This is a genomic window from uncultured Metabacillus sp., from assembly GCF_947503125.1.
Lineage (GTDB): Bacteria > Bacillota > Bacilli > Bacillales > Bacillaceae > Metabacillus.
Genome location: NZ_CANNCR010000024.1, coordinates 1 through 57,671, shown reverse-complemented (window position 1 = coordinate 57,671; position 57,671 = coordinate 1). Strand labels below are relative to the sequence as shown.

At 39.1% G+C, this 57,671-nt stretch carries 49 protein-coding genes and 2 pseudogenes (1 of these 51 running past the window's edge); 14 read left to right on the top strand and 37 right to left on the bottom strand.

Features of this window, described 5'->3' with window-relative positions; genetic code table 11:
* Positions 1-782: the 5' portion of a pyruvate, water dikinase regulatory protein gene (locus Q1B07_RS15805; protein WP_299091804.1), read on the bottom strand. The gene continues 43 nt to the left of window position 1, outside the view; only the first 782 of its 825 coding nucleotides appear in the window; it begins with the start codon at positions 780-782; the stop codon falls past the left edge of the window.
* A gap of 334 nt (positions 783-1,116) precedes the next feature.
* Positions 1,117-1,209 (bottom strand): annotated as a pseudogene (locus tag Q1B07_RS15800) (hypothetical protein); the annotation flags it as partial.
* A 215-nt stretch (positions 1,210-1,424) separates the two neighbouring features.
* Between Q1B07_RS15800 and Q1B07_RS27050 the strand changes: the two are divergent.
* The 3 genes from Q1B07_RS27050 (at position 1,425) to Q1B07_RS15790 (ending at position 2,502) form a co-directional block, all read left to right on the top strand.
* Positions 1,425-1,565, top strand: a complete 141-nt coding sequence (locus Q1B07_RS27050) for a sigma factor (protein WP_366945210.1) — start codon at positions 1,425-1,427, stop codon at positions 1,563-1,565.
* On the top strand, positions 1,504-1,932 hold the full coding sequence (locus tag Q1B07_RS15795; RefSeq protein ID WP_299091903.1) for a hypothetical protein: 429 nt from the start codon (positions 1,504-1,506) through the stop codon (positions 1,930-1,932). Before Q1B07_RS27050 ends, Q1B07_RS15795 begins: the two co-directional genes overlap by 62 nt.
* 108 nt (positions 1,933-2,040) lie before the next feature.
* Entirely contained in the window at positions 2,041-2,502 is a 462-nt protein-coding gene (locus tag Q1B07_RS15790; protein WP_299091806.1) for a carboxymuconolactone decarboxylase family protein, read from the top strand.
* Positions 2,503-2,572: 70 nt separating this feature from the next.
* Here the strand turns inward: Q1B07_RS15790 and Q1B07_RS15785 are convergent, their stop codons facing one another.
* From Q1B07_RS15785 to Q1B07_RS15755, 7 genes are all read right to left on the bottom strand, one after another.
* Positions 2,573-4,228, bottom strand: a complete 1,656-nt coding sequence (locus Q1B07_RS15785; RefSeq protein WP_299091807.1) for a glycerol-3-phosphate dehydrogenase/oxidase — start codon at positions 4,226-4,228, stop codon at positions 2,573-2,575.
* Between the two features lie 414 nt (positions 4,229-4,642).
* On the bottom strand, positions 4,643-4,993 hold the full coding sequence (locus Q1B07_RS15780; RefSeq protein ID WP_299091809.1) for a YisL family protein: 351 nt from the start codon (positions 4,991-4,993) through the stop codon (positions 4,643-4,645).
* 121 nt (positions 4,994-5,114) lie between these two features.
* Positions 5,115-6,020 carry a fumarylacetoacetate hydrolase family protein gene (locus tag Q1B07_RS15775; RefSeq protein WP_299091811.1) on the bottom strand — a complete coding sequence of 302 codons (906 nt, stop codon included), beginning with the start codon at positions 6,018-6,020 and terminating at the stop codon, positions 5,115-5,117.
* Positions 5,992-6,792, bottom strand: a complete 801-nt coding sequence (locus Q1B07_RS15770) for a TatD family hydrolase (protein WP_299091813.1) — start codon at positions 6,790-6,792, stop codon at positions 5,992-5,994. Before Q1B07_RS15770 ends, Q1B07_RS15775 begins: the two co-directional genes overlap by 29 nt.
* Positions 6,793-7,157: 365 nt before the next feature.
* Positions 7,158-7,949, bottom strand: a complete 792-nt coding sequence (locus Q1B07_RS15765; protein WP_299091899.1) for a DUF817 domain-containing protein — start codon at positions 7,947-7,949, stop codon at positions 7,158-7,160.
* A gap of 119 nt (positions 7,950-8,068) precedes the next feature.
* The gene (locus tag Q1B07_RS15760; RefSeq protein WP_299091814.1) at positions 8,069-8,293 is read right to left on the bottom strand and encodes a helix-turn-helix transcriptional regulator; all 225 of its coding nucleotides are present in this window, start codon (positions 8,291-8,293) and stop codon (positions 8,069-8,071) included.
* Positions 8,294-8,303: 10 nt separating this feature from the next.
* Positions 8,304-8,786, bottom strand: coding sequence for a DUF2975 domain-containing protein (locus tag Q1B07_RS15755; RefSeq protein WP_299091816.1), 483 nt, complete (start codon positions 8,784-8,786; stop codon positions 8,304-8,306).
* A gap of 397 nt (positions 8,787-9,183) precedes the next feature.
* Between Q1B07_RS15755 and Q1B07_RS15750 the strand changes: the two genes are divergently transcribed.
* The 6 genes from Q1B07_RS15750 to Q1B07_RS15725 all read left to right on the top strand — a co-directional run bounded on the left by Q1B07_RS15750 (position 9,184) and on the right by Q1B07_RS15725 (position 11,333).
* Complete coding sequence (locus tag Q1B07_RS15750) at positions 9,184-9,405, top strand: spore germination protein (protein WP_299091818.1); 222 nt, start codon at positions 9,184-9,186, stop codon at positions 9,403-9,405.
* Between the two features lie 12 nt (positions 9,406-9,417).
* Positions 9,418-9,654: a spore germination protein GerPB gene (locus Q1B07_RS15745; RefSeq protein WP_299091820.1), complete on the top strand. Its 237-nt coding sequence runs from the start codon at positions 9,418-9,420 to the stop codon at positions 9,652-9,654.
* A gap of 99 nt (positions 9,655-9,753) precedes the next feature.
* Positions 9,754-10,353: a spore germination protein GerPC gene (gerPC, locus tag Q1B07_RS15740; protein ID WP_299091821.1), complete on the top strand. Its 600-nt coding sequence runs from the start codon at positions 9,754-9,756 to the stop codon at positions 10,351-10,353.
* Between the two features lie 20 nt (positions 10,354-10,373).
* Positions 10,374-10,550, top strand: a complete 177-nt coding sequence (locus Q1B07_RS15735; RefSeq protein WP_299091824.1) for a spore gernimation protein GerPD — start codon at positions 10,374-10,376, stop codon at positions 10,548-10,550.
* On the top strand, positions 10,547-10,912 hold the full coding sequence (locus Q1B07_RS15730) for a spore germination protein GerPE (protein ID WP_299091827.1): 366 nt from the start codon (positions 10,547-10,549) through the stop codon (positions 10,910-10,912). The genes Q1B07_RS15735 and Q1B07_RS15730 overlap by 4 nt, the downstream gene beginning before the upstream one ends.
* 202 nt (positions 10,913-11,114) lie before the next feature.
* The gene (locus Q1B07_RS15725; RefSeq protein ID WP_299091829.1) at positions 11,115-11,333 is read left to right on the top strand and encodes a spore germination protein; all 219 of its coding nucleotides are present in this window, start codon (positions 11,115-11,117) and stop codon (positions 11,331-11,333) included.
* A 261-nt stretch (positions 11,334-11,594) separates the two neighbouring features.
* Here the strand turns inward: Q1B07_RS15725 and Q1B07_RS15720 are convergent, their stop codons facing one another.
* The 24 genes from Q1B07_RS15720 to Q1B07_RS15605 all read right to left on the bottom strand — a co-directional run bounded on the left by Q1B07_RS15720 (position 11,595) and on the right by Q1B07_RS15605 (position 48,452).
* Positions 11,595-11,882 (bottom strand): hypothetical protein, encoded by a 288-nt coding sequence (locus Q1B07_RS15720; protein ID WP_299091830.1) that lies wholly within the window; start codon positions 11,880-11,882, stop codon positions 11,595-11,597.
* Between the two features lie 252 nt (positions 11,883-12,134).
* Positions 12,135-15,536 carry an AAA family ATPase gene (locus Q1B07_RS15715; protein ID WP_299091832.1) on the bottom strand — a complete coding sequence of 1,134 codons (3,402 nt, stop codon included), beginning with the start codon at positions 15,534-15,536 and terminating at the stop codon, positions 12,135-12,137.
* The gene (locus tag Q1B07_RS15710) at positions 15,533-16,714 is read right to left on the bottom strand and encodes an exonuclease SbcCD subunit D (protein ID WP_299091835.1); all 1,182 of its coding nucleotides are present in this window, start codon (positions 16,712-16,714) and stop codon (positions 15,533-15,535) included. The genes Q1B07_RS15715 and Q1B07_RS15710 overlap by 4 nt, the downstream gene beginning before the upstream one ends.
* A 97-nt stretch (positions 16,715-16,811) precedes the next feature.
* On the bottom strand, positions 16,812-20,531 hold the full coding sequence (addA, locus tag Q1B07_RS15705) for a helicase-exonuclease AddAB subunit AddA (protein ID WP_299091838.1): 3,720 nt from the start codon (positions 20,529-20,531) through the stop codon (positions 16,812-16,814).
* On the bottom strand, positions 20,524-24,012 hold the full coding sequence (addB, locus tag Q1B07_RS15700; protein ID WP_299091840.1) for a helicase-exonuclease AddAB subunit AddB: 3,489 nt from the start codon (positions 24,010-24,012) through the stop codon (positions 20,524-20,526). The genes addA and addB overlap by 8 nt, the downstream gene beginning before the upstream one ends.
* Before the next feature lie 243 nt (positions 24,013-24,255).
* Positions 24,256-25,410 (bottom strand): Gfo/Idh/MocA family oxidoreductase, encoded by a 1,155-nt coding sequence (locus Q1B07_RS15695; protein ID WP_299091841.1) that lies wholly within the window; start codon positions 25,408-25,410, stop codon positions 24,256-24,258.
* A gap of 54 nt (positions 25,411-25,464) precedes the next feature.
* Positions 25,465-26,310 carry an SDR family oxidoreductase gene (locus tag Q1B07_RS15690; protein ID WP_299091842.1) on the bottom strand — a complete coding sequence of 282 codons (846 nt, stop codon included), beginning with the start codon at positions 26,308-26,310 and terminating at the stop codon, positions 25,465-25,467.
* A 391-nt stretch (positions 26,311-26,701) separates the two neighbouring features.
* Positions 26,702-27,367 (bottom strand): GntR family transcriptional regulator, encoded by a 666-nt coding sequence (locus tag Q1B07_RS15685; protein ID WP_299091843.1) that lies wholly within the window; start codon positions 27,365-27,367, stop codon positions 26,702-26,704.
* Positions 27,368-27,609: 242 nt separating this feature from the next.
* Complete coding sequence (locus tag Q1B07_RS15680) at positions 27,610-28,791, bottom strand: acetyl-CoA C-acetyltransferase (RefSeq protein WP_299091844.1); 1,182 nt, start codon at positions 28,789-28,791, stop codon at positions 27,610-27,612.
* 226 nt (positions 28,792-29,017) lie between these two features.
* On the bottom strand, positions 29,018-30,460 hold the full coding sequence (gene panF / locus Q1B07_RS15675) for a sodium/pantothenate symporter (protein WP_299091846.1): 1,443 nt from the start codon (positions 30,458-30,460) through the stop codon (positions 29,018-29,020).
* Entirely contained in the window at positions 30,457-30,717 is a 261-nt protein-coding gene (locus tag Q1B07_RS15670; RefSeq protein WP_299091849.1) for a YhdT family protein, read from the bottom strand. Before Q1B07_RS15670 ends, panF begins: the two co-directional genes overlap by 4 nt.
* Before the next feature lie 176 nt (positions 30,718-30,893).
* On the bottom strand, positions 30,894-33,293 hold the full coding sequence (locus Q1B07_RS15665; protein ID WP_299091852.1) for a glycoside hydrolase N-terminal domain-containing protein: 2,400 nt from the start codon (positions 33,291-33,293) through the stop codon (positions 30,894-30,896).
* A gap of 104 nt (positions 33,294-33,397) precedes the next feature.
* Positions 33,398-34,540 carry a glycoside hydrolase family 88 protein gene (locus Q1B07_RS15660; RefSeq protein WP_299091854.1) on the bottom strand — a complete coding sequence of 381 codons (1,143 nt, stop codon included), beginning with the start codon at positions 34,538-34,540 and terminating at the stop codon, positions 33,398-33,400.
* A 56-nt stretch (positions 34,541-34,596) separates the two neighbouring features.
* Positions 34,597-36,651: a glycoside hydrolase family 65 gene (locus Q1B07_RS15655; RefSeq protein ID WP_299091857.1), complete on the bottom strand. Its 2,055-nt coding sequence runs from the start codon at positions 36,649-36,651 to the stop codon at positions 34,597-34,599.
* Positions 36,652-36,700: 49 nt separating this feature from the next.
* Entirely contained in the window at positions 36,701-37,123 is a 423-nt protein-coding gene (locus Q1B07_RS15650) for an AraC family transcriptional regulator (protein ID WP_299091860.1), read from the bottom strand.
* A gap of 27 nt (positions 37,124-37,150) precedes the next feature.
* Positions 37,151-38,047 (bottom strand): hypothetical protein, encoded by an 897-nt coding sequence (locus Q1B07_RS15645; protein ID WP_299091863.1) that lies wholly within the window; start codon positions 38,045-38,047, stop codon positions 37,151-37,153.
* Positions 38,013-38,993 carry a cache domain-containing protein gene (locus Q1B07_RS15640; protein ID WP_299091864.1) on the bottom strand — a complete coding sequence of 327 codons (981 nt, stop codon included), beginning with the start codon at positions 38,991-38,993 and terminating at the stop codon, positions 38,013-38,015. Before Q1B07_RS15640 ends, Q1B07_RS15645 begins: the two co-directional genes overlap by 35 nt.
* A 220-nt stretch (positions 38,994-39,213) precedes the next feature.
* The gene (locus Q1B07_RS15635) at positions 39,214-40,761 is read right to left on the bottom strand and encodes an extracellular solute-binding protein (RefSeq protein ID WP_299091867.1); all 1,548 of its coding nucleotides are present in this window, start codon (positions 40,759-40,761) and stop codon (positions 39,214-39,216) included.
* A gap of 64 nt (positions 40,762-40,825) precedes the next feature.
* Positions 40,826-41,695: a carbohydrate ABC transporter permease gene (locus tag Q1B07_RS15630; RefSeq protein WP_299091870.1), complete on the bottom strand. Its 870-nt coding sequence runs from the start codon at positions 41,693-41,695 to the stop codon at positions 40,826-40,828.
* Positions 41,695-42,558, bottom strand: a complete 864-nt coding sequence (locus Q1B07_RS15625; protein ID WP_299091901.1) for a sugar ABC transporter permease — start codon at positions 42,556-42,558, stop codon at positions 41,695-41,697. The genes Q1B07_RS15630 and Q1B07_RS15625 overlap by 1 nt, the downstream gene beginning before the upstream one ends.
* 791 nt (positions 42,559-43,349) lie before the next feature.
* A complete protein-coding gene (locus Q1B07_RS15620; RefSeq protein WP_299091873.1) occupies positions 43,350-45,638 on the bottom strand; it encodes a pectinesterase in 2,289 nt (762 codons plus the stop codon).
* Complete coding sequence (locus Q1B07_RS15615) at positions 45,545-46,600, bottom strand: hypothetical protein (protein ID WP_299091876.1); 1,056 nt, start codon at positions 46,598-46,600, stop codon at positions 45,545-45,547. Before Q1B07_RS15615 ends, Q1B07_RS15620 begins: the two co-directional genes overlap by 94 nt.
* A gap of 709 nt (positions 46,601-47,309) precedes the next feature.
* Positions 47,310-47,816: a signal peptidase I gene (lepB, locus tag Q1B07_RS15610; protein WP_299091878.1), complete on the bottom strand. Its 507-nt coding sequence runs from the start codon at positions 47,814-47,816 to the stop codon at positions 47,310-47,312.
* Positions 47,817-47,825: 9 nt separating this feature from the next.
* The gene (locus Q1B07_RS15605; protein ID WP_299091881.1) at positions 47,826-48,452 is read right to left on the bottom strand and encodes a TVP38/TMEM64 family protein; all 627 of its coding nucleotides are present in this window, start codon (positions 48,450-48,452) and stop codon (positions 47,826-47,828) included.
* Positions 48,453-48,592: 140 nt separating this feature from the next.
* Here Q1B07_RS15605 and Q1B07_RS15600 point away from each other — a divergent pair, with 140 nt between their 5' ends.
* Positions 48,593-48,952, top strand: a complete 360-nt coding sequence (locus Q1B07_RS15600) for a hypothetical protein (protein WP_299091882.1) — start codon at positions 48,593-48,595, stop codon at positions 48,950-48,952.
* 371 nt (positions 48,953-49,323) lie between these two features.
* Here Q1B07_RS15600 and Q1B07_RS15595 read toward each other — a convergent pair whose 3' ends face one another.
* Complete coding sequence (locus tag Q1B07_RS15595; RefSeq protein ID WP_299091884.1) at positions 49,324-49,893, bottom strand: competence protein ComK; 570 nt, start codon at positions 49,891-49,893, stop codon at positions 49,324-49,326.
* Positions 49,894-50,298: 405 nt separating this feature from the next.
* Here Q1B07_RS15595 and Q1B07_RS15590 point away from each other — a divergent pair, with 405 nt between their 5' ends.
* A complete protein-coding gene (locus Q1B07_RS15590; RefSeq protein WP_299091885.1) occupies positions 50,299-50,535 on the top strand; it encodes an IDEAL domain-containing protein in 237 nt (78 codons plus the stop codon).
* 315 nt (positions 50,536-50,850) lie between these two features.
* A complete protein-coding gene (locus tag Q1B07_RS15585; RefSeq protein ID WP_299091887.1) occupies positions 50,851-51,462 on the top strand; it encodes a general stress protein in 612 nt (203 codons plus the stop codon).
* 226 nt (positions 51,463-51,688) lie between these two features.
* Here Q1B07_RS15585 and aceA read toward each other — a convergent pair whose 3' ends face one another.
* From aceA to Q1B07_RS15570, 3 genes are all read right to left on the bottom strand, one after another.
* A complete protein-coding gene (gene aceA / locus Q1B07_RS15580) occupies positions 51,689-52,969 on the bottom strand; it encodes an isocitrate lyase (protein ID WP_299091889.1) in 1,281 nt (426 codons plus the stop codon).
* An 82-nt stretch (positions 52,970-53,051) separates the two neighbouring features.
* Complete coding sequence (gene aceB, locus Q1B07_RS15575; RefSeq protein WP_299091891.1) at positions 53,052-54,641, bottom strand: malate synthase A; 1,590 nt, start codon at positions 54,639-54,641, stop codon at positions 53,052-53,054.
* Positions 54,642-54,851: 210 nt separating this feature from the next.
* Positions 54,852-56,120: a M48 family metallopeptidase gene (locus Q1B07_RS15570; protein WP_299091894.1), complete on the bottom strand. Its 1,269-nt coding sequence runs from the start codon at positions 56,118-56,120 to the stop codon at positions 54,852-54,854.
* Between the two features lie 168 nt (positions 56,121-56,288).
* Between Q1B07_RS15570 and Q1B07_RS15565 the strand changes: the two genes are divergently transcribed.
* A complete protein-coding gene (locus Q1B07_RS15565; protein WP_299091897.1) occupies positions 56,289-57,038 on the top strand; it encodes an SIS domain-containing protein in 750 nt (249 codons plus the stop codon).
* A pseudogene (locus Q1B07_RS15560) lies at positions 57,032-57,139 on the top strand (IS6 family transposase); the annotation flags it as partial. The gene Q1B07_RS15565 and the pseudogene Q1B07_RS15560, both read left to right, overlap by 7 nt.
* Positions 57,140-57,671: the final 532 nt, after the last annotated feature.

Below are 57,671 nucleotides of genomic sequence, written 5' to 3'. Positions count from 1 at the left end.
ATTAAATCAGCCGTCTCTTCTATTGCTTTATTTGAGACATTAATGACCGGACAACCTATACGTTTCATTATTTTTTCAGCATATTCTAATTCTTTAAGGATCCGATCAAAATTCGCATAATTCGCTTGAGTTGTTAACCCTAAATTTTTTAATCGCTCTATGCGAATCTCATTTAATTTATCTGGTGATATGATTAATCCAACACATTTCGTTTTAGGAATAGTAAAAAGTTCATCAGGAGGTGCAATTTCTGGTATTAAAGGTACATTTGCCACCTTAAATCGTTTATGGGCCAAATACATGGAAAGCGGTGTCTTAGATGTTCTAGAAACTCCAATTAATACAATATCTGCATGCTTAATCCCTCTTACATCTTGTCCATCATCATATTTTACTGCGAACTCAACCGCTTCAACTCTGCGGAAATAGTTATCATCTAATTTCCTCATTAGTCTTGGCTGCCGAATCGGTTCTTTATTAAATGTTTGAATAAATGCTTCCATAAGCGGGTTCATTAGGTCAATCGCCATAATTCCTGCCTCTTTTGCCTGCTGGTCAAGAAATTGCTTTAAAGACGGTATGACGATCGTATAGGCAATGATGGAATGATGATATTTCGCGGCCGTAATGACATTACTAATATCGTTTATATCCTCTACATAGGAAATATACTTAATTTCAACATCTTCCCTATTAAATTGTGATGCAACTGCTTTTACCATCAGCTCAGCTGTTTCGCCAACCGAATCAGATACGACATAAACAATTTCCTTCTTACTCACTTCTGACCTCCTATTCCTTTGCCTCTTTTTATTGTTTCAAAGAGTTATTATGTTATACTAATTACTCGAAATACGAAATAATGTGTCATACTATTTAATTAAATAGTATATTACCACTTATTATACTTCAATTCAATCCCTTTCTTTGAATCTAGTTCAAAAAGTTCAACATTATCTTGCGGGTATATCGATCTTTCAATATAGGTGAGATTTCCCCCGGATTAAGGCGTTTGCTTATTGACTATACATAATAGTTTCCCTCTATAAATCTTTTGTCTATCAACTATCCCTTGCCTTTATTGCCTATGTGATAATGAGAATCTTAACAACTATTTGGGTTGTCATGTGTTGTAATATGATCAACCGTATCTACAATACCTCCTTGGTCAATAGCCACATCTACGACTACAGAACCACGTCTTCTCTTATAATTTTATTTTTGGAATTTACTAGTCTTCTTATTCACAAACAGCTTCTTTTACTCCCATTTATAAGTTTTCATAATAGCTCTGCAACTCTTCTAGTCTCAGTTCTAATTATTTACTAGGTAACTTTTTTTGGCCAGATATTCTCTCCTTTTATATACTTAATTTAAGAATCATATAAGTTAAAAAATAATCATAGAAAATAGGTGAAGCAAAGATGGAGTTGGCTACATTATATAAGACATATCGACCATACCTCTTTTCCATTGCATACCGGATGCTTGGATCCATTACCGATGCAGAAGATATGGTTCATGACTTATTCCTTCAAATTAACCTTGATACCAACCAAATTTAGGCAGGTTGACCTTATAGCAGAGTCATTTATAAAAGCATCGGTTACCGGTAACTTTGAGGAATTTATTGATCTTCTGACAGAAGATGTTGTACTTATATCCGATGGTGGCGGAAAAGTGCCTGCTGCATTAAATCCAATTGTAAACAAACAGCGTGTATCTGCTTTTCTTAAAGGAATTACAGCTAAAGGAAGTTTCATAGGAGAAGTTCTTCCAGTGATCGTAAATGGTCAAAAAGGGATCTTGCAAGTAAAAGAGGGACATCCTGACAAAGTCATCTGCTTTGAATTAGATTCTCAACAAAAAACTATCCAGAGAATCTTTATTATCCGAAATCCTGATAAATTAAAGCATATCCCTATTCCTTAATTAGAATAAACCGAGAGCTCTAATGCGAGCTTTTTTTTAATGTCACAAATCAAACCTCTATTTAGTCTTAATAGTGAAACATAAATTAATTAAATGGAGGTTATCTACATGGAGCAACGTATTAACTACATGCAAACAAATCGAGAAGTCTTTAGATTAATGAGACAACTGGAGGACTACAAGAAAACAACAGGATTTGATAGTAAACTCATCGAATTAGTGAAAATTCGTGCGTCTCAAATCAATGGCTGTGCTTTCTGCTTGGATATGCACACAAAGGATGCCCGGGCAATTGGTGAAACAGAACAAAGAATATACTGTTTACCGGCTTGGCGGGAGTCACCCTTCTATTCTGAAGAGGAAAGGGCAGCGATAGAATTAACGGAAGCCGTTACAACCATTTCCGCAAACGGGGTACCAGATGATCTGTATCAACGGGTTCGCCAGCATTTTGATGAAAAACAATATATCGATCTCGTTACGATCATCATCACCATAAACGGTTGGAACCGTTTGGCTATCTCAGCGAATAGCATACCTGGACTTTACCAGCCTGTAGCAGAAAAATAATGTTAACAGCATGAGAATGGGGGTGTCTCAACCTTTTGAGACACCCCCATTTTACTCTCTCTTTTCTCATTTATTGATTGACCGGAGTAACTGCATCCGTTAGCTCTCGTTCTAATTGTCTTGTATATTCAGCCGTTTGCTCCTTCGTCCAACCAAGCTTTTCTTCCATAAACGCAATGACCTCATCCTTCCAGCTGCGAACCCAATCAATGTTAAAGAATAAGGCTCCTGTACGGCGAATAAAGAAATCCACTGGCTTTGTTGCCATTTCTTGTTCAATCGCGTACATTAACTGTGCATAAACGATGCGTGATAGCTTCGTTTCTACTGTGTCATACTGTTTTCCGTAACGGAAAAGCTCATCAACATTCGATCCATACATAGCAGCTAAGTGATGTCCCTCTTCTTTTGTAAATCCGGATTGAAGAGCTTCTATTGCTTTTTTTGCAATAAATGGCCCTAACCCTTTAGAACCGCCAACATTTCCTCCTGAAATCGGGTATGTTTTTGTTTGGCTTTCTTTGAATCCTTTTCCCTGTTCTTGAAGACGTTTGGCAATAAGATCAACTACAGCCTCCGCCATTTTCCGGTAGCCAGTAAGCTTCCCGCCCGCGATGGTGATCAGCCCGCTTTCAGCCTCCCAGATTTCATCCTTACGGGAGATTTCAGAAGGATCCTTTCCTTCCTCATAAATTAATGGTCGAACACCAGCCCAGCTTGATTCAACATCCTTTTCTGTTACCTTGACATCTGGGAACATAAAATGAATCGCTTTTAAAATATAATCACGGTCCTCAGCAAGCATCTTCGGATTTGCCGTATCCTTGTCGTAAAACGTATCTGTTGTACCTACATATGTTTTACCATCACGCGGAATCGCAAAGACCATCCGTCCATCTGGTGTATCAAAATAAACGGCTTGACGAAGCGGGAATTTTGACTGATCAATGACTAGATGAACACCTTTTGTCAAGCGAAGCTGTTTATTATTTCTTGCATAATCATGTTTCCGAATCTCATCAACCCAAGGGCCGCCCGCATTTACTACCTTTGCTGCTTTTATTTCATAAAGCTTGTTCGACATCATATCTTTTACAACAACACCTGTTATTTGTTTATTTTCATATAGAAATTCTTCCGCTTTTGCATAATTGATAACATGTGCGCCATTTTCAACAGCCGCTTTCATCGTTTCGATGGTTAAGCGTGCATCATCTGTCCGGTATTCAACATAATATCCGCCGCCTTTTAATCCTGCTTTTTTCACAAGCGGCTCTTTACGCAATGTATCAGTTGCTGAAAGCATAGAACGGCGTTCAGATTTTTTAACACCTGCTAAAAAGTCGTAGACACGAAGACCAATTGACGTACTAAATCTTCCAAAAGTCCCTCCTTTATGAATCGGTAATAACATCCATTCAGGTGTTGTTACATGCGGACCGTTTTCATAAACAATAGCCCTCTCTTTCCCAACCTCAGCAACCATACCGACTTGAAATTGTTTTAAATAACGGAGACCTCCGTGAACAAGCTTTGTTGATCGGCTCGAAGTACCCGCTGCAAAATCCTGCATTTCCACTACCGCTACCTTCATCCCTCTAAGTGAAGCATCTAATGCAATGCCGGCACCTGTAATACCGCCGCCAATAACTAACAAGTCATATTGATCCTTAATCATTTCTGTTAATTGATCTACTCTGTTTAAAGCCGAGAATTTTATCGACATTTCGTTTTTTTCCTCCTATAATTAATGACCTTATTGTTAAAAATATCCAATTATTACTAAAAAAGAGAGACCACGACTTTATTATAGCCCTTTTAAGCTATAACACAGTCTTGGTCTCTCTGAATCTCAAACCAATTTATTAACTTATTTTTATTATAACATATTTCGTTTAATATTGAAGTAGAAAGTTATAAAAAAAGCGCAAGGCGCCTGCCTATCGGCGACAAGCATAAGTCAAACAGGAATAGAAGGTGTACTTTACCTTCAATTCCTGTTTGACTTATGACCTCGAGCCGATGGCGCCTGGAGCTAGATTCAGAAACGCAAGCTATGTTAAGAAAATATATAAATTCTGATATTATAAAAAAGAAGGTGTTTCAAGCATAAGTTTTGAAACACCTCCTTAATCACTTATTAGCCTAATGGGGAAAAGCCTAATGGCAAACGCAAACCTAATAAAATTGTTAGAATAAGTGAAATAATGAAGATAATCCAAAATACCTTATTTGGCTGGCCTTTTTTCGCTTTAACTAATACCATTTCCATCATTCCGATCGTTACGATACCTAAGATGATCTTACCGATATACTCTCCATTAAATTGGTAAATACCTGAAGCAATGATCACTCCTGTCACAATGATCAAAATATAAAACAGTCTTAAAACCATGTGAACTACTTTTTCTTTTCCTGATTTTAATAGTGAGTTTGCTACGAAGAAAAGGATAATGGCGATTACCCATGTCGTAATATGTGCATGTGTCATATTTTTTCCTCCTTAATAGGTTCAAACAACCCTATTTTAGCATGATTCACTAAAAATATTAATGAAACTGGTTCAAAGAATTGTCTGCTTGTGTCTATTTTATGAAATCCTGCCTTCATCATTATGAATTCATTATTCGATTTCTTAATACCCCGATCTTTTCAATCTCAATCTCTACTAGATCGCCAGGCTGTAAAAACTTAGGAGGGTTAAATCCCTTCCCTACCCCGGCAGGTGTTCCTGTTGCAATAATATCACCTGGTTCAAGCGTTGTTCCTTGTGAGATCGTTGAAATGATATGCTCAATTGTAAAAATCATATTCTTTGTATGGCCGTTCTGTCTTACTTCATCATTAACTTTTGTAGTAATTGTTAAATCATAAGGGTTTTCAATTGCAGATTTATGAACGATATAAGGACCGATCGGACAAGAGGTATCCAGGCTTTTGCCAAGCAAAAATTGTTTATGCTGCGCTTGCACATTTCTTGCCGTAATATCATTTACGATGGTAAAACCAAACACATAATCCATTGCTTCTGCTTCATTTATTTGCTTGCCTTTTTTCCCAATAATGACCGCAAGTTCTCCCTCATAATCAAGCTCTTTCGTTAGATGTAAATGCGGATCTATTTCATCTTCATGGCCAATGACAGAAGTTGGTACTTTTGAAAACAGCATAACATGTTTTGGTACATCTGCCTCACTTCCCATTTCGATTGCATGTTCTCGGTAGTTTTTCCCTACACAAAAAACATTTTTAGCTGGTCTTGGAATAGGGGAAAGCAGTTTTACATCTTCAATTGGGTAAAGATAGCTTTCAGATCCATCTTTACCTACGATTTTATCAACAATTTGTTTTACATTTTGGACAAACTTGTCACCTAATGCCACACAATCAACCATGGATTTTGGGAAAGATGTTAATTCAAAAATATCCTTTTCCGCTTTTTTTAAATCAATGATTTTATCACCGTATACTACTCCAATAAACTGCTCATTATGTATTGACGCTGTTACGAATTTCATATGTCCCCTCCGTATAGAATCGTTTTGTGTTTGTTGTTACTTTTTCTCTTAAGCTGTGAATCGGGATAGTAAGAATATTCGATAAGCACTCACTGATTTCCTTTAATAATAATGGGGATGTTTCTCTCTCTTTAAAAGGACCATGATACTTCCAAGGTCCATCTGTTTCGATTAAAAGCTGATCCATCGGGATTTGTCTAGCTAATTTCTGATCTCGTTCCCGGTAACAAACCTCTGGTGTAACAGAAACATAATATCCGCTTGAGACAATATCACTTACTACATCCTCCCTGGCCTTTAACCAATGAAAATGTGCGTGTGGAATTTGCTGCCTCTTTAAGCAGGTTAATGCATTTTTCGCTTCTTCATGCACAGCATGTAAAACAACTGGCAATTTTATCTCCTTCGCCATCTGTAAAAACTCTTCTAATACAAATATGTATTCTTCCTCTTTGTATCGTTCATAAAGCTCCTTTTTTCGATAAGTCGGCAGCCCAATTTCCCCTATTGCAGATAAATGCTTCCGTTCCTGTTTTATCAGATCTAGGAGTTCAGCTAATTCCATGCTTGCTGGAGGGGGAGCTTCCGGATGATGTCCGATTGCTGCATAGACAAATTCAGGAAAGCGTTGCTTAAGCTTCAATATCTCATAACTTGATTGCAGGTTTGACGCAACTGCTACAACAGCTTCGATTCCATTTTCCTGCCATCTTAAAATGGCCTCATCTAAATTAGAGTGATATTGATCAAGATGTATATGTGCATCAATCATCAACGAACTCCTCCCAAGGATTATTGTTTAAAAACCTATTTTTATGGTACGGAAATAACTTATTTAGCAAAGAAGATGTGTAACAGTTGGAGATATTTTGCACTTTCATTTTACACGAATAGAAATAAGGATCATACATATTATTCTTGCTAATATGTATGATCCTTTTTTCTATTCTACAATTGATCCTAATTCCTATAGTTTAAGTTAGTATTTTCACAAGTACCTTATAAATACATATCGGCAATTTTTATCTGTAGAAGTAAAAGCATTTATTAACATCGTTTTTTCCAATTGAATTATTTTGCTAGAAGAGCTTCAACCTAAAAAGTCGAATTCCATTATTAAAAGAAGGTTCATGACCGTTATAAAACTTGACTAGTATCTATCCTGGTGGAATTTTTCCCCTTAACCTGCTTTAACGTCGCTACGATAAGAAAGCTAACAATTACTAGTAAGAGCCATGAGCTCACCTTCCCAAGATGAACAAGACTCCATGCCTCTGTTTGGTTTGGGTATTCCCAAGCTCCAAAGTACGTTGCGATATTTTCTGCTATCCATATAAAAAATCCTATGAGCACAAAAGAAAGTGCGAGTGGCATACGGTAACGAGTTCCATTAACCTCGTATATGACCCATGATTTCCAAAAAACAATGATGACAAGACCGGATAACCAAAAGCGGACGTCAAACCAATAATGGTGTGTGAAAAAATTCAAATAAATCGCAGCTGCAAGAGGTACAACGACCAAAAACGGCGGCCACTTAACGAGTTCAACTTTAAGCCTCCTCCACGCCTGGCAAAGATAACTCGCTACACTTGCATACATGAATCCGCTGTACAAAGGTACACCAAAAATTTTAAAATATCCTTCCTCTGGATATGACCAGGAGCCCATATGTACCTTGAAAAGTTCAAGAGCAAGACCAATAAGGTGGAACAATGTGATAACCTTTAGTTCATCCCGTGTTTCAAGCCCGGAACGCACCGTCCACCACTGCATCAGAAGGCAGATGAGGAGCAACCAGTCATACCGTGGCAGAAAGGGAAGCGGGATGATTTGTGTAAAAGCCAAAGAAGCGAAAATAACGACAGGAAACAAACATGATAGGGCCTGTTCCCACCCAAAACGAACGAGTTGCTTTAGTGCTCCCATAATGTGTAACTTTAAAGTTTTTTTCTGAGCACCTTGGATGGTTAAATTCATGAATAACTCCCCTTTTGAATTCGATTTATTAAAAAATTTTCCTTTCCCTGTTGGTTATTACCACTTTATTATTCCTGGGTGTCTTCTTCATCACTTCGGTATTCCAAAATATCTCCGGGTTGACAGTCTAAAGCCTTACAAATTGCTTCTAAAGTTGACAGTCGAATCGCCTTTGCCTTTCCATTTTTCAATATAGAAAGATTAGCCATCGTTATTCCAACTCTCTCCGAAAGCTCTGTAACGCTCATTTTCCTTTTAGCCAGCATCACATCAATATTAATAATAATTGCCATGTTCATCACCTCAGACCGTTAAGTCATTTTCTGATTTTATATCAATCGCTTCTTGTAAAAGTCTCTGGAGAACTGCAGCGAAGACTGCGATCACCATTGAAGCAAAAGGAACAACCAAACCAACAAAAATGACACCCGGGGCATCGTCTATTTCCGCAAAGAGATAAAAGAGCGGCAAGACTAGAACATGCAAACAACTGATTGTCATTGCACAGTATTTGATTTTCTTTAAAGCAGTTACAGAAATTTGCGAAAAAGCTTCATTTTTATCAATATAGCGTAAAAGTTTGAAAGCCTGATACAAAGCAAAGTAAAAAGGGATCGCCGATGCATAAAAAACGATAAAAACGGGATATTTTATAAAAGCAAACTCTGGAAGCAATTTTGCCGCAACATTTCCTAACTCAGGTACCAAAAAGATACACATAACAAGAACTGGTAATCCCAAAAGAATAACAGCTATCTTTAAAAAGAGCGTTGATACTAATTTCATAAAAAGCACCTCACTTATTTATTGTCAATTTGAATTTAGCATATCATTTATCGTTTTTCAATAAATTTTTATTAATTTTTATGATGTTTTTATTGCTTTACACTAATAAAAAAGCATTTCCCATTCACCATTCAAGTAATAAGAAATGCTTTAAAAAACTTAATATTATTCAATTTTTTAATAGTTCATACAGATGATTAAATTGGATTATTCACTCCAAGGTAATATTCGTGAATTTTAATTGAAGAATAACCCTATAATATAAATCCCATACACCGTTTTTTTCCGCATTTGTCACACCATTTCCCTTCCCCATCATAAGGTATAATATGGCGCCTAAAAAATACATGAAGCATTTTTGTGCCATTATTTAAATAAATAAAAAAGGATGTTCGATATGCCAGCTATTGTAGGAGCCTTTAAGGTAAATAGTGTCGGAACGAGCGGTATTGTTCATATTGGCGATGTGATTACCATTTCCCCATATAGTGAGGTAAAAACCTTTGCTGGTGCTGGCTCCTTTAATACCGGGGATGGTCTTAACATTTATAATCAAAACTCTGTTACGAATACGTATGACAATGATGTAATCGATCAACCGAGTGCAGGAAATCTATAGGGAGTGTTGACGTTGAATTTTTATATCAATCAAACCATTTGTATTAATTATTTGCGGGTGGATGCTGTGAATAATTCCTCCGTTTTGCAAATTGGCAGCGCCGGAATCATCAAACCACTTTCAAACCTCTATAATACAGGCGGTTTTACTTCACCAGCACCGCTTATTGAAACAGAAACACCTACTGGAGTTGTATCAGAAACCTCTGCAGAAACATCACTAGTTCCATTAACATCACCAGCATCATAGTAAAAGATTGTGATAAATGGGCATTCACCCATCTTTGCCTTATTGCATATATAGTAATTATCCTTAATTTGTGCGATGAAGAAAAGGTGGGTGATGATCTTGCATAATAACGACCTATTCAAATACATCTGGCAGCTTCACCAATATATTCAGCATCAGGATCAAAGAATTCTCCAATTAAATCATATGATTCGTGACCTTAAAAAGGATGTTGAAAAAATAAAGAGTCAGCCTGTTACCAACGTTGAAAAAATTGAGTATAAGTTTGATCAATTAAAGGTTGAACAGCTTGATGGCACATTAAATATTGGATTAAAACCATCGACTCCAGATCAAATCGATAATTTTGATGTTCAACAAAAAGGAATGAACATAAACGGAGTACAACAACAACTGCGCGAACAGCTTTTCCGACAATGCAATGAGGAAATAAATCAATTTTTAAATACAGATTGTGTCGGCTTTATTGAACAAGCGGGGCAGCAATTTGACCTGCGTCTAGATGAACCGCACCGCAGGCATATCATTGAGGACATCCGAAAACAGATCGAAAGCCGAATCAACTATTATATAAATGGCCAGCCATTAACAGAGCAGGATTCTCTTTTAGATAAAAAACAAGAAATCCTTTTGCAGGTCAAAAAGGATGTTGAGAACTCAATTATGCACTTTTTACAGCATTTACCTAAAGATTCTTAAATAAAAGGTGTGGGACACAAATGAATTTTACTGTGGTAAATCACGATTTACAGGTAGGTTCCATTCGTATAATCGGTGTATCAAGTTCATCTGTTTTTTTAATTGGGGATACAAATACCATTTCCCTTTCTTCCGTATTTGACACACCGCCTGAATCACTTATCATTGGCCCGTTTGTGCCGCTGGCTCCAGAATGATTAGTCGATTCTCAAATGTAAATAGAGCCTATGTTAATACAGTTGGAATTAGCTCGGTTTTTAATATCGGCGATTCCATGCAAATTACACCATTGATAAAAGTATTGGCTATTCAACGGGAACAAGAGATTTATTATGATGAAGAAGGAAAGTTTTCGCAGTTTCCCATTTTTGAAGAAGAGATTCCTCAGCCTGTTTTTTATGAACAGTTGACAACAAATTTTTTTAATAAAAATCCTAAAATAAACGTAGATTCTATATCGGTAACTTCCATTTCAAGTTCAGCTATTTTGCAGATTGGGTCAACGAAAGATATTGTATGTGAGTCACGTACGAAGCATATCCGGCAATCGAAAAACTAGACGATTCTCATCTCCGCTAATGAACACTCCGCAAACCGATGCATAGACTAAAGTGAGACTTCCATCAGAGGGGGATTTCTCGAAGTACAGGAGCTACGAGTGCCGGTTTCTTTATAGGACGCGGCGAAGTTAATCGGCCATCCTTGCTGATGGTTAGTGAAACGTATCAATTACCATCTAAAACAAAAAGGATGTTTTTCATATGCCAGCGATTGTAGGACCCATTAAGATTAATAGTGTAGATGGCGGAGTCATAAATTTTGGGGATTCCTTCTACCTCTCTCCTAAAAGCCAATCAAAATCAGCGTCTGGCTCTGGTGGAGGAAGCACAGGAGATTTCCATATCATCAATAACGGAATTAGTATAACAAATATGGTAGACCCTGATGTAACAGATCAGAATATGATTGCAAATAATTAAGGAAAAAGGGGATTGGACGATTCTGTGTCCGCTCCCCTTTTTTAAAGTTTAAAGTATAACTTTTTGTACTTCGTTTTTGTGTCTAGCTCCAGCACCTCGCCCCGAAGCACAGGACGTGCAAGTGCAGTCAGTGCGACAGGACGTCGCGTTTTTGACTGCCTCTAGGCTAGGGTCTAGCCAATTTGAAATTGAAGGCAAAGAACGCCTTCTATTCCAAATCGTCTTATTTACCCGAGGCTGTTCAAGGCCCTTGCGCTTTTTTTATTCACTTTGCTTTAAATGATAATAGTCGCAATTAGCACACCGAATCGAACCCGTTACATAAATAATGACATATGGTCTTTCTTTATTACATTGAGGACAAAATCTCAAATTGGTATGTACGATTTTTTCAGTCGTATCATTCATATAAAAACCACCCTTACGTTTAGAAATCATATAAACAAATAAACTAAAAAATGAACTCTCAAAACATATCATCTCGTAATAACGCAATAACAGATTATCCTTTGTATCAGCCCCGCCTACGCCAAATACTATGACGGCCACTCGCGCCATCCAACCCAGTATTATTATATATGAAAACGTTTACATTTGTAAATATTAATCTACCAAAAGATTTGAATCATTTTTTATTATTTAACTTTAAGAAAGCTTTACTAGCAGCTATTGAGCAACCTTTCTAAACTTACTATTTACCAAAAATCATGAAGCATAAATTGGGGCAGCTGAGCCGGTAACATCCATAACGAAAAACCTCTTGGATCTCAAGAGGTTTTCGTTATGCATGATGGAGATAAACTACAATGACTCAATATAAACAGAAGATCCTTTTCCGGAAGGCTCTGCCGGTTCAACAATTAGCTTTCTTGGCAATCTTGCCCTAAGCTCTGAAACATGGCTGATAACGCCTACCGATAAATTTTGGGACTGGAGCTTTTCTAGAGCTGTTACGACTGTATCGAGCAGCTCTCCATCCAATGTCCCGAATCCTTCATCAAGGAAGAAAAATTGAAGCGGGTATTCTCCTCTTAGCTGAATTTGTGATGATAAGGATAATGCTAAGGCAAGTGAAGTTAAAAAGGTTTCTCCACCTGATAGCGTCGATACAGGCCTTCTTACCCCTCCGTTCGCATCATCCCTCATGATAAATCCTCCTTGTGAGTCAACCTCGATGGCATATCTGCCGCGGGTTAACAGACGAAGCCGTTCAGAGGCATCACGACTGACTTGTTCAAGCTGTTCCTCTGCAACATATTCAACAAAACTATTGCCCTTGAAGACAGATTGGAGTTTTTCCAGCTTTTGCAGGAGATCATCCAATTCTTTTTGCTCGTTTTCAATCTCCATGAAGCGATCATGCTTATCTAACAGCACTTGAAGGGCTTTCGTCTCCGCTCCTTTGCTGGCAACAGCTTCATCAACCTGTTCCTTCACCTCAGCTTTTATTTGCTGAATTTGTTCCCATTCTTCTAATGACAGCTGTTTTCCGGCAAGCTTCTCCTCAATCCGCTGCAGGTCTGTATGAAGCTGCTTAACCTTATCAGAATAACGCTCAATTTTTTCCTTCATTTGCTGTCTTTTCTCTATTTTTAGAAGAGATGCGAGTGTTTCCTCAATCGTCTTAAAGCTTGTACCTTCACAGACAGCCTCCCATTTTTTTTCAGCACCTGCCAGCTTGTTTATCGTTTGCTCAAGCGATTTTTCATTTGCCGCCAGCTTACTTTGCAGTTGGTTAAACAAATTTAAATGGTGCTGTGATGATTGATACAATTCATTCTCCTTTGCAATTAATTGCTTAATTTGTTCATCTGTCTCCTTTAATTGAAGGGTTATGCTTTCCTCTGTCCCTGCTTCGTTAAGCTTTTCCTGCTTTTCAGAAATTAACTGGTCACGATGCTTTAGTTGTGAATGTAATTCAATTTCCTGTTCCGTTAACTGCTGATTCAGTCTTAGCTGTTGTTTAACGATTTCTTCCTGTTCTTGAATGAATGCAACACTTTTTTCGATTCGAGTATTTAATTGCTCATAGGCTTCATCTTTTCCAGTGATTTCTTGTTGAAGCTGCTCCACCTGGTCAAACGGAATGGCTGTGAAATGATTTGTATAGGCAGCTTGCTCATGATCAAAATTTCGCTTATACTCATTCAGTTTTTCTTTCCACTCATTTGCATCTTGTTCAGCAGAATAGATAAAATCGTTGTGTCTTACCTCCTCCTGCTGCAGCTCACGAATCTTTTTCATCACGTGGTCAATTGCCGCTTTTACTTGAAGATAATCCTGATTGATTGCTTTATATTCATCATGAAAAAGCTTATAGCTCGACTCAAGGGAAAGCTCTTTTTCATTTATGATGAGTGGATTTACCTGTATATTGTTTAGTTGTTTCAGATCATAAAGAAAAGAAAAATCTGATGTTACTTGTTGTGAGATACCTTCAAGCTTAATTTTGATTGAATGGCTTTCTTGGCTTAAGCTTTGAAGCTGCTCAAGCTGACTTTTTATCCATTCCGATTGTTTTTCTCCTTCTCGTGTCTCCTCTTCTTCGTCATGAACAGGATTTGGGTGATGGGATGAACCGCAAACAGGACATGGCTCCCCGTCATAGAGCTGCTTAACTAGCTCAAGAGCAAGCTTATGGCTCTTTTTCTCCTCTTCTTTAGCAAGGATAAGATCCAACTGATTTTTTATGAAATCAATGTATCTTTCATGCTCCCTTCCCCGTTCAGATACGAGATAATAAAGCTGATTTAAAGAGATAAATTGCTCTTTCAGCTGTTTTTTATGTGTTGACAGCCTCTCTTTAACTTGTAAGATCTTTTGTTTTTCTACATTAATTGCGGCTGTTTTTTTGTCAACAAGCTCTTGTGTCTCAGCTACCATTTGTTGGCATTGCATAATCTTCCGCTTCACGTCCAATGCACCGCGGATTTCCTCGCGTGCTTTTGAAGTAACAGTGTTTGACTTTTGTTGTTCGATTAGTTCTTTTTGCTTTGCGACAGCTTTTTCAACCAACTGCTCCGCCTTTGTAAGGAGAGCTCGGCTTTTTTCGCGTTGCCCCTCAAGCTCTAGCTTTTTATTTGCTAATTCTGATCGCAGCTTTTGATCTTGTATGAGTTCATTTTCGACCTTTTGCAATTGAAGAAGCTTTTCACGTTTAGCCACTAATACCGGTTCTTGTTCTGCCTTGTTCTTGCGAATTTCGTCATAAGAACGGCTTATTTCCTCATACTGCTTCTTCACCTTGTGATATTCATTTTTCGTTGCTGCAAGATGAATCTCTGCTTCCTGTTTTTCTTGCTTAAGTGCTTGAACGCTCTCGGCATAAGGCCGCAAAGCCTCTGCCTCCTCAGCCCTTTTCAGCTGCTCCTGCAAATCTTTTATGACAGCCTCTTCAGCTTCTATTTTTACTTTTTCCTTTTCGATACCGGCCTTTTCTTGCTGCAGCAGCCATATTATTTGCTTTTCTTCAAAGTCTTTTGTGACACTCTCTAGCTCTTTATTTCTTTTTTCCAGCAGGATTTCTGCTTCCTTAAGACGGTTTTCAGCCTCTTTTATGGCTTCTATTGACGCGTCTCCTAAGCCTGTTTTCTCTGCTTCGAGCTCATTGCGCTTAATTTTGGTTGAGGATAAGCGGTACTTTAATTTTTTCAATAACTGATCACCATATTGTTCAAGGTGAAATAAGCGCTGAAGCATTTGTCTTCTTTCTGCCCCCTTTAAGGACAGAAATTCTGCAAACTTGCCTTGTGGAAGCACGACTGCGCGAGTGAAATCGTCAATCGTTAAACCAAGTAATCCATAGACCTTTTCATTTACATCCACCGCTTTATCGGCAAGAACGATTGTCTCATCACCGACTTCGATCAAGCGGCAAATCGAGGTTTTTACCCTGATCTCATCCGTACGTTTAAACACACGCTCAACAGTATATTGTTTTTTTCCAGAAGCATTCTCCAGCTCAAAGGTAAAGGACACTGTAAGCTGATCTTCAGCATGATTTAAAATCCCATGGGTATTATTCATGGCACGTTCGACTTTTCCATAAAGAGCAAGTGTCATCGCATCCAAGATCGAGGACTTTCCGCTTCCAGTCGGCCCGAAGATTCCAAAGATTCCGCTATCACATAATGACCTAAAATCAACAGTCTGTTTTTCTCTGAAGCTATGCAAACCAGCAACTGCTAACTGTATCGGCTTCATTCCTCATCACCACCCTCAAGCTCATCATCCTGCTGTACAAGCTCTAAGAAAAGCTTCACCAGCTCATCCTCCGGCTTTGCCCCGCCGGTTTGTTTTTCATAAAACTGTGTAAATAATTGATCGATTGGCAAATTAGCTTGGCGTGCTGCAGCCACCTCACGCTCCTGTTGAAATACCGGGCGAATATGAATAAATCCTGGATGCCATTTACGCAGATTATGGATTTCTTCAATTGACAATGTACTTGTCAAATGGATTTCTAAATCAATCCATGCAGATGCATCGCGGCCTTCATCTAACCAGCTGTGCACCTGGCTGATCCCTTCAGTTGCTTTCCATCTCACAAGCGGCTTTCCAGAGGAAAGAGGGATTTCCTTCATCACAACAGGCTGATTTGGCTCAGCGTCTACAATGGTTACAGATTTTGCATAACCGATTTCTGAGAAGCTGTAGGCAAGCGGTGACCCGGAATACCTTGTTAATGTGCTGGCCCGCTTGATGTTTTGCGGGCGGTGCAAGTGACCAAGCGCCACATATTGAGCTGCTTCAGGCATACTGGTTGCTGCTACTGTATACGCACCGCCAACCTCAATCGGACGTTCAGAATCAGATGAGCTTCCCCCTGCAACATGAATATGGCTCATAGCCAGATTTACCGTATTGTCTCGGAATTGCTTGCTCATCCATGCAAAGAAATCTCGAATTCTTTCATCATATTTATTTCTTAAGAGAATTTCATCATGAGCTTCTGACAGCACTTGCTCAAGTCTTGCTTCTGATGGATAGGCCAAAGCGGCAACCATCATCTGCTGCTGTGCTTTTGGAACATCTACTAAAAGAACCTCATGCTTAGGATAACCTATTAAATGAATTGAATGGTTCCCAGCTAAAGGAGATGCTGCAGAAAGACGGTCAGGATTATCATGGTTTCCGGCAATGACAATAATCGGCCGTTTCCCATCATCCGACAGCCGGGAAAGTCCATCATAAAACAGCTGCTCTGCTGCTGCCGGCGGATTCACTGTATCAAAGGCATCACCAGCCATTAAGATCGCATCGACTTTCTCTTCCTTGACAATTCGAACAAGCTCGTCAATAAATTGCGCTTGCTCTGCCAAACGGCTTCGACCTTCGAGCGCTCTCCCCAGATGCCAGTCTGCCGTATGCAATATTCGCATTCGTTCTACACCCTTTCAAATGAACATGAGCTAAGCGCTGCCTGAAGCCCTAAAGGCTGATAAGGCGGCGCTAGTCTTCAATATCTCTTTCTCAATTTTACATGTCGATTAAATATCCACCATCAAAGAAATATAAATATTTTTCCTTTAAAGGTTTATGGGTAATCTCTTCAATTGCTTTAGTATATAGTTCAATTTGAACGCGATATCTTTCTCTTAACACCGCTTCTGCCTCTTCTATTCCTCTTGGAAAGCGACCTTTAATTGTATCAGTCTTATAATCTAGTAAAACAAAGCCTTCTTCATCTTCAAACAAACAATCAATCACACCTTGAACCAATACAGGCTCATCCTTCAAATTGTCATAAAGCTGTTCTGCTTCAAGCGCGTAGCTGAATGGTACTTCCCGATACACTTGTTTGGCCTGAAGCAGCCTTGTTCCGATCGAGGATGAGAAAAACTCTACAATCTGCTCACGATTGATGACCTCAGCTAATTCTGCAGAGAGAATTTCCTTTTCAACCAATTCTTGCAATTTTGCTGTTAAAACATCCAGCGAAACCGGCTCTGTCAATTTTATATGCTGCATAACCGTATGCATCGCAGTTCCTCGTTCAGCTGCAGAAACCGATTTGCTTTGCATAAACCGTGGGCGATTATATAAAAACGATTGGATTTGCTTCCTTTTTATCAACTGCTGATCACTATATTCATCTTGAACCTCTCGCTGTCTTTTCAGTTCTGACACCGATTGCTTTGAACGGCTGCTTGCTGCTGTTTTAAAAGGATACACCCATGTTAATTGTTCATTCACCTGTTCTACCTGTTCACTCTCAAACGCTACAGGTTCACCATTGCTAATCGCTGATAAGCGTTCATGATTTAGTTCCTCTTCAGCTATAAAGGTTTCAAGCAGCTCCTCACTTTTTACAATGTCAATCGTCCATTTAGACGGATGCTGGGCAATTTCTTCATTTAAACAGATCTGCCCATCACTTAAAACCGAACAATTCTGATGGCGCACTAATGCTGGTCCAACCCAATCTAAATAGTTTTTCGCTTTGGAGCGTTCAAAATCCGGCAACAGCCATTCAGAATGTGATACATGCTTTTTCCAGTCAGCAATCGTTTTTTCAGGATTTTTTAACGTTCCTAATAAATATAGCTTTTCTTTTGCCCTTGTTAAGGCAACATATAATACACGCATTTCTTCTGCGAGAAGCTCCATTCGCATTTTTTTCTTTAACGCAATATAAGGCAGCGTTGGATAGCTGATCCGTAATGTTGGATTGATCAGTTTTGTGCCAAAGCCAAGCTCCTTATCAAGCAAGTACTTTCTATTTAGATCCATCATATTGAACTGCTTTGAAAGCCCTGCAACAAAAACAACCGGGAATTCCAAACCTTTACTGCTATGAATCGTCATTAACCTGACGACATCCTCCTGCTCTCCAAGGGCACGTGCGGCCCCAAGGTCATCACCGCGCTCCTGCATCCGCTCAATAAAACGCAAAAATCTAAATAAGCCTCTAAAAGAGGTTGCTTCATATTGGCGTGCGCGGTCATAAAGGGCACGTAAATTTGCTTGCCGTTGTTTCCCGCCTGGCATTCCGCCGACAAAGTCAAAAAACTTTGTATCACGATAAAGCTGCCAAATTAAGTCTGATACTGAACCTTGTCTAGCTTGCACGCGCCAGCCTTGCATAAGCCTTATAAATGGGTCCAGTTTGCTGAAAAGTGCTTGATTGGCCAAAGAACCCTCTGCTAAAAATGCTTTCACCGCATCATAATACGTCCCTTTTTTGTCAAATGTACGAATCAATGCGAGTTCATTTGCATCCAATCCGACGACAGGAGAACGGAGCACTGATGCTAAAGGTATATCCTGGTACGGATTATCAATGATTTTTAAGAGTGAAAGCATAATCGCTACTTCTGTTGCTTCAAAATATCCGTTTGATAGATTCGCATAGACAGGTATTCCCGCCTGCTTAAACTCCTCCATAATTTGCGGCGCCCACGGCATGGAGCGCAACAAAATCACCACATCCCGATAAGTGATAGGACGAGTGCCGTTTATGCTGCGGTCATAAATCGGGAACTGCTGATCAATAAGCGATTTGATTTTCTTAGCCATCAATCTCGCTTCAAGCTGAACCGTTTCTAATTCCTCTTCATCAAAAACGGCAGGTTCTTCCTCCTGATCAGCTTCCTCGCCATCGCTGCGCTCTACTAATAAAAGCTCTGCATTCATTTCTTCATTTTGGGGATAGGACGCTCCAAGCTTAAGCTCTGCATCATGGTCATAATCAATTTCTCCAACCTGCTCACCCATGATTTGCTTAAATAAAAAGTTCGTCCCATCCAACACTTCTGCCCGGCTTCTGAAGTTTTTCGATAAATCAATTCGCAGCCCTGTTTGATCAGCTGATTGAGTAAATCGTTTATATTTGCTTAAGAAAAGAAACGGCTCTGCCAGACGGAAGCGATAAATCGATTGCTTTACGTCACCGACCATAAACAGATTCCCTGTCGCTTCATCGTCCTTTGTGACAAGCTTAAGGATTGTTTCTTGAACGAGGTTTGTATCCTGGTATTCATCGACCAATACCTCAGAAAATTGATTCTTATAATACAAAGCAGCTTCACTTGGCTCGTTATCCTCGGTTTGCAGAATGTCTAAGCAATAATGCTCTAAATCGGCAAAATCAACAATCCCTTTTTCCTTTTTTATCCCTTCATATCGTACTGCAAATTCCTTTACAAGCGACACTAGCTTCGAGACAACTGGTTTTAGATGGGTAAAATCGAGCACATAGTTCTGAAGGGGACGCGAAAACATCTCATCACGGAGCTGTTCAATTTGTTTTTTTACTGCATTTCGCAAGGCTGTGACTTGATCGGTTAGGGTTTTATCATATTGATCACCTCTTACCGTTTTTGCTCGTGATAATTTAAATGTTTTTATTTGCTCGCCAAGCTGCTCCCACGAATCCTTTACACGTAAAAGCTCTGAAATTTGCTTTAAATCATCTTCTAGATTTTCTGCGCGTGGTGCCGGTCCAGCCGGCAGCTTTGTCAGCTCCATCGCCTGTTCAAGCTGAGCCTTTGCACCAGCCAGCTGCATGGCGATGTCCTGAAGCAAATAGCGGACAAAAGGCAATGATTCAATTTCTTCTGTTTCTTTCAAATCATACATTTTTGCAAGTTGATCTAACCAAATACTTGGTGTTGGATGTGATCTTGAAAAAAAGTAAAGCTCGCGAATCAATGTTTGCAGCTCAATATCATTGCGATCAGAGGTATAGCGATCAACGAGATCAAAAAACGCCTCATTATCCTCTCTGCTATACTCTTCCTCGAACATATCATCCAGCACTTCATCAATAAGTAATTGTTCTTCTGTTTGATCGGCAATTCTAAAGCTCGGGTCAATATTGATTAAATAATAATACTTTCTAACAACCTGCAGACAAAACGAGTGCAAGGTCGAGATCGATGCTTTATTTAGCAATGTTAGCTGTCTTCGCAAATGAAGAGAGGATGGATTTTCTTTTAATGCTTTTTCCAGCGCTTCGCCAATCCTGCTTCTCATTTCAGCGGCCGATGCATTTGTAAAGGTAACAACAAGCAAAGAATCAACATCAACAGGATTTTCCCTTGATACGATTTTTCTTATGATTCTTTCAACCAGCACCGCCGTTTTTCCAGATCCAGCCGCTGCAGCTACTAAAATATCCTGTCCGCTTGAGACAATTGCCTTCCACTGATCATCTGTCCATTGACTGTTTTCAGGCTTTGCTATGATTTCACTCATCGCCAGCACCCTCCTCTCTCATTCTTTTTAACACCTCATCGTTCTTTTCACTTTTTAAGATTCGATACGAATTTTCTTCTAATGATTCATCAAACTGGCAGACTGATTTATATTCGCAAAAGGTACACGGAATTTTATCTTTTAACTTAAATGGACTGATATCAATGATTCCATCGGTAATATTTGTGCCAACTTTTTTAAACGTCGACCGGACATGCTTTCTTAATAAAGCGAACTCCTCTTCACTCGCAATGGAGGAGGTCGAGCGGAAGCCGCCTTCTTTTTTCAAGCCAGCTGCGATGATATTTGATGTGCTGCCTTCACTTAGCGTGTTGTCCATAAGCCTTACTGCTTCCTCATCGCCAAGTAATAGCCCCTTCATTTTAAACTTCTTAAAGATTTCTTCATCCAGCTTTTCCTCTGTCATCAACGTCTTAGCTTGAATCATTGGGTCATGGACATGGAAATACAACACACCTGCAGGGGTTGCCTCCACTCCAAGCCACATACTGGCGTTCGAGATGATGACGTCCAAATAGGTAAGCATTTGCAGGGCCAACCCATAATAGACCTCAGAAAGCTGGACATTTTTTTCGCTTGATTTATAATCGATAATTCGCAGCAAAACACGTCCTGAGCCTGTTGCTTTATCCACTCGGTCGATTCGGCCAGCTACCTCCATCGTGCAGCCATTCGGCAGCGTAAAGCGAAGCGGAGGCAGCTCTCCCCCCTTGCCAAAGCCGAGCTCTAAACCGACAGGTGCAAACCCGCTCGCCTTGGCATGTTCACTCAGGATCACTGCAGCGCGAGTAAGGATTTTTTGCAGCTTTCGTTTAATATAGTGGAAACGATTTGAGCTAAGCAGAATCTCTCTTTGCAATCGCGGGGCGAGGCGATCAACGGCATCATTTGACAGCCGTTCACATTGCTCCTTTGTCAGCTCTCTCCAATCAAGATTCAATTGCTGCAAGCGATCAGATATGAGCTTAAGGGACGAGTGGAACATTTGTCCAATATCAGGTGCTTCAAGCTTGAAAAATTGCCGTTCTTTCAGCTTTAGTCCATGTGTAGCGAAGTGAGAAAATGGACAGCTATTAAATTTCTCCATTCGGGAGACACTTCCTTGAATATGCTCACCGTAAAGCTCACGGCTGATCGATGTTTCAAGCTGTTCTGGTTTGTTTTGATACGTTAAGCTGCTTAATACTCTTTTAGTTAGCTGGCGATCTTCCGATGTAATAAAGTAGTTATAAGCATCCCACCAAATTGGATGGATTGGATAGCCGCGCTTCCAGGATTGCAGCTGTGAGGTGACATACGATAACGTCACATGCTTATTCACCATAAAGGATAGCTGTTCATTTAAAGACAGCTGTTCAGGCTCATTAAGAAGTCTTAGCTTTTCAACCATTGGAAACATTTCTTCCACTCGCTTTATAATGACAGAAGGAAGCAGGGCTTTCCCTTCTTCATCAGCCATTGGATACGATAAATAAAGCCTTTCAGCCGGACTTGATAATGCCATATAAATCAGGAAGTTTTCATCAAGAAGCTGCTGTCTTGCCGTAGGAGCAAGATTAATTCCTTGATAATGGAGAGCCTCACGATCATCCTCTGTTAAAATCCCCTCTTCTTTCGGCCTTGCCGGGATCACCCCATCATTTACCCCCACGATAAATGAGCATTTCACATGAAAGAAACGGGATTTTTCAAGATCGGCAATTAAAACTTGATCAATAGCAGGCGGGACCAATGAAAATTTCATTGACTCCATACCTGTTTCAAGAATCTCAGCAAACAGTTTTAATGAAACCTGTTCCTCTGACAGAATCTCTACAAATTCATCTAATAGATTCATAACCGCCTGCCAAACTTGATCATGCTCTCTCGCTTCCAGGAGCATTCCCTTTTCTTCTGCTGCCAGACGCAGTCCTTCCATTTTTTCAGGAATGTGTAATTCCTCCAGATACAGATATAAGCTTTCAGCCAAAGCTCGTCCTGACTTGCTGCGCTTTAGCCGATTTTGTAAAGCTTTAATTGGTGTAACAACAATGTCGCGCAGCTGATTAAGCTTTTCCTCCATTTGCTTTTCTTCATCTGTTACGACAAAGTCATCATCAAGTGAATAATAGCGGCGGTAGCGCCAGCGTTCATCATTCGTCCATTTTGAACCTTGGATCCCATATGATAAGCAATAGTTTTCAAGCAAATCCATTTCCTCACGCATTTCCTGCTTATGACGATCAAGCGGATAAAGCAGCTCTGTCTTTACAGCACGAAACACTGCCTCATAACGCCAATGACCATTGATGATTTCAAGCGTCGAACGAATCAGCTCTACCAAAGGATGGTTCAGCATCGAACGCTTTTGATCGATAAAAAATGGAATCTCGTAATCACGAAAAACTTGTTCTATCACATCGCGATAATCATTTTGATTGCGAATAAGCAGAGCGAGATCACGATAACGATAGTTTTCCTTCCGCACAAGTGTATGAATTTGTCTAGCAATACCTTCAACCTCAGACCGGCGATTTGCCGCTTGAAAAATGGTTAAATCAGGCTTTTGCTCGTAGACAGTTGTTGGTCTCGTATCATAATATTTTTCTAAATGTCTTAAGGTTGGGTTGCCATACCGGTGCTGCTCATTTAAAATAAGCGGTGGCTCAACCTCTTTTCCTTTTTCAAGGGCAAGCTGGAGAACTTTATTGTAGGTTTTTCCTGTCATTTGAAAGAGGTGCAGCTCATGCGGCAAGTGCTCTTCATATGCTTTATCAGCCGTAAGGGCGATCTTCACATTTGCTGCATGCTCCATTAATGCTCCAACAACCTCATATTCTTGAGGAGTAAAGCTATGGAAGCCATCTATATAAATATCGGCTGACTGTAAAAAGTCAGAATCCTGAACCTTTCCCGCTAATAAATTGAGATAATCCTCAGAATCTATATATTTATTACTAAGCTGAATTTCTAACTGTTTATATAGCAAGGCCATATCATGGATCTTGTCTGTTAAAGAGGTTTTATCTACTTCTGTAGTCGCACCTGCTAGATACTCCTCCAGCTCCTGCGGTGATAGGAGGTAACGTTTAAATTCAGTTAACATCGCCTCAAGCTGCTGAATAAATCCATTTTTATTACTAGCCTTCGTAAACACCTTAAATTCCTGCTTATATTGCTCGACCAGCTTTCTTAGCATCATCTGAATCCCGGTGCTTGAAAGGTGATGGCGAGTCATTCCTCCTGTCTCCTGGAGAACTCTCCATGCCAGTCTGCTAAAGCTGAACGTTTGTGCACGAATCATTCCGCCTAAACTCGGTGTCTTGATTAATTCATACTCCGCCCCAAACGTCATCTGGTCAGGAACTAGATAAATAATCGGCCGGCCGATCGGTTCTTCGAATAGCTTGTCTCTAATTTGATTTAAGATCTCTTCAGTTTTCCCGCTCCCTGAGCGACCAAGAATAAATTGAATGCTCACTCTTATTCTCCTAACCTTGTTATTTAAAAAAGAAATACCACAACTAAAGATAGTGTGGTAATATAGTTTGTTTTTATATTGTATCCTCTATTATTTTACTTTACTTTTAAGGGAAATTCCATTTATCAATTATACCAAGTTTTGTATCAACTCAAATCATTTCTAACGAAAAAAAATCCAACCAAGTTTGGAAAAACTAAACTTGGTTGGATTTGTCTGCTTTGCGAAGGCTTCCAAAAAGAGTCACTCATAATTCCCGCCTGTTGTAATGGCTTCATCTGCAAAGTTTTCAATGGACGTTTTCTTTTCATAAAAATGAGTCACATACTTTAAAACCCCTTCCCTCGTATAAAAGGGACTAGCAGAAGTTAGCGGAAGCTCCACTGTTTCTCTTAAACTTGCAGATTGATAAATAGCTGTGATTAATTCAAGTGTTTGCCTTCCTTGAATACCATCCACTAACACACTCTTCTTACCTTGCATAGCTTGCAGAACATCGTGTATTTGTCCAGCATGACCTTCATATAGTAAATCCGCCTGCTCATTATAAAGCTTTTGGATTTTTTCTTCTAATTCAAGGTCATCCTCCGGGAAACCGTTTTGTCTTGATTTTGATGCTTTTACTTTCCATGGAACGGAAACTCGTGCATTTTTCCCCTGGAAAATCAGTTGCTGCTCTTCGCCATGATGAATAACAGAACTCGTGATTTGAACCAAACCGCCATTGTCATATTTCCCGATGGCAACTGAAATGTCTTCAACTTCAGCATTTTGATGTGCAGCATTACTCATAACAGCAGTAATCTCTGAAGGCATCCCGTTCATCCACTGCAGGATATCAATATGGTGAACAGCATGATTTAAAGTAGGTCCGCCGCCTTCCTTTTCCCATGTTCCTCTCCACCACAAATCATAGTAGCAAAAGCCTCGCCACCAATAGGAATCGACTTGTGTATGGACAATGTCCCCCATTAATTTGGAATCAAGAACATGCTTTAATTTCATCATTGGCGATCGAAAACGATTCTGTGCCACAACGGATAAAATCTTTCCATTTTTCTTTGCTGCAGCATTCATTGCATCACACTCTTCTAAAGAGGAGGCCATTGGTTTTTCAACAAGTACATTCTTTCCCGCATTCAATAAAGCAATGGCCGTATCAGCATGTGTATATGGAGGTGTGCATATCGATACTAAATCTATGTCATGACGTTCAGCCAGCTGTTGATAATCATCATAAATATCCACATTCAGACCATGTTTTTTTGCAAGCTTCTCTGCCTTTTCAGGATAAATATCACATAAAGCAACAATTTTACACGCTTCTGATAACTCCAAGTAACCGTTAATATGGGCAGGGGCAATCGCTCCAGCACCAATAATCGCAACATGAATCATAGACAGTATCCTCTCCTTTTTTCTACTAAGCACTTAAAGGCTCAGTCCCCTAATTTAAACCCCGGAATAAGCCATAAATCCGCCATCAACAGGAACACTGATCCCTGTTACAAATCCACTTGTTTCATCATCTGCCAACCAAAGCAATGTACCTAATAAATCTTCTGGATTACCGAGTCTTCTCATTGGCGTATGGGCGAGTATTTTTTCCGTTCTTTCTGTATTTGTACCATCTTCATTTTTCAGTAATTTTTCATTTTGTTGTGTAAGGAAAAATCCAGGTGCAATGGCATTTACCCTAATACCTGCTTCAGCCATATGAACCGACAGCCATTTTGTAAAATTCTCGATTCCAGCCTTTGCTGCACTATAGGCAGGAACTTTAGTCATTGGACTAGGTGCACTCATCGAGGATATATTAATGATCGTTCCCTTTTTTCCCACCATTCTTCTTGAGAAAATTTGCGTTGGAATTAATGTCCCGACAATATTCAAGTTAAAAACAAATTGAAAGCCTTCCGTTGTTAGATCAAAAAAGGTTGTAATCTCCTTGTTTTGTAAATCAGATAAATTAAAAATTTCTTTTGTGGTAACACCTTTCGGATGGTTGCCTCCAGCACCATTGATCAAAATATCGCATGCTCCATATGTGTGATATACCATTTCCTCGGCTTTTTTCACACTTTCAAGGTCCAATACATTGCATTCAACGGCTAATGCTTCTCCGCCATTCTGTTTGATCTCTTCAGCAACCGTGACAGCCTTTTCAAAAGTGCGATTTAAAATCGCTACCTTTACACCTTGTCGAGCAAGCTCCTTTGCCATACAGCTGCATAAAACTCCTCCGCCTCCTGTCACAACAGCTACTTTTCCTTGTAATCCTTCATATTTTGGTAACATCTTATCCTTCCTTTCTGTTCAGCACTTTTAATATTTTTATAGAATCCATTACATAATAGCTTATCGGCGCTTTTCAAAATATATCGGCGAATTTCTGATTTTATCGGCGCTTCCGAAATATATCGGCGAATTTCTGATTTTATCGGCGCTTTCTGAAATATATCGGCGAATTTCTGATTTTATCGGCGGCTTCCGAAATATATCGGCGGGTTTTTGATTTTATCGGCGGCTTCCGAAATATATCGGCGGGTTTTTCTATATCACTTTTTTATGTAGGTGACCGCTTTTTAAAGAAATTCTCATTCATGGTTAAAGATCCACCCACCTAAATGTTAGCGCTATCAATAAATGACAGAGAGCTTTTGCAGCTCTGTCCCAAATCTTATATCAATTAGAAATAATCTGGATAGCGGTCCTTAATCTCATCCTTTTCAAAATTCACCAATTTCAAGTGCTGTACCATTAATCTTTCTGCCTTATTCGGGTCTTTTTCCATAATCGCTTGGTAGATTTCTTTATGTTGCGAGACAACAACATTCCAATCTGTATTTGCAGCAAGCCTTAAAACCCTTAATCGGTCAAAGTGGCTGTTCATGTTGCGAATCATTTTCCATGTTCTTAATTTGTTGCATTCTTCAAATAAGATCTTGTGAAATTCTTCATCAAGCTCAAATAATTGATGATACGTTCCTTTTCCTAAGCAAAGCTCTTGCATCGCAACATTTGTTTCTAAACGAAATAGCTTGTTTTCATCAAATACTTCACAAGCTAATCTAACTATAGCTTTTTCAATGTTTTCTCTTGTAAACCTTGCTTCCTCTACATGGTCCAAATCAATTTTTGAAACAATCGTACCACTTTGAGGATAGATTCCTAATAGCTCCTCTTGAGATAATTTTAGAAAGGCCTCCCTAACTGGTGTTCTGCTTACCTCTAATTTTTCAGCAATTTCCTTTTCGGAAATTTTTGTTCCAGGCTTTAATTCTAAATTAATAATGCGAGTTTTTATTGTTTGGTACACATAATCTCTTGTTGAGCCATTAATCCGTGTGTTCATAGTTGAAATGGCGACCACCCCTTTTTCTGTCCATCTAGGTATTTTAATATCCTAGCTATACTAGCATGGTAGTTTTTAGTCAATTATAGTGGAAGTCTAGTAACTTTTCAACCATTTTTTTGAAAATGCTATCAGGATATGCATTGAAAGTAATATGCAATATATCGTATCAAAAGAGGGCCACACCCCGCAGGCAAACAACAATATATTGTATTAGAGGGGGTGACCCTTAGGTTCTCTAACTAATTATGATTCTCTCTTTCTACAAACAACGCTACACCAATACCTCCGCCTACACATAAGGACGCAAGACCTTTTTTGGCGTCTCTCCGTTCCATCTCATGCAAGAGACTTACGACTATTCGTGAGCCGGTACAGCCAATTGGGTGCCCTAAACTAATACCGCTCCCGTTGACATTCACCTTTGCTCGATTTAAATGGAGCTGTTTTTCTACAGCTAGATATTGAGCGGCAAACGCCTCATTAATTTCAATGACGTCTAAATCGTCTATCGTCCAATTTAACGAAGCGATCCCCTTTTGAATGGCTGGAACAGGTCCGATTCCCATTAACTTTGGATCGACTCCTGCAATTGAATAGTGGGAAATTTTAGCTAAAATAGGGATTCCTCTTTTTTCCGCATCCTCTCTAGTCATTAACACAAGTGCTGCAGCCCCGTCATTTAATGAGGAAGCATTTCCTGCTGTAACGGTTCCATTGTCTTTAAAAATAGCCGGTAATGCTGCAAGCTTTTCAGTTGTTATCTGTCTAGGACCTTCATCCTTCGTTACGATGACTTCTCCCTTTCTCGTTTTAACTGAGATCGGGACAATTTCCTTCGTAAATGTACCTGCCTCTATCGCAGATAAAGCTCGTTGATGACTTGATAATGCAAGTTCATCCTGCTCTTCTCGGGAAATGTGAAATTCCTCTGCAATATTTTCAGCTGTTTCCCCCATCATGATATGATGGATCGGATCCTTTAATATCTCCCATACACTGTCTGTCACCTGTCCGTGCTGCAGCCGTGAGCCCCAGCGATGCTGCTTTAATAAATATGGACTTGAACTCATTGCTTCCACTCCGCCAGCAATCACGATACTGGATTGACCTGTTTGAATTTGCATGGCAGCAGAAATGATCGCCTGAAGCCCTGAGGCACACTGTCGTTGGATGGTGTACCCTGTTGTTGTCTCAGGGAAATTTGCCAAAAGTGCTGCTGTCCGAGCTGTGTTCGGCTCATCTGTTCGCTGAATACAATGACCGAGTATGACTTCGTCCACGTCATGCTTTTCAAGCTTGCTTCTTTTTACAGCCTCATCCAGTACCGGTACAATTAATTGAGTTGGCAACAACTCTTTGAAAGCGCCGCCAAATGAACCAATAGCTGTCCTTGCCGCAGCCGTTATGACCACCTCGCGCATATTCCATCCCCCTGTCATGATTAACTTTAGGATATAAAAAACTCTTATTTTCATTATAATATAGATTTTTGGATATATTTCGGATTTCTGTAATAAATGGTTAATTATACAATTATGATCTACCAGGGGCAGTTTTAGGGAAATAAGGATTTACACCAAGAAATATAAGAAAAGCCCAATTTCTCAGCATTAAATTTTGAGAAACTAGGCCTTTTTCGGTGCTCATCTACATAATATTTCTTTGTTTAACTAAATGGTTTGTACACATACTCACAAGCACAAATACAACAAGTGATGCAACGACAGGAATCGTTACACTATTCATACCAAATAAATTGCCATGGAAATGATAAATATAAATATATGAAACAAGTCCGACAATCATCGAGGCAATTGCTCCGTATTTATTTGCATCTTTCCAATAAAGACCTAGTACTATATTCCATAAAAATGCCGATTCAAGGCCGCCAAACGCAAATAAGTTTAACCAAATTAATAGTTCCGGAGGTTTCAATGCAAATAATACAACAGCAATTCCAACAACTGTTGTCACAATAAAGCTTATCCTTTTAATTTCAGCATCTTTTGCACTTGGTTTAATAAAGTTTAAATACACATCTTTTACAAGTGTCGAGCTTATTAAAATTAATAATGCATTTACCGTTGACATAATGGCTGCCATTGGTGCTGCCAATACAATTCCGGCAAGAACAGGCGGTAAAATATCAAGTGTTAATGTTGGCATCACTTTATCCCCAATTTCAATCCCTGGAATCACGGCACGTCCGAAAACACCGATTAGGTGCATCCCAAACATAATTGTTCCAATACCAATTGTCCCAATGATGATTGCACGATGCATTCCTTTCGAATCTTTATAGCTCATCGCACGAACTGCGATTTGCGGCAAGCCAATTACACCGATTCCAATTAAAATCCAGAATGTTGATACATAAAGTGGCGAAAGACTTGAATCTGCTCCGTACGGCGAAACAAGATTTGGATTTTCTTGAACAAGTTTCGCCATGATAGCTGAAACCCCGCCTCCTTCCATAATAACCGCTGCAAGTAGAATGACTGTACCTATTATCATTACTAACCCCTGCAATGCATCTGTTAAGGCGACAGCCGCAAAGCCGCCAATAATGACATATACAAGCACCGCAACTGCAAAGATTAACAATGCACCTTGATATGATAACCCTGTTAATGACTCGATTAAACGTGCACCACCAACCCATTGTGCTGTCATCGAGGCGAATAAAAAGACAAAAATAGCAACCGCAGATATCAGCACGATTGAATTTGATTGATAGCGAGCCTTTAGGAAGTCAATCAACGTAATTGCTTCATATTTACGTGCAATAATCGCAAACTTTTTCCCTAAAATCATCAAGACAAAATAACCCGCTGGCAATTGAGCCATTGCAAGCAGCACCCAGCCTAAACCTGTATTATAAGCCACACCTGGCCCGCCAATAAAACTTGACGCACTTCCATATGTCGCCATCATTGTCATGGCAAGCAGGAAACCGCCCATTTCCCGACCACCAAGGAAATAATCCGATAGGAACGAGTCTGATTTTCGAACACGAGCATTTGCCCAAAAGCCAATAAAGAAAATAATGACAAGGAATAATGCAAGGGGAATAATTACTTGCCAATTCATTCTTCCTCTTCCTCCTCAAGTGAAACTTCGGTAAAGAAGAATTTCATGACGATGGCAATTGACACAATCATAAAAATCGTACCAGCAATACAGCTATAAAAGAACCATGCCGGAAAACCGAGAATGTACGCATATGTCACCGGATCCTGATCTCCGAGACCATATGCAAACCCATACCAAATGGCAAAGTTGATTAACACAAGAATGATACCTATCATTGCTTCTCGATGTGCAATTTTAAAACGTTTATCTTCCATCAGCCCACACCTTTCCATACTTCATTTTAAGCGTAATTTTCTGAATGACAAGTTTAATGTTCATTTATTTTACCGATTAATGAAAATGGAGATGGTTGTGGTTCTTTTTATACGGACTCCCATTGACTTACTTTTGTTTTTGTTAAAAGATATTATCCCCGGGTAAATCTCATTATTTAATCAATCATATTTTTAACATAAAGAGTCGTCCCTTTCTCCATCGTGATGTAAACATACATTTTTCCTAATGATGATTCTTTTATTGTGATCCCTTCACCAGTTAGTACAGAGTTTTTTGCAAAAGAAGGTAGCTTCAACGTAAATTCTGAATCACGCTCAGCAGTCATTTCTCCACATAATGATTGCGTAACTACATTCCATGAAAGGCTAACCCGCCCAGTCATAAAACGAAAATTCTTTACTTCCCCCTTTTCCCACTTAGTTGGAAGAGCTGGAAGCAGTTTAATTAGTTTTGGAGAAACATACAGAAGCATTTCTTGAATTGCATTTACAATGCCCATACTAGCATCTAATTGGATTGGTGCTGTCTCAATTTCCATACTTACCCCCATATTTCTCCAATCATTGTGAACGGTGAAAAGGTTATTTAAAAGGCATGAACGTGAGAGTATATCCAAGCATTCCAACGCTTTGTCTCCGTCATTCATTCTCGCCCATATACTCGACATATGTGCTAATGACCACCCAGTTTGTGCACCTAATCTTCTCTTTGAAACAGCCATTCTAAATGCTTCAAACAGGTTCTGATCTTGTTCTTGGTTGATATCTCTACCTGGGAACACAGGATAGATGTGTGAAAGATGACGATGGTTGTAGCGATCATCAAAGGCAGGGTGTAACCATTCCCGCACGGCACCATCTTTATTCACTTCATAAGGCGGAATACGTTCAAGCATTCCCTCCCACTTTTCAATTTCATCTAAATACAATGAGGTCTCTTTTGCTCCCTCAATTAAGTGATTTAGCACTTCTTTCATAATGGCAAAATCCATTGTTGCATTTATGGTGGTTGGCATCGGATGAGCAAGTTGTTTTCCGTCCTTGGGCATAAAATTTTCTGGGGTATTCTCAGGTGAAACAGAAGGAAAAAATTGATAAAGACCATTCTCATCCAAGACGAGAAAATCTTCATAAAAGAGCGCAACTTCTTTTAAAAAAGGAAGTACTTTTTCGATCAAAAGTTTTTCGTCCCCTGTGTAGAGATAATAATCATAATAATGCTGTGCCAGCCATCCAGCTGCTCCAGTCCAATTCATAATAACAGGGACGATTTGATTTGGTACACCAATACCAGGAGTTGTCCCTGCTGGTATATAAATGCCGCGGCAACCATATAATGTTCTAGCATTTTCTCGAAATTCATCCATCATTTCCTCGTAATAGTTGAATAATGCTGGCACTAATTCAGATAGTCCTCCTACTGATGCATGCCAATACATCATTTGAATGTTCTCATTTGCCATCCGATGGCACCACATTAGATTGTAATCGCCCCCCCAAAGGCCATACATCCCAAATGGTTGTCCCTCAGCTCTTGTACCAGAGATAAAAAGATATCGTCCATAATTCCACAACTTTTCTAGCAATAGAAGAGGGGCTTCTCCTTCATAAGCATCTAGAAGAAGTTCTTCAATCGATTGTTTGCCTTCAGCATCACTTAATTGTATGGAAGCTGTATGGAATAGCTGTGCGTGTAAAGGAATATGTGCACGCAGCAAGTCTTGATAATCACCGTTTATCTCTAATAACTCTGCTTTAAGACGTGCCCACTCTTCGCGATGATCTCCTTTAATAAATACTTTCAATATCATTTGAATGTAATTTGCCTCTTCACAACGGAGACGATTTTTATCAACACTGGTCCTTCCACCCATAGGAATCAAGCGGATGACTGCTCCATAATCTGAATGATCATCATTTTTGGCAGAAAAAAAGATAAATTGATTTTCTACTTTGAGCTGGACCGCACTTTCTAATTCTTTGAGCCGCTGTTCCATGTTTTTATGGTCTGTCTTACGGATACCAAGCTCAAACTCAGCTGTCAGTGATTTCCCCGTTGATGTTATTTCATAGACAACCGCATCGTCTGCTCGTGAAACAAACAAATTCCGTTCATATCGCTCATTCCCCTCTTCCCATCTTACTGATACCTCTCCTGTTTCCATATTGACTTCTCTGCGATAATGTTTAAACCCTTCAGTTTGCTTCATCCTAATGGTTAGTTCAACAAGGGGTAAAAATGATGCTAAGCGGGTGCTGTATCCTTTCTCTTTTAATGTATTTGTTAAATGCCAGCTTGCTTCATGATATTTTTCCTTTTTCATGAGATCCCTTGTTTCGCTGAGTGTATAGCTAACATCGGGAAGTGTATCCTTTCTTCCCATATGCCATAAACCTTCGTGATTAATTAAAATCTTTTCCAGGCTTACTCCACCTGAAACAGAAGCACCTACCTTTCCGTTCCCTGAGGGCAGCCCTTCTCTCCACATATTTCTCCACCATCCGGCAGGATATTTCAGCGATAGGCGATTCCTGCTATCATTCTTATCTACCAATATGTTAAACCTCCAATCAAATTCTGTGAAAAAAATAGGCTGTCACAATAACGAAGGGACAGACCCTTCCTGAGACAGCCTTCTTTCCAAATTCTATTAATCAATCATTGCGATACTTTCAAGGACTCTTCATTTTTTGCTTTTACTAATTTCTCCATCTCCAAACTTGCCAATAAAAATGGAGCTACTCCCATTAGATCATCACTTACGATTTGCTCACTCATATAGTAGTCATAAGAGCCATCACGATACTTAGCACCTCCAAGACCCGCACCCTTGCATATTTGATGAAGGTGTACTCCTTTTTCATCTTCCGTGACAAAATGTTTAAGAATACCATTGTATGAACGGAACACGATATCCGGATCAATACCAGACAAATAACCTAGACGGATTCCCTTTGCCAAAGCATATGTCATCATACAGGAGCCAGATGATTCTAAATAATTTTTCTTTCTGCCGTTTTGATCAAGCAGCTGATACCAGAGGCCGCTTTCTTGATCTTGAACATGTTTAATGGCATGGGCCATTCTTTCAAAAATCCCCATGATTTGCCCTCGTTTTGGGTGATTCACTGGAAAGTGTTCGAGTGAATCGACAATAGCCATGGAATACCATCCCATTGCTCTTCCCCAGGCGTGGAATGACCTTCCTGTTTCTTTATCACACCAGCGCTGTTCCCTGCTTTCATCCCATGCATGATGCAGAAGTCCTGTCATTGGATTGCGCGTTTTCGCTTCGATCAACAAGATTTGCCTAGCAACCTCATCAAATCCTTCTGAAACATGAAACGTTTTAGCATACTCCGCTAAAAATGGTGATGACATATAAACACCATCAAGCCACATTTGAAACGGATAGATTTTTTTATGCCAGAACCCGCCTTCACTTGTTCGCGGCTGTCCTTCAAGCTGTGTGACTAACTGCTGAATGGCTTTTTCATACTTTTCCTTTCCAGTTCGATTCCAGAGCGAGAACAAATTTTTTCCTTTATTAATATGATCTAAATTATATTCTTCGATTGAATAGTCTTTAATCGTTCCATTTTCATTGATGAATAGATCCATATGATTCTTAACGAAGTGATGATAGTTTTCGATGCCGCTCCATTCTGAAAGCCAATCAAATGCCTTTAATGTCATTCCCACTACATATCCCCATTTATTAGCGATTTTCGGATGGTATCCATTATCACAATGCGAAAGGATCGTTTCCGCTATTTTTATTGACCATTGGTTTGCTTGCATATTTCACTTGCACTCCTTTCCAGAGTAACCTTTGCTAAAACTACCTATTTTGTTTTTTATAGTACGCTATGCAGCCCTTCCCATTTCACTTTCCAGCGACCATCCTGCGGGAAACCGGGACAACTGCGATCGTTACCATTCTTCCAGCCGCAAATCATCATGGCAACGGCTGTCAAAAGCCCTCCATTACCAGGCAAGTATGCTGTCAAACCTGGCCTTTGATAATTATGGCCGTTTGCTAGATACGTATTTTTCGTTGCCTCCATTAAAAGAAAATCTACGGCTAGTTCTCTTTCACCTAATCTGGCAGCAGTCATTGCACACATAGGAAAATCCCAGCCCCATGCAGATTCCCAGTCCCATACAGCTTTTACTTTATACAATGTATTTCTCATAATCTCTTTATCTACTAATGTACCTGGTAAAATTCCCAGTGCACCAAGCATTGAAGGATAATCATGATTTTTCTCAGTAAAAGTATTCAAACAATTCTCATGTGCCAGATAAACACCATCTTCATCACGAGGCTTCGCCAAAGAATTTGCTACCTTAGACCACAGCGGATTTTCAGGTACGTTTAATCGTTTCGCCCAATTTATGGCGATTTCCAGCCCATATTTCCAGTATTCCAGCTCATAAGGAGGGTTCATGCTTTCATAAATATAGTGACATTCCTGAGCAGGTATTAGTGGAGGTCCAAGAACATAGGCTTTCTTTTTTTCATCCCAATGTGCATATGACACCATGAAGTCTGCAGCTTCAAACACGATTGATTGAAAATGTTCAAGAAATTCTTTAGTTGGATGAACTTGATAACACATTTCTGCTAACGCCATTGGATGTGGTTGTTTCCAAATCAAACCCGGCGCTACTGGGGAAGGACTCTGTTTGCCGTCAATCCCGACCATTTTTGGCCATCTAGCACCGGCATAGCCTTGTGATTCAGCTAGTTCCCTTGCTTGAGGCAAAATGTGCAGATACCATTCAAGACTTTTCTCTAAATATTCCCTTCTTCCCCATATTGGAAAATGTGCCCCATGCCACCAATGCATCTCCAAATGGAATTTTCCAAACCAGCTATTATACATATAACCTGTTTCTTGCGGCGGCAATGACCCGCCGCTGTGAATAGCGGTTAAATATTGTGAAAGAACAACTCTTCGTTCAAGCTCCATTGCACGCGGATCTGTGCATTCAGAAAAATCCACTGCCGCACCTTTTTGCCAAAATGCTTCCCAATAAAAACGGCTTGATTCAAAAACCTCTTCAGGTTTAACAAACAAAGGTTCCTTTTGTGCATAAGAAAAGGTAAACTCTAACGTATCTGAGCATCCATCCCCCATTAACGTATATTCATGAACCCCGGTTTGCACTAATGAACCTTGATTCCAATCCCATCTTGCGTAATATTGATCCTGATCCATCCTTCTTGTAAATAAAACGGCTTCATCAGAAATCGTTTGATAATTTGTTACATGCCTTTCATCATGTCCCCAGTCCGGGTGTATCGCTTTTGACCAACTATTATGTGTAACATCTGGGGCTGGGAAAAGTGAAAACACTTGAATACGCTTCTCTTTTAACAATGGAGAAGATACTTGTACAGCGATAACATCATGCTCTGGATGACATGCTGTCTTTACCTGCACAGGAACTCCCTCTACCAAAAATTCACTCGCAACGATTCCTGTCCATAAGTCAAGTGTTTGCTTGATTTCTGTCATCCCATCGGATTTTACAGGCTGATTATTTTTTGATAAAAATCGAAAGGAAACTCTTCCAAGCTGCAATCTGTGAGGATTTTGCCGTAACCAATGGTAAGCTTCCTCTTTCCCTTCAGGTTTCATCGGGTACTTCACCTGACGGCCATATGTATCATAACGTTGATACACGATATCTTCTTCTGAATATAGATTTGGTCGGCCAGTATAATGCCATCCCCAATTTGATTGCGTTCCTAATGGGGTTTCATACACCTCTGGAAAAGTCTGTAATCCTGTAAAGTCACAGCTAAATCCAAACTCTCTGTTTCCAATTGATAATGGTGAAAGTGATTCGATCTTTTGAATAATCGGATTGTGACGTTGGACAATTTGCCTTTTATCTAACAATTATGAATCCTCCTCAAATTTATTGAATACTTCCATCGAACGAAGAATATTACATCACTTCTTTCCTGGATTTTAATACTTCCCGATATTTACCTGGCGTGATATTATTGCATTTTCGAAAGGCCCGAATAAAGCTATTTTCATGCTGATATCCAACCTTTATTGCAATATCTGATATTTTTTCATCCGTATTGACCAATAAATCTGCAGCCCGTTTCATTCTCATATTTGTAAAATAACCGTAAATCGTTTCATTCTTTTCTTTCTTAAATATGGCGCTTGCCAAACTTACACTAATGCCAATGGAATCAACAATTTCTGTGATTCCGATTGGCTCAGCTATATGCTTCTCCATATAATCAATCATCTTTTCTATTAAGAGGGATTCCTTACTTATTCCGATTGTCTGAACCTCTTCTATCAATGCACTTGCTTGGGAATGAAGAAAAACTGCAATATCATCGATGTGCATCGTGTGGAGTTGATTAAAGAAATCCCTTTACTTATTTTTCACTTTATCCTCATCACGGCTAAGTCGAAGAAAGCAGTCACCAGTCCTTGCGATTATTGACAACGCTTTCTTTTGACTCATACAACTTCTCCTGATTTCTCCAATGATATGGTCAATCAAGTTTCTGGACCGCAAGCTGTCCCCTGTTTCAATCGCTTCTGACAACTGATCCAAAACATGATCATTTATCGTTATTTTTCGAGAATTCTGTTCCACGAATTCTTCAAACTTTAATATCCTCCCATAGCCTGAATATAACCTGTTTCCAAGCGCTGTATCTGCCTCAAAAATAGCCTCTACCAACTTTCCAAAATCAGTTTTTTGACTGCTGATTCCGATTGAAATACTGAAATCTAGTAATTCCTTAACAATTTGAAGGGCTTCCTTTAATTTTTTTTCTAAAAGTATTTCATCTTCACCTGGACGAAGAACAATGATTAGTTTATCTTTTCCCAGATCGATACATTCACTATGTGAATATGACTCTACTATTTCTGTCATGATATTTGCTAAAGCAAATTTTAAAAGGGAATGATCTGAAGCTGGAAATCGATAAGACCATTCATAAAAATGATCAATTGAAATGATCGCAACTTTTAATAGCTGATTGGTTGAGTCTTGGAAATACCCGTTGCATTTTTCACGAATCTCTTTTATATTTGTAATATTTTTATGATATATATCACTAAAAAACTTGGCTGATGCTTCTGTTTTTGCCTTTCGTATCATTTGCGATAATTGCGCATGATCACTTAGTAATTCCCCTGCAAGAGCTTCTAAGTGCAGTAAATCATGGTGGTCCATGTCCCGGTTTCCAATATTGAACAACTTTTTCATACGGCGGATCGGTCTAAAGGCGATATTTGTTGATATAAAAAATGGCAACTCCACCTAATAATAATGCGAGGATTGAAACGGAAAGAACGACATGACCGACTTTTTTCGATTTGGCTAGTAAACTATCTTGAGGGACAAGAGAAACATATTTCCAGCCCGTGAGCGGTGAAATATTCTGGCTTACGAGCAGTTGTCTGCCTTGATAAGTAATATCGCCCAGATGTTCCTCATTTAATTCAGATACGGCACTCACAATGGCTTTAGAATCTATTTTTTCACTAGAAGAAGTTGAAGAAGAATATATCATTTCATTGTTTTGATCGATAATATAACGTGCACTGCTTAATTTTGCCATATTTGGTGAGTTAAATGGTTCAAAAAGGTCTTGATAGCCAAGATTTATGGCAACGATTCCTTTGAATTCACCTTGTATCATGATTTTCCTAAACAACGTTATTTCGGAACGATTGTATTTTTCTCCAACCTGAACATTTCTTTTTTTCACAATCACTTTTTTATCGCCAAATTCGTCAGCCACCCCTAACCAGGTTGAATCACTAAAGGTAGATTTACGTGAGCTGTATCCATATGGCATTGAAACAAAACTTCCATGTTTCATATCATATATGTAAATACTGTTGATGGTGGATGAACTATTGATAAGAGTAGATAATAACTGGTAAATTTCAGTAACAACATAATATGAATTCTGAATATCGCTATTTAAGAACTTGTAAACATTAGTGTTTAAGGCAACCTTGATCGCGATGTTATCGCTTTCACGAATGTGATTATCAATAATATCCATACTCACTTGCAGCATTTGCTGCTGCGGTTCATTTAACTCCTGCTGCAGCACAGATTTAGATGTTTGATAGGATGTGAAACTCACGATAAGAATGATAAAAAAAACAGCAATCGTTAAAAATAAAATAAGCCTTGTCTCGGTTTTATGAAATGAATATTTAAGCCATTTTTGGAAAGATTGGAGCATTCTTTTCAACCTCCTTTTTTGGCATTATACTACATATTCATTTACGTGAAGGAGATTTTTTACAATCATAACGATTCAAAAGCCTATTCTTAATTTCTTAGTATTTTCATCGTTTCGACCCAAGCAATAAAACAATTCTAATTCCGTGTGTCTTTTACAAGAGCGTTGCCCAAAAATTATTTTTTGAGCAACACTTTCTGTAAAACTGATAAATCCGTTATTATTTGTTTACTTTTTCATACCATTCTTGTACTCTTTCAGTAACTTGCTCTCCACCTGCTTTATACCATTTGTCCACAAATTCATCGAACTTCTCGATCGGCCATTCTCCAATTACGATCTTCGTTAAATATTCTTGAAATAATTTAAGTGATTGAATATCCGGAAAGCCTTCGTAAACAGTAGACGGCAAACCATCTCCAGCAATTCTTCGGGCATCCGCAGTACTCACCTCAAAGATATCCTTCACCATCTGTTGTTGATAGTCTTCCATTGTTTGTTCAATCCGAATATCCATGTCCTCTTTTGTAATTAAATTCTTCATACCTAATGCAATCGGTGTTTCATCATTTTGCGGAAGCAATATCTTTTTCCCATTCTCCACCTTATGCTGTGCACCTTCGATTCCAAAAGTGGTAAATTCGTCATTTGCAGGATCATAGAAGAAGTCTAATAGTTTTAAAGCAGCTGCAGCCTTCTCCTCAGATGCTGCTGGAATCATCCATTCTGGTTCTCCCATGCTTTTTTGAGTGATATATCCGTCAAATCCTTCTGCTTTTGGAAGCGGCATTCCGGCAACATATGCATCTGGTGCCCCTGCAAGCATGGCATTATGACGCTCACTTAATTTAGAGGGTAGATGGTACCAGCTTCCTACTAAATTGTTATTGATCTTCGCTGTCCAAACCTCTCCTTTATTTAAAAATGTTTCATTATCTAGTAGTTTTTCTTCATATAAATCGCGAATGAATGAAATAGCTGCTTTCATATTTTTGGTCACACCAGCATATTGAATTTCGCCCTCATAAATATCCCATTCAGGCACACCTTCCCACATGGCGACACCATAGATCGCAAATAAGTGATCCATCCATTCTCCGAATTCCCTTCCTGTTGTCGGAATTTCATCTTGTTTACCATTTCCATTCGGGTCCTTATCTCGGAATGCTCTTAAAAGCTCTTTATACTCCTCTACTGTTTTTGGCATCTCCATTCCTACAGCTTCAACCCAATCCTGACGAATTAAGGCTGCTCGTTCTGTAACAAGATTGACTTTTGGTACATAATAAATTTTCCCATCAGGCGTAGCAGAACGTACAACATCCCATGCTTCTTTAGGTATTCTATTCCATACATGTGGTGCATACTTCGGAAGCAGGTCATCCAAAGGTAGTGCTGCACCTTGGCTGATCAAGGTTTGTTCAAATCCACCAATCGGGCGGAAAATATCTGGATAATCTTCTGATGCAAACATCAAATTTAACGCTTCAACCGGGTCAGATCCTGCCGCAGTTGACATTAATTCATATTGAACACCTGTAGCTTCTTGTACTTTTTTCACATGCGGATCGTCGGGTCCAGGTAGAGTCCCTTTCCCCAAATGACTTTTAAACACTTTTACTTTTGTTACTTCTTTTGATCCATTGTCTTCAGAAGTACTGGACGTACTTTCAACCTCCTTATTATTGGCACAACCAGCAAGAGTGCCAATAATAAGCATCAAGGCGGTTAGGACAACTAATAAAGACTTTCTGTTACTCTTAACCATTCAACATCCCCCTTTGTTTCATTTCATCATTTATAAAATCAAACCGTTATTCGGTTTAATCTATTTATTCCTTGAGAGAACCGAGGACAGCACCCTTCACAAAATATTTTTGTAAATATGGATACACCAATACAATTGGTATGGTAGCAAAGATGATTGTAGCCGCTTTCAATGTAATCGTGTTGAAATCAAAATCACCCTTAACTAAATTAACATCAGCTAGAGCTTCTGGTGATTCAAAATATCCTCGAAGTCTCAACTGTAATGGCCATAGGGTTTGATCACGTAAAAATAGTACAGCCGATTGGAACGTATTCCAATAACCAACCGCATAAAACAAGCCGATTGTTGCAAGTACGGGCTTTGATAAAGGCAAATAAATTTGAAATAACAAGCGAAAATCATTACATCCATCTATTTTTGCTGCATCATCAAGATCACTCGGTATTCCCATAAAGAAGGTCCTAACGATGATCATATTAAAGGTACTTAATAATCCCGGAATAATGAGCGCCCATAATGAATCCATCAACCCCAGCTCCCTAACTGTTAAAAAGTAAGGAATCATTGGAGCGTTAAAAATCATTGTGATGACGATCGCAACCATCATCGGCTTTTTTAAGAGGAAATCTTTTCTCGACAATGGAAATGCAGTCAAAACGGTAATTAGCAGACTCAAAAATGTTCCGACAACCGTAATATAAATTGTCACCCCAAACGATCTCCAAAGCACTTCATTTTGCAGAATATGTTTCCACGTGCCCAAAGTAAATTCCACTGGAAGGAGGAATACCTTTTTGGATTCAGCAGCAATCGGAGAACTGAACGATACAGCTAACAATTGAAGCAAAGGCAGAATCATCGTTGCAGCAATAACACAAAGAAACGTGTAGTTAAATACACTAAAGCATTTTTCTCCCAATGATTTCTTCATTACCATAACCCCTGTCCTGATTTTCTTGCGAGCCTATTAAATATCCAAAGTAAGATAAAGCCCACAACTGATTGAAACAAACCAATTGCTGTTGTAACACTGAATTGCCCTTGAAGCACCCCTGCTCGATAAACATATGTTTCAATGATATCACCAACGGAATAGGTCATTGGCGTTAATAGGTTAAAGATTTGATCAAACCCAAGCTCTAAGAAATTTCCAATATTCAATAAAAATAACGTTAAAATAGTAGGGTACAATAATGGTAGTGTAATATATCTAATTTGTTTCCATCGATTTGCGCCATCCATGACAGCTGCTTCATATAAATTTGGGTTAATCCCTGTTATGGCAGCTAAATAGATAATGGTTCCCCATCCAACCCCTTTCCATATCCCCGAGATAACGACAATTGAACGAAAATAATCCTCTTCCTGCATAAACAAAATGGGTGCTGCACCAAACAACTCGCGAACGGCATTAACAATTCCTTCTGCAGCCAACAATTCAAAGACGATACCGCCAACAACTACCCATGATAAAAAATGAGGGAGATAAAACAAACTTTGTACAGTTCTTTTAAAAGCCATTAATCGTATTTCATTAAATAACAACGCTAAAATAATCGGTGCCGGGAAACCAAAAATAAGCTGATAAAAAGCAATCAGGAGGGTGTTCCTAAGAACCTGATAAAAATCTTGATAGGAGAAGATAAATTTGAAATTCTCCAACCCAACCCATGGACTGCCTAGAATCCCTTTAAAAATTTGATAATCTTGAAAGGCAATTACACTTCCAAGTAATGGGATGAATTTAAAGATGATGTAAAATAAAATTCCTGGAATGATCATGATATATAGCATCCAGTTTTTTTTAATATTTTCTAAATACAACCTGATGAGACTTTTCTTTTTAATAAGTACATTTGCATGAACTGTCAGGTTTTCATGATGTTGTTTGACCGGTGTATGATCCATCTCTCTACCTCCCTTTTATTTTTGAATATTTGCAAATTGATTATAACGATCTTGATCGCGCTTAGACAATCATCCATTTTTCCACGAAATGCACAAATTGTAGATAATAGGACAAGTGGCGTAGATATACCAAGATCGTAAAAGATATTATTTATAAGCGTTTTCCTTTGTGGGTATAAGCTTTTATACAAATGGTTTGTTTTATGTAAGATCTGTTTGTTCAATTTAGGCGATATGTGAGAATGGTAGGTAACAAAACAAGAGCGATATCCCTGATTAAGGAAAAAAATCAGCTTACTTGGGTTATACCGGATATCGGGTATCGGGTATAAGGAAAAAAACGCCTTTCATAACTGGGATGAAAGACGTTTATTTGTTAGTTCCCTTATCCATTGTCCTTCATAACCGAGATGAAGGACATCTTTTTACTCGTTACCTAATCTATTGTCCTTCTTGACCGAGATGAAGGACATCGACTATTGCTTTTCTTAACGAAATGTCCTTCATCAAAATTTTGATGAAGGACATTCTGTAATTATCCGGCAAAAATTATTTCCTGTTAAATAATTCTGTAAATCAACAATCAATTAAAATCTGCTTGCATCTTTACATGGAACCCATTTATATCTTGCAAACAGCCTTATCTAAACTGTAGACTCCCTTATTTTCCGTGAAATTTAATTTCCGTTTTCAAGCTTTTTAATGAATAACTGTGCATAATTAGAAAGGGTCATTTTTGCCTCAGGCGATACATGATGCTGCATGGTCTTTTGATTAAGCTGTTCAACATATTTGTTCATAAATGTAACGGCTTTTTCTTTTGAACCCATTTCCAAATGATTCTCGGCTTGATTTAGAGTATTTGTTAATTGGGATACAAGTGGACCTGTTAAATCTCCTGTTTTCTCAAATTGATCCATATAATTTTCTAAAACTGTTATAAACCCTGGTGTAACCTTAACGGTGTTGGATCTTTCAGATTCCCCGCTTGCATTTTGGGCTTTAATGTAATAGTTGTACTCTACACCAGGTTTAGCCGTTCGGTCGTAGTACGTATTGACTTTGGCATATCCGATATATTCTACTTCCCCATTTGCTTCTCTGTAAATATTTACTTGGTTTTCTCCACCATTGGATGTCCAAATGAGTCCGACAAATGATTCGCCTACTAGACCGATAGTCAGATCAGATGGTGTGTTAGGGATAGGCATTGTAATTGTAAGTTCATCTGATGCTTTAGTCTCCCCCATTTCATTTACTGCAGTAATTTTATAGGTATAGCCTGTTTTACTTACACTAATACTATCGTCTAGATAAGTGGCTGAAGTTGTACTATCGACCTTAGAAAAAGCACTGTCTCCATTCGCTTTTCTGTATATATTGTAGCTTTCTGCTCCATCCACCGAAGTCCATTTTATTTCGAATGCAGCTGTGGTCACTTCACCTGAAGCTAGTCCTGATGGGACCTCTGGTAATGTTACAGGAGGCTTAGTCGTTGTTGTGACACTGTCAGTTTTTTCTGATTCACCGCCAATGGCTATCGTCGAAACCTTATAGTAATACGTTGTTGAAGGAAGTACGGTATCATCAATATATTCTGCAGTTGCTGTACTGCCTATCTTCTTATAGCTGCCATTTTGTTCAGTGGCTCTGAAAACAGAATAACTAATCGCATTCTCCACTGGAGTCCAATCCAGCTTAATTGATAGACTCTTTGTTACAGGTACATTTAATCCTGTAGGTACAGGAGGAGCTGGTTGTGTAGAATCAAAGGTAAGCACTTCCACACTATCAGATAAAGGTGATTCACCACCGGCATTAAGTGCAGACACCTTATACTGATAGGTGACACCTTGCTCTACTGCAGCATCTACATACTCTGGGATTTTAGAGCTTGCCACCGCTCTAAATACAGGATCCTTTGATGTTGATCGGTAAATGAGATAAGCATCTGCCGCACTTACCGATGTCCAATTAACTGTAATCGCAGCATCCTCGTTTAGTTCACCTTTCAATCCAGAAGGACTGACTAACAGTGGATCTTCATCCGTATTTGTTGGTTTGATGATAACAAAATAATTCATTTTTGACGTATTATTATTCGCTCCCATTACGACAAAGGAGCCGGAAGAATAATGCTTTTTGTATAGAGTGTACTCAACCGGTTGATCATCTTGAATACTAGTTCCTGTCTCCTCATAGGAGTTTATTAACCATTCCGGCTTATCAGTAATTCTTGAATCATGCGCCACATAAACATCAGCATCAGCAGTCAAATAGAAGGAAACTAAATCCTCACTTGTAGCACTTCTCGAGCCTACTGCAGATCTGATCCATTCCATGCCCTGCAATTCATCTGGTATTGACTGGAATTTATAAGCCGTTCTATCTCCAGCAACCAGGTCGCCAATTTGAAGATTCTTTTGAACAGACCAATTTGGCGCATTCACAGTTCCGTTGCTGCTATTATCGTTGATTGTTACATTCCTAATGATATCTCCGTTCATACTTTCAACCGGTTCCGGAGTTGGTTCCGGCTCTGGTTCGACCGGCGGCTCAAACGGTATTCCTGACCATTCAGGCGGTGTTGTAGGATAATTTTCCGGGAAACCAGGTGCCGCTAATTCATTCAAATATTCTTCTAGATTTGTATAACCATTTCCATTGTGATCTCCGTTTCTGTCCTCCGGGTCAGCAGGATTAAATCCATTATCCTGTTCCCATTCATCAGGCATTCCATCTTGGTCAGTGTCAACAGGGGCTTTTCCTTTTTCCAGTAAAGGGAACCCTCCAACATCATTTTCATTGCCAATAATGACTCCGGTTTGATTTTTCACGCTATTAATCACACGTTTGTCGACTGCATCCCTCACTAAAGAGGCACCGACATGGTCCAGAACAAGGTTATATGCTGTTTCAGGATCTTGTGTGTGTACTGGAGGGTATTCAAATCGATCCGGAACCACAACACTAGGCCTTTCAAAACCTCGATAATATCTGTTCCTGTATCAGTTCCATCAAGAACACCGTTTTTATTACTATCAATCCGGTTGTTTTCAATATACACACTATAATTCTCATTGCCTCGTACAATGGCATGCTCAGGATCAGCAGAGTTTTTCCCTGCAATAAAATAATTTCCTACAACATTTCCATACCCTTTTGTCCCCGATTCACCACCGGCTACATACGGGAATCCTCCCCAGTTATAGACGATATTGTTAACAAAGTCGATCTGTCCTTTTGTTTTAGGATTTCTGTCATTATTGTGGGCATAGAGATTATGATGCATGCTGATTGTATTCATCTCAATCAACCCGCCCATTGAATGAGTTAGTAGACCTTCAGAAATAATCGACCATTGTACCGTAATATTTTTTGATTTTGGATTTTCATAGTCTTTACTTTTGATCGATAATACCTCATCTGTTCCCCATGAAAAAGTCGAATGGTCGATGATAACATTCTGACAATCTTCAAAATACATCGTATCATCATTAAAGCTCAGATCACCCAATCGGAAGCGAACATACCTGATAACAATGTCACTGCAATCAATGAAACGAATATTGTTCCCTCGAATGGTCACTCCGTCTCCTGATGCTGTTTGACCAGCGATGGTAATATTTGATTTATTTCTAAGCACAATCTGGGGGATGGTTATTTCTCCAGAAATATCAAATACAATGGTACGAGGTGTTTCTCCAGCTGTTGTCAGCGCATCATGGAAAGTCCCCGGACCTTTTAGCTCATAGCTTGTCACATGATAAACCTCTCCACCCCTTCCCCCAGCTGCAGCATACCCGAAGCCTTCTGCTCCAGGAAATGCAGGCAGTAACGCAGTATCAGCTTTTACTGAAGGAGCGACCATTTGAAATAGGGAAAAACACAATATAACAGATAAAAACACGGCTAAAAACCTCTTCATCTTATACCTCCCATTACATATTTTCATGCTGACTGAGTGGTATTCTGAGGCTGCGTTGCAATTTTATTAGATTGATGAGGGAAGAATTTTGTTTCATGAAAAATTTGATTATTAAGAAGATAGATGTTTCGTCTATTTGCATACTAAAAAAGCGCAGCCTTACCATCTCATTTCATACAAAGCAAATGACATACACTTCGTGCCCCCATTTCCCCTATCTGATTTGATAGGAGATGTATGTAATAACCGGGCTGCTTGTGACAGCGCTTTCTTTCTTGCGTATCTGTTTGCTAACTCCCCCCCCTTTTTTAAAATTCATAACCATTATAGCGATCGATTTCACACGAGAACAATCAACCATTTTTCCGTTAGGTATACAAATTATAGAGTAAGCCCTCTATATTAAATTGGTTTATCCGCAGCAAAAATCGTTTATAAGCCGGCGAACGCAATGCCACATATTTTTATTAAAATAAAAAAAGCGCAAGGCGCTAAGCATTCGGCGACAAGCATAAGGCGAACAGGAATAGAAGGTGTTCTTTACCTTCAATTCCTGTTTGACTAGACCCTAGAGCCGATGGCGCCTGGAGCTAGATTCAGAAACGCAAGCTATGTTAAGAAAATATATAAATTTTGGTGTTACAAAAAATACTAACCCATCAGACTGCACCATCATCAACTGACGAGATGCTTGCCAATGTGTTAGTATTTATTCCGGTTCTCCAACTGTCCCAATCACATCGTCTATTTTAACCAAGCCAAAATGACGGCTGTCACGGCTTTGAAGACGATTATCTCCAATAACAAAAATATACCCTTTTGGAATTTTTGTTTTATCGATAATTTCTTCTAAGGTAAAATTGCCAATCTGCTTTGTTACTTGATTTTCCTTAATAGAAGGTAAAAACGGTTCATCAACTGCCTTGCCATTGACATAAAGTTGATCATCTTTATAGTAAATTTCATCACCTGGTAAGCCGATTACTCGTTTTACATAAATTTGCTCACGATCAGGCAGATGAAAAACAACAATATCAAATCGATCAAGCGAATCAAAATATAAGGCCAATTTATTAATGGAAAGGAGCATTCCTTCCTCGTACGTCGGTTGCATCGAAACACCCTCAACTTTGTATTCGACAAAGATAAGGTTTTTTAAGAAGATAGCCATTAAACATATACCAACTGTTGTGAAAGCTATTCCCCGTTTTTTCATGGTACCCCCCTACAACATTTTGCGGCCACTTTTTTTTACAGTCATTGACATATTTAAACGTCTCTCGACTCTCTTTCCAATAAACCATAATGAAAAGATAACAACCGCTACCATAATGGATCTTTCTGGCTGTGTGATGAGTGCATGTAAATCTTGACCAATAAAACTTACCACAAAAATCATGACAAACTTTCCAGCTAATACGGCTAATGTGAATTGCCAAAAGCTTACTCTAGAAAGCCCGGCAACTACATTAATTGCAGCAGACGGCGTAAACGGAAAACATAAAATGAGAAACAACGGGCCAAAGCCCCTCCGTTCAATCCATGTCAACAGCTTTTTAATCGCTTTTTTCTCTCGTAACCTCTGAAAGACTTTCCATTCGCCAAGTTTTCTCATGATAATAAATACTATAATAGCACCTGAACAAGCTCCAATCCAAGATAAAAAAAATCCCAGCCAAAGCCCAAACGAATTCACATTTGCCACAATGAATGCTACAAGGGGCAGAAATGGAAAAAATGCTTCGAGCAATGGTAACAATATTCCATAAAACGGACCGAACGAGCGATACGTTTCAAATGCCTCCATTAATTGTTTTAACGAAAAAAAATCCTGCAATGTCTCCGGGTTCATTCTATTCTCCTCAAAAGTCCTTTGGTATCTATTTTACACATTTTTGTCAAAACTTGAAAGCTAGGAACAACTTGCTAAAAACATTTTAATGACTTATAATAAACACGAACAAATGTTCTGTAATTTAAGGGGGCATTTCTGTGACAAGAATACCGAAGGACATCCGAGATATGATCGAATTATCTATTTATTTGCCAATGGCTGTTTCGATCTTCAACCGTGATTTAACCGTTATCGAAAAAAGTCCGTTTAAACTTCATAAACCATACTTAGTGCTTGTAGAAGAATCCCTTAAGCTGGTACAAAAGGATTTAGCAATTGTTAAGCAAGAGCTGCGCAAACGGAATATAAAAGTACACCAGGTCGAACGAGACGAAGCGTTCACGCTTTATTCCTTTCTTTACAACGGCTATGAAGAAAAACATAATTATTTTAATCCAAGAATACGGAACAAGGTATGCGAGCTTATGGAGGAGTATTTATTTAAACCGCAAAAATAAATGGTTTACTTTGGAAAAATTCCATTCTTTTTTATTTGAACGCTGAAAGACACCTCTCTGTAGCAGCAGGTGTCCCTAATTTTCCTAAATCCAGTCAAAAGCTCGGAAAATAAATCGAATCACATACCACAAAACTCTAAACGGAAAGATAATAAGTTCTGGAATATAGAAAAATACTTCAAAAAGGAAATCAGCAAACGCATAACGGCCCCTAAACGACAAAAAAGAGACTGTCCTAAAATGTCCAACTTCTCCAGCAATCACCAACTGAACAGGACTTCATCCTTTTTTGAGGGATCCACTTGTTGGGTTAGAGAAGCTGGATATTTCTATTTAGAATCAGCCTCCATGCATTTTATTAAATTAAATCATCAATATAGTTTTCGTTGAAATTCTCTTATAATTTGTTCATAAATAGCATTTACATCTTTTTCACTTGGCTTGAGAAGCTTGTTTATCTTTTGCTGTTCTAGTTCAATTCGTGATGTGATGATTGTTCGAAGTTGTGCTGTGCGAAAGAGTTGATTTTCAAATGATCCAACTGAAAGTGGTAGAGTGATTGTTTTTCCATTCGTAAAGGTTATCTGTGTATTATCATGCTTTGCTTTTGAATATTCCTTTACATAACCATGAGAAATCCATACGCAATGCGATTTCGTTGAAGAAGTCGTAGGGAAAAAGTAAATCGAATTTGCTGGATCAATAACGATCGGTGATTTATGGGTAATTCTCATCAGGCCCTTTGTCCCTTCTTTTCTCCCCGAATAACTGCTTCCAAAATATCTGCAGCTTTGATCAATGATTTCCATCGGACGTTTATGTACGACCACCTCCTCTTCATATTCAATGACTTCTGAGTACATTCTGTTTGAATCAGGAATGATCGCCATTGTAAATCGGTTAATAATGTAATCCTCTAAAACATTTTTCAATTCATTCACAACCTTTCTCCTCCTACTTTTTTATTAGGTAATTTTTCACAATTCCAATCTAGCATGTCCAAAAATAAATTTCTATAAATTTTACAAAATCTCAACAAAAAAATGACTTCCTTAACATTTTCTTAAAGAAGTCATTCCTCCAGTATCTTTTCATCCAATTCTTCATTTTCATTTTTATCGTTCAAGCTCTCAATCCCTACCAAAGGATTTAATGCAGTTGGCGAAAGCTCACGTTCTTTTTCTTTATCCATGTTTTCACACCCTTTTAGAATAGCTTATCCAACTAAATGTATTTCATACACGGTTAAAATATTCTGATTAAATTTTTTAAAAATTTTAACTATTTGGTTGATTTTCACTACCTAATTCCATACAATATAAAAAAGGCATCAGGGGGTATCTTTCATGAAAAATAAAAAGTCTTCCTACACTGAGATCATGAAGTCCCGCAATTCAATGAAAAACGTTCCATCCGAGCATCCTGTGTTAGACATGTATATTCAAATGGTTTTAGACGAAGCGTTGTTTAACAGGAAAAGATTTTTGCTAGAAGAACGTATAAATGATGCACTTGACACGAAGAACGAACCATTATTCATGAAGCTATCAAAAGAATACAAGGTATTACGTAAGTTAGGATAAGGGCTGCCATATGGCAGTCTTATTTTTTTAAAGGTAAGAAAGAAAATTTTGTACTTAGTTTTAGTGTCTAGCTCCAGCGCCTAGCCCCTCTAGGGTCTAGCCACTCATGAATTGAAGGCAAAGAACGCCTTCTATTCATGAGCGTCTTATGCTTGTCGGGGCTGATCAAGGCGCTTGCGCTTTTCTTATGTCACTAAGCATCTATACAATGATTTAATCGTGAACCCTTTTTCTATTAAAATAACTGGTTTATTTTGCGGCCGTTTTTGGGTAGATGCATTATAGAACATAAAAAAACTAAAAGGAGGAGTAAGCATGGACAAGCATAATCAACGTTTTGCTAGAATTTATGATACAGAAAAAGAAGCGATCTCAGCTGTGGAGGATCTAAAAAGACAAGGCTATAAAGCAGAAGAGATCTCTGTAATAAGCAAAAATCAGGATGATGTCGACACGATTACAGATGAAACAGGTACAACAGCGGGCGAAGGAGCAGCAACAGGGGCAGTAGCAGGAGGTACACTTGGCGGGTTAACTGGTTTGTTGGCAGGCGTAGGAGCCCTTGTCATTCCTGGTATTGGACCGATTTTAGCAGCGGGACCAATTGCTGCTACGTTAACGGGTGCGGCTGTCGGAGCAGGAGTCGGCGGATTATCTGGGGCACTCATTGGATTAGGCATTCCAGAAGAAGATGCAAAGCACTACAACGCATCAGTTAAAGAAGGCAAAATCTTAGTCATTGTTGACCAAAAAGAAGACTCTGATAAAAGAAACGAACAATCCATTCCTCCAGAGGTAGATACAACCCCTGTTGAAGGAAGTGTTATTCGCGAAAATGATTACAATAACTACGAAGATCGTGATCCTACGATAAATGAAAAGGATAGGAACATAAATACCGGAGCAAATATTAGTAGAAAATGGTAGAGATATATTTTTTGGGACAGTTCCTCTAATGTTTTGAGGAACTGTCCCCATTATTTTTTATCCCCTTTGTTCTAGTCACCCCCACGAAAAGCAGTGGGGTATTCCCCATTAAATTAGTGCTTTCCAATACATGCCTCTGTAAGCTGTTCATCTTCAATTGAGCCTGTAATTTGGAAGAAAAACACTCATCTGTGGTATTATTTGGAACTGTCCTACCACCTCAATTTCAAGCCTCCGTAAACTGCTCCGCTTCCGTTGACCCCTTCAACGCGGTTGTCGATGATGTTCCGCCAGAGATCGTTTGAGCCACTTCATCAAAGTACCCAGTCCCAACTTCACGCTGATGTCTTGTTGCTGTATACCCATATACTTCGCTGGCAAATTCACGTTGCTGCAGTTCTGAGTAAGCTGCCATGCCGCGGTCCCGGTATCCTCTGGCAAGCTCGAACATGCTATGGTTAAGGGCGTGGAAGCCTGCAAGTGTTACGAATTGGAATTTATAGCCCATTTTCGCAATTTCTTTCTGGAAGTTTGCGATTGTTTGATCATCAAGCTTTTTCTTCCAGTTAAATGATGGTGAGCAATTATAGGCTAATAATTTTCCAGGGAATTTTTCATGTATCGCTTCAGCAAATCTTTTTGCTTGTTCCAGATTAGGTTCAGAGGTTTCACACCAAATTAAATCAGCATATGGTGCATAGGCAAGTCCTCTGCTAATCGCTTGGTCAATGCCGGCACGAGTTCGATAAAAACCTTCTACCGTCCGTTCCCCTGTAATAAATTCTTGATCAATCGGATCAATGTCACTTGTAATTAAATCTGCGGCATCCGCATCTGTACGAGCAATGATGATGGTCGGTGTGCCCATAACGTCTGCTGCCAATCGTGCAGAGATTAGATTTTTTACAGCTGTTTGTGTTGGCAGCAATACCTTTCCGCCTAAGTGTCCGCATTTTTTCTCAGAGGATAATTGGTCTTCAAAATGAACACCCGCTGCACCTGCTTCAATCATTGATTTCATTAATTCGAATACATTTAACTGACCGCCAAAACCAGCTTCTGCATCGGCAACAATCGGAGCAAACCAATCGATATTTCCCTCTCCTTCAAGATGCTGAATTTGATCGGCACGCTGAAGCGCTTGATTGATGCGCTTTACAACATGCGGCACACTGTTTGCCGGGTATAAGCTTTGATCTGGATACATGTTACCGGAAAGGTTTGCATCTGCTGCAACCTGCCATCCGCTTAAGTAGATGGCCTTTAGCCCGGCTTTTACCTGTTGTACCGCCTGGTTTCCAGTTAGCGCACCTAATGCATGGATATAATCCTCAGTTTGCAGATAGTTCCAAAGCTTTTCAGCTCCGCGTCTAGCAAGGGTATGTTCAATCTCAATAGAGCCCCTTAAGCGAATTACCTCTTCTGCACTGTATGGGCGGGTAATCCCTTCCCAACGCTTATCGAATTCCCAGCTTTCTTGTAATGCTTTTATTCTTTGACCGTTCACTTTTCATTCCCCCATTTATTTTAGTTTTTTTATATGGATAGTCGGATATTTTAACTGACTTCTCCTTATCCGTCGATAAATTTTAAAGTTTTTCATAACTTGGTATCGTTAAAAAATCAATAAATTCATCACGCTTCACAAGCTCATCAAACACGGCAATTGCTTCGTTAAATTTCCCCTTTTGAAACCCTGCTTCACCGAGTTCTTCTTGAATCTTCCTAATCTCTTCATCTCTTAATTGCTCATAAAGTTCAAAAGTCAGCTTCCTGCCATCATCAAGGATTCCCCGTGGATGTCTGATCCATTGCCACAGTTGAGCCCGTGAAATTTCTGCGGTTGCGGCATCCTCCATTAAATGATGAATAGGTGCAGCCCCCCTTCCGCTTAGCCATGAGGCAAGATAACGGATGCCAACATCGATATTTGTCCTTACTCCAGCTTCTGTAATCGCACCATCTGGTACCTCAAGTAAATCCTCAGCTGTTACCATAACATCTTCCCGTTTGCGTTGAATCTGGTTTGGTGTTTTCATATGCTTATCAAAAACTTCCATTGCCACCTGTACAAGTGCTGGATGTGCCACCCATGTCCCGTCATGCCCATCTGTTGCTTCACGCTCTTTATCAGCGCGAACCTTTTCAAATGCCTGTTCATTTGCCTCCTGATTATGTTTAATCGGTATTTGAGCAGCCATTCCTCCCATTGCATGAGCGTTACGCTTGTGACATGTTTGAATCGCAAGCAGTGAGTAGGATCTCATAAACCCGACAGTCATTGTTACCTGTGCACGATCTGGCAGGATAACAGGTTCACAGTTTTTAAGTTTCTTTAAATAGCTGAAAATATAATCCCAGCGTCCACAGTTTAACCCTGCTGAATGTTCTTTTAATTCATAAAGAATTTCATCCATTTCAAAAGCAGCCATAATCGTTTCAATTAAAACCGTCGCTTTAATCGTGCCTCGTGGAATACTTAATTCATCCTGAGCGAAGCAAAACACATCATTCCAAAGCCTTGCCTCAAGGTGACTTTCCATTTTAGGTAAATAAAAGTAAGGTCCGCTGCCTCGGTTTATCAGCTCCTTGGCATTATGAAAAAAGAATAATCCAAAATCAACTAAGCTTGCAGAAACTCTTTTTCCATCGAGCTCAATATGCTTTTCCTCAAGATGCCAGCCTCGTGGCCTTACCTTTAATGTAGCGATCTCTTCGTTTAGCTGATAGATTTTACCGTTTTCATTTTCAAAGGAAATCGTTCTGCGAACTGCATCTCTTAAATTAACCTGCCCGCTCATAACATTTTCCCAGCTTGGAGATGTCGCATCCTCAAAATCAGCCATGAACACTTTTGCACCAGAGTTTAACGCATTGATGACCATTTTCCGATCAACCGGTCCGGTAATTTCAACCCGACGATCTTGAAGGTCTTCCTGAATCGGTGCTACTGTCCAATCTCCATTTCGAATATGCTCTGTTTCGGGCAAAAAACACGGTAATTTCCCCTGATCAATTTCCCGCTGCCGTTCGATTCTACGCTGTAATAATTCCTTTCTTCGGGTGCCAAAATTCCTTTCAAGCTTTTCAATAAATTGCAACGCTTCTTGTGTTAACACCTGGTGAAATTCATTTGTCATTTCTCCAATAATTTTACAACCAGTCATTTGTGTTGCCATGATTGAAAGAACACCTCACTCATTATTGTTATAATACAGTTTGTTATTACTAAAACTAATATATAACAGATGAAGGAAAAATGGAACATTTTTCTTTAAAGAATTTTCGAAAAATTTTTTGCCGAGCTCTAATTGCTTAGTTATCGCCAGTTACCATCAATATTTTGACAAACAAAAAAGACCTGGCTTTTGATCACCAGATCCTTGTTCTTAATTGCCTGATTGCTTTTCTCCGTGCTCTTCTAAATAAAGAATCCTCTCAATCATCGTAGGGTGGGTATAGCGGAAAATCTTGACTAAAGCCGGAGGATTCACCTGACTTAAACCAGCCTTTGCTAATTCCTGAAACGAACTTACAGCTGCTTCATGGTTCTGTGTCATCTCAATGGCATACATATCCGCAGATTTTTCCTGGTATCTGGAAACGGTGTTAACTATTGGGCTTGAAGCAAAAGTAAGAACACCTAAAAGAATTAAAAATAACGGAAACGCTGTAAGTTCTTTTATTGATTTTATGTGGAGGAGATTTCCACATTTCTTTACGATCCCCTTCATCATCAAATGGATCAAAAATAATCCGAATAAGCTTAAAATCAAATAACCTGCAATTCCAATATAAATATGGTTCATCACATAATGTCCCATTTCATGTGCCATGATAAATAAAATTTCGTTTTCACTCAACCGATTTAAGGTTGTATCCCATAAAACAATTCTAGAGTTCGAGCCAATTCCATTTACATAAGCATTAAGGGCATTTGTTTTTTCCGACATATTCACTTCATAAACATGTTCACCCGGAATATCCGCTTTAGCAGCTAAATGCAAAATTTCCTCTTCAAGCTCCTTGTTTTTCAACGGGTAAAAATCATTGTATAAAGGATCAATCACGACCGGCTGTACAAACATTAGAAACAGGGAAAACGGTATCGAAAGCAGCCATGCGTACAACCACCATTTTTTCTCAAATCGTTTAATCAGTCCGTACAGAACAATAACAACCACAGTCATTAATGCATAATTCACCCAAAAATCAATGAGCTGATCCTTCATCCATGAGGAAAACGATTGTGTGGTTATATTGTATGTTTTCGAAACCTGATACCCAATCCACTCAACCGGGAAAGAAATGATTGTTACAAAAAGTGAAAGCCAAAAAAAATAGACAGCTGATTGCAGGCTAAAATATCGCGAAGTCGCATTAGACCATTCCTGCATTTTCTTAGAAAAGCCCGTGATAAGAAATACAAATAATAAAAACCATTCAAAAGGCATTGTAACAAAATAAAGGAAATTTCTTATCGTTGAATATTCCTCTGATAAAATCAGTTCTCTTCCTGACATAAAAGTGGCAGGGTCTGCTGATGTTCCCTCATACGGGGCAGGGACACCAGATTGTGAAAATATAAATAAATACCAATAAACAATAAAAGCATATAGAAAATATAACACGATCGATCGTGTTAACCATTTTCTCAACAGACATCCCCCCTAAAAACAAGCTCTTATTCTAGTGTAGTTTTAGACTCCTTTTATTAGAACATAAAATGGGCAAGCACTTCCATCATTCTACTCTTTCTTTCTTTCTTTCCTTTGCCAGATAAGGTACAGTTAACTTACAAACTCTTTTTTATATGAGGTGTAGCTATGCTATCAACATACTTTACAAAAATTCAAGATAAACTCCAGCTCGTTTTAGAAAAAGAGTCGGAATCAATGAAAATCGTTGCTGCAAAAATAGCAGAAAGTATCCAGCAAGGAGGAATTATCCAATTATTCGGCTGCGGACACTCGCATATTCTGACTGAAGAGGTCTTTTTTCGCGCTGGAGGACTAGCCCCTATTAAGCCAATTCTCATTGAACCACTCATGCTTCATGAAGGGGCGGTTAAATCTTCACAGCTGGAACGACTAAATGACTATGCCGCTCATTTTCTCGACCGCCAGGATATCCAGCCAAATGATGTAGTCATTGTCCTTTCAACTTCTGGTATCAATCCCGTTCCGATTGATGTTGCATTATACGCTAGAGAAAAAGGAGCATTTGTAGTTGGCATTTGTTCGTTTGATTATCGAAGCGGCCAAACATCAAGGCATAAAAGCGGAAAATTTCTCGCTGATGTTGTTGATCTTCCTCTTAATAATTTTTCCGTAAAGGGAGATGCGATTCTTTCTTATGATAGAGTTAAAGTTCCGTTCATCCCAACCTCAACAGTTATTGGAGCCGCAATGCTAAACGGGATATTAGCAGAGGCTATTAAAAAAATTGCTGATGCAGGTATGGAGCCGCCGATCTTTTTAAGCGGAAATATCACAGGGGCTGATGAACATAATAAGAAGTTAATTCAGAAGTATAGTAAACGCATTGAGCTGCTAACAAGGGGAATGGATTTTTAAAAAAAGCCTTGGCTTTTTCACACTTATCCACTTCTCTTGTTATTCCTGTAGATAAAAATCCAGCTTATCCTGTAGCAATCGAAGTGTTAAAAAAAGAAAAACAGTAGCTATCAACCACAAATTGTTACCTAGCTGGATAGGTCTATTGGGTTGAATCAAGTAATTGGTTGCCTCAAATGATACTGCGATTTTAAAAGCCCTATCGAGAGAGCTTTAAAACGAGTCGAATTCACGCGAATGTCCTGTCAGTTAAACGGTTTTGTCTCCCTTAGTATAGTAACTGGGAAGATTTCAGAGAACATTATCTCACCAGCTAATGAAAAAGTCGGTTAAGCAGTAAAGAAACTATGATCTAATAAAAAGAATTAAAATCTATACTACAGCTCACACAATCTATCCAGTTGAAAACAATAAGAAAAGCGCAAGGCGCTAAGCATTCGGCGACAAGCATAAGGCGAATCGGAATAGAAGGTGTTCTTTACCTTCAATTTCGATTTGACTAGTCCCTAGAACCGATGGCGCCTGGAGCCTAAAACTAAGTACAAAATTTTATACTTTCTGGTGTATGAAATAATGTAATTACCAATAAGAAACATAAAAAATCCCCAGCGACTTCAAGTAAGATTTAAGTAC

Excerpts from the sequence above, each read along its gene's own strand:
- Q1B07_RS27050 (WP_366945210.1), top strand. The coding sequence starts at position 1,425 with ATGGAGTTGGCTACATTATATAAGACATATCGACCATACCTCTTTTCC.
- Q1B07_RS15795 (WP_299091903.1), top strand. The coding sequence starts at position 1,504 with ATGCAGAAGATATGGTTCATGACTTATTCCTTCAAATTAACCTTGATA.
- Q1B07_RS15790 (WP_299091806.1), top strand. The coding sequence starts at position 2,041 with ATGGAGCAACGTATTAACTACATGCAAACAAATCGAGAAGTCTTTAGA.
- Q1B07_RS15785 (WP_299091807.1), bottom strand. The coding sequence starts at position 4,228 with ATGTCGATAAAATTCTCGGCTTTAAACAGAGTAGATCAATTAACAGAA.
- Q1B07_RS15780 (WP_299091809.1), bottom strand. The coding sequence starts at position 4,993 with ATGACACATGCACATATTACGACATGGGTAATCGCCATTATCCTTTTC.
- Q1B07_RS15775 (WP_299091811.1), bottom strand. The coding sequence starts at position 6,020 with ATGAAATTCGTAACAGCGTCAATACATAATGAGCAGTTTATTGGAGTA.
- Q1B07_RS15770 (WP_299091813.1), bottom strand. The coding sequence starts at position 6,792 with ATGATTGATGCACATATACATCTTGATCAATATCACTCTAATTTAGAT.
- Q1B07_RS15765 (WP_299091899.1), bottom strand. The coding sequence starts at position 7,949 with ATGGGAGCACTAAAGCAACTCGTTCGTTTTGGGTGGGAACAGGCCCTA.
- Q1B07_RS15760 (WP_299091814.1), bottom strand. The coding sequence starts at position 8,293 with ATGGCAATTATTATTAATATTGATGTGATGCTGGCTAAAAGGAAAATG.
- Q1B07_RS15755 (WP_299091816.1), bottom strand. The coding sequence starts at position 8,786 with ATGAAATTAGTATCAACGCTCTTTTTAAAGATAGCTGTTATTCTTTTG.
- Q1B07_RS15750 (WP_299091818.1), top strand. The coding sequence starts at position 9,184 with ATGCCAGCTATTGTAGGAGCCTTTAAGGTAAATAGTGTCGGAACGAGC.
- Q1B07_RS15735 (WP_299091824.1), top strand. The coding sequence starts at position 10,374 with ATGAATTTTACTGTGGTAAATCACGATTTACAGGTAGGTTCCATTCGT.
- Q1B07_RS15730 (WP_299091827.1), top strand. The coding sequence starts at position 10,547 with ATGATTAGTCGATTCTCAAATGTAAATAGAGCCTATGTTAATACAGTT.
- Q1B07_RS15725 (WP_299091829.1), top strand. The coding sequence starts at position 11,115 with ATGCCAGCGATTGTAGGACCCATTAAGATTAATAGTGTAGATGGCGGA.
- Q1B07_RS15715 (WP_299091832.1), bottom strand. The coding sequence starts at position 15,536 with ATGAAGCCGATACAGTTAGCAGTTGCTGGTTTGCATAGCTTCAGAGAA.
- Q1B07_RS15710 (WP_299091835.1), bottom strand. The coding sequence starts at position 16,714 with ATGCGAATATTGCATACGGCAGACTGGCATCTGGGGAGAGCGCTCGAA.
- addA (WP_299091838.1), bottom strand. The coding sequence starts at position 20,531 with ATGAGTGAAATCATAGCAAAGCCTGAAAACAGTCAATGGACAGATGAT.
- Q1B07_RS15695 (WP_299091841.1), bottom strand. The coding sequence starts at position 25,410 with ATGATTCATGTTGCGATTATTGGTGCTGGAGCGATTGCCCCTGCCCAT.
- Q1B07_RS15690 (WP_299091842.1), bottom strand. The coding sequence starts at position 26,310 with ATGTTACCAAAATATGAAGGATTACAAGGAAAAGTAGCTGTTGTGACA.
- Q1B07_RS15685 (WP_299091843.1), bottom strand. The coding sequence starts at position 27,367 with ATGAACACACGGATTAATGGCTCAACAAGAGATTATGTGTACCAAACA.
- Q1B07_RS15680 (WP_299091844.1), bottom strand. The coding sequence starts at position 28,791 with ATGCGCGAGGTGGTCATAACGGCTGCGGCAAGGACAGCTATTGGTTCA.
- panF (WP_299091846.1), bottom strand. The coding sequence starts at position 30,460 with ATGAATTGGCAAGTAATTATTCCCCTTGCATTATTCCTTGTCATTATT.
- Q1B07_RS15670 (WP_299091849.1), bottom strand. The coding sequence starts at position 30,717 with ATGGAAGATAAACGTTTTAAAATTGCACATCGAGAAGCAATGATAGGT.
- Q1B07_RS15660 (WP_299091854.1), bottom strand. The coding sequence starts at position 34,540 with ATGCAAGCAAACCAATGGTCAATAAAAATAGCGGAAACGATCCTTTCG.
- Q1B07_RS15650 (WP_299091860.1), bottom strand. The coding sequence starts at position 37,123 with ATGCACATCGATGATATTGCAGTTTTTCTTCATTCCCAAGCAAGTGCA.
- Q1B07_RS15640 (WP_299091864.1), bottom strand. The coding sequence starts at position 38,993 with ATGCTCCAATCTTTCCAAAAATGGCTTAAATATTCATTTCATAAAACC.
- Q1B07_RS15635 (WP_299091867.1), bottom strand. The coding sequence starts at position 40,761 with ATGGTTAAGAGTAACAGAAAGTCTTTATTAGTTGTCCTAACCGCCTTG.
- Q1B07_RS15630 (WP_299091870.1), bottom strand. The coding sequence starts at position 41,695 with ATGAAGAAATCATTGGGAGAAAAATGCTTTAGTGTATTTAACTACACG.
- Q1B07_RS15625 (WP_299091901.1), bottom strand. The coding sequence starts at position 42,558 with ATGCTATATATCATGATCATTCCAGGAATTTTATTTTACATCATCTTT.
- Q1B07_RS15615 (WP_299091876.1), bottom strand. The coding sequence starts at position 46,600 with ATGAAGAGGTTTTTAGCCGTGTTTTTATCTGTTATATTGTGTTTTTCC.
- lepB (WP_299091878.1), bottom strand. The coding sequence starts at position 47,816 with ATGAAAAAACGGGGAATAGCTTTCACAACAGTTGGTATATGTTTAATG.
- Q1B07_RS15605 (WP_299091881.1), bottom strand. The coding sequence starts at position 48,452 with ATGAACCCGGAGACATTGCAGGATTTTTTTTCGTTAAAACAATTAATG.
- Q1B07_RS15590 (WP_299091885.1), top strand. The coding sequence starts at position 50,299 with ATGAAAAATAAAAAGTCTTCCTACACTGAGATCATGAAGTCCCGCAAT.
- Q1B07_RS15585 (WP_299091887.1), top strand. The coding sequence starts at position 50,851 with ATGGACAAGCATAATCAACGTTTTGCTAGAATTTATGATACAGAAAAA.
- aceB (WP_299091891.1), bottom strand. The coding sequence starts at position 54,641 with ATGGCAACACAAATGACTGGTTGTAAAATTATTGGAGAAATGACAAAT.
- Q1B07_RS15565 (WP_299091897.1), top strand. The coding sequence starts at position 56,289 with ATGCTATCAACATACTTTACAAAAATTCAAGATAAACTCCAGCTCGTT.